The organism is Chryseobacterium herbae, assembly GCF_025154075.1.
Lineage (GTDB): Bacteria > Bacteroidota > Bacteroidia > Flavobacteriales > Weeksellaceae > Chryseobacterium > Chryseobacterium herbae.
In genome coordinates this window covers 57,672-115,342 of sequence record NZ_JAOAMU010000006.1, presented here as the reverse complement: position 1 = coordinate 115,342, position 57,671 = coordinate 57,672, and the positions used below count along the sequence as shown (strand labels likewise).

General features: G+C 37.9%; 46 protein-coding genes and 1 tRNA gene (1 of these 47 only partly in view). 17 read left to right on the top strand and 30 right to left on the bottom strand.

Annotated elements, in window-relative coordinates; all coding sequences use genetic code 11:
* Positions 1-269: 269 nt before the first annotated feature.
* From N0B48_RS17750 to N0B48_RS17720, 7 genes are all read right to left on the bottom strand, one after another.
* Complete coding sequence (locus N0B48_RS17750) at positions 270-665, bottom strand: hypothetical protein (RefSeq protein ID WP_259840295.1); 396 nt, start codon at positions 663-665, stop codon at positions 270-272.
* The gene (locus N0B48_RS17745) at positions 650-4,177 is read right to left on the bottom strand and encodes a DUF6443 domain-containing protein (RefSeq protein WP_259840293.1); all 3,528 of its coding nucleotides are present in this window, start codon (positions 4,175-4,177) and stop codon (positions 650-652) included. The genes N0B48_RS17750 and N0B48_RS17745 overlap by 16 nt, the downstream gene beginning before the upstream one ends.
* A gap of 6 nt (positions 4,178-4,183) precedes the next feature.
* Positions 4,184-7,633: an RHS repeat domain-containing protein gene (locus N0B48_RS17740; RefSeq protein WP_259840291.1), complete on the bottom strand. Its 3,450-nt coding sequence runs from the start codon at positions 7,631-7,633 to the stop codon at positions 4,184-4,186.
* A 2-nt stretch (positions 7,634-7,635) separates the two neighbouring features.
* Positions 7,636-9,282, bottom strand: a complete 1,647-nt coding sequence (locus N0B48_RS17735) for a T9SS type A sorting domain-containing protein (protein ID WP_259840289.1) — start codon at positions 9,280-9,282, stop codon at positions 7,636-7,638.
* A gap of 412 nt (positions 9,283-9,694) precedes the next feature.
* A complete protein-coding gene (hemH, locus tag N0B48_RS17730; protein WP_259840288.1) occupies positions 9,695-10,723 on the bottom strand; it encodes a ferrochelatase in 1,029 nt (342 codons plus the stop codon).
* Positions 10,724-10,772: 49 nt separating this feature from the next.
* A complete protein-coding gene (locus N0B48_RS17725; protein WP_259840286.1) occupies positions 10,773-12,053 on the bottom strand; it encodes a cryptochrome/photolyase family protein in 1,281 nt (426 codons plus the stop codon).
* 24 nt (positions 12,054-12,077) lie between these two features.
* Positions 12,078-12,743, bottom strand: a complete 666-nt coding sequence (locus N0B48_RS17720; protein WP_259840283.1) for a MarR family winged helix-turn-helix transcriptional regulator — start codon at positions 12,741-12,743, stop codon at positions 12,078-12,080.
* A gap of 175 nt (positions 12,744-12,918) precedes the next feature.
* Here N0B48_RS17720 and N0B48_RS17715 point away from each other — a divergent pair, with 175 nt between their 5' ends.
* A complete protein-coding gene (locus N0B48_RS17715) occupies positions 12,919-13,254 on the top strand; it encodes a hypothetical protein (RefSeq protein WP_259840282.1) in 336 nt (111 codons plus the stop codon).
* Between the two features lie 84 nt (positions 13,255-13,338).
* On the opposite strand, the gene N0B48_RS17710 is transcribed toward N0B48_RS17715, so the two are convergent.
* The 15 genes from N0B48_RS17710 to amaB all read right to left on the bottom strand — a co-directional run bounded on the left by N0B48_RS17710 (position 13,339) and on the right by amaB (position 31,562).
* A complete protein-coding gene (locus tag N0B48_RS17710; protein ID WP_259840280.1) occupies positions 13,339-13,767 on the bottom strand; it encodes a VOC family protein in 429 nt (142 codons plus the stop codon).
* Between the two features lie 171 nt (positions 13,768-13,938).
* Entirely contained in the window at positions 13,939-15,186 is a 1,248-nt protein-coding gene (locus N0B48_RS17705) for a hypothetical protein (RefSeq protein WP_259840277.1), read from the bottom strand.
* A 111-nt stretch (positions 15,187-15,297) separates the two neighbouring features.
* The gene (locus tag N0B48_RS17700; RefSeq protein WP_259840275.1) at positions 15,298-16,437 is read right to left on the bottom strand and encodes a T9SS type A sorting domain-containing protein; all 1,140 of its coding nucleotides are present in this window, start codon (positions 16,435-16,437) and stop codon (positions 15,298-15,300) included.
* Between the two features lie 495 nt (positions 16,438-16,932).
* Positions 16,933-18,963 carry a TonB-dependent receptor gene (locus N0B48_RS17695; RefSeq protein WP_259840274.1) on the bottom strand — a complete coding sequence of 677 codons (2,031 nt, stop codon included), beginning with the start codon at positions 18,961-18,963 and terminating at the stop codon, positions 16,933-16,935.
* Positions 18,964-19,244: 281 nt separating this feature from the next.
* Positions 19,245-19,318 (bottom strand) — tRNA-Ala (locus tag N0B48_RS17690).
* Between the two features lie 170 nt (positions 19,319-19,488).
* Positions 19,489-19,968: a MarR family winged helix-turn-helix transcriptional regulator gene (locus N0B48_RS17685; RefSeq protein WP_259840273.1), complete on the bottom strand. Its 480-nt coding sequence runs from the start codon at positions 19,966-19,968 to the stop codon at positions 19,489-19,491.
* Complete coding sequence (locus tag N0B48_RS17680; protein ID WP_259840272.1) at positions 19,965-20,462, bottom strand: GNAT family N-acetyltransferase; 498 nt, start codon at positions 20,460-20,462, stop codon at positions 19,965-19,967. Before N0B48_RS17680 ends, N0B48_RS17685 begins: the two co-directional genes overlap by 4 nt.
* A 309-nt stretch (positions 20,463-20,771) precedes the next feature.
* On the bottom strand, positions 20,772-22,187 hold the full coding sequence (locus N0B48_RS17675) for an efflux transporter outer membrane subunit (RefSeq protein WP_259840271.1): 1,416 nt from the start codon (positions 22,185-22,187) through the stop codon (positions 20,772-20,774).
* 98 nt (positions 22,188-22,285) lie between these two features.
* Entirely contained in the window at positions 22,286-25,432 is a 3,147-nt protein-coding gene (locus N0B48_RS17670; RefSeq protein WP_259840270.1) for an efflux RND transporter permease subunit, read from the bottom strand.
* Position 25,433: 1 nt separating this feature from the next.
* Entirely contained in the window at positions 25,434-26,621 is a 1,188-nt protein-coding gene (locus N0B48_RS17665) for an efflux RND transporter periplasmic adaptor subunit (protein ID WP_259840269.1), read from the bottom strand.
* Between the two features lies 1 nt (position 26,622).
* A complete protein-coding gene (locus N0B48_RS17660; protein WP_223608014.1) occupies positions 26,623-27,078 on the bottom strand; it encodes a transcriptional regulator in 456 nt (151 codons plus the stop codon).
* Positions 27,079-27,194: 116 nt separating this feature from the next.
* Positions 27,195-27,707 carry a GNAT family N-acetyltransferase gene (locus N0B48_RS17655; protein ID WP_259840268.1) on the bottom strand — a complete coding sequence of 171 codons (513 nt, stop codon included), beginning with the start codon at positions 27,705-27,707 and terminating at the stop codon, positions 27,195-27,197.
* 580 nt (positions 27,708-28,287) lie between these two features.
* Positions 28,288-28,518, bottom strand: a complete 231-nt coding sequence (locus N0B48_RS17650; protein WP_259840267.1) for a DUF2007 domain-containing protein — start codon at positions 28,516-28,518, stop codon at positions 28,288-28,290.
* A 62-nt stretch (positions 28,519-28,580) separates the two neighbouring features.
* Positions 28,581-29,906: an L-lysine 6-transaminase gene (lat, locus tag N0B48_RS17645; RefSeq protein WP_259840266.1), complete on the bottom strand. Its 1,326-nt coding sequence runs from the start codon at positions 29,904-29,906 to the stop codon at positions 28,581-28,583.
* 105 nt (positions 29,907-30,011) lie between these two features.
* Positions 30,012-31,562: an L-piperidine-6-carboxylate dehydrogenase gene (amaB, locus tag N0B48_RS17640; protein ID WP_259840264.1), complete on the bottom strand. Its 1,551-nt coding sequence runs from the start codon at positions 31,560-31,562 to the stop codon at positions 30,012-30,014.
* Between the two features lie 135 nt (positions 31,563-31,697).
* Here amaB and N0B48_RS17635 point away from each other — a divergent pair, with 135 nt between their 5' ends.
* Positions 31,698-31,901, top strand: a complete 204-nt coding sequence (locus N0B48_RS17635) for a hypothetical protein (protein WP_072923564.1) — start codon at positions 31,698-31,700, stop codon at positions 31,899-31,901.
* Positions 31,902-32,004: 103 nt separating this feature from the next.
* Here the strand turns inward: N0B48_RS17635 and N0B48_RS17630 are convergent, their stop codons facing one another.
* From N0B48_RS17630 to N0B48_RS17610, 5 genes are all read right to left on the bottom strand, one after another.
* Positions 32,005-32,202: a type II toxin-antitoxin system antitoxin gene (locus N0B48_RS17630; protein ID WP_259840263.1), complete on the bottom strand. Its 198-nt coding sequence runs from the start codon at positions 32,200-32,202 to the stop codon at positions 32,005-32,007.
* 127 nt (positions 32,203-32,329) lie between these two features.
* Positions 32,330-33,193 carry an SPFH domain-containing protein gene (locus tag N0B48_RS17625; RefSeq protein ID WP_259840262.1) on the bottom strand — a complete coding sequence of 288 codons (864 nt, stop codon included), beginning with the start codon at positions 33,191-33,193 and terminating at the stop codon, positions 32,330-32,332.
* A 406-nt stretch (positions 33,194-33,599) separates the two neighbouring features.
* Positions 33,600-36,935, bottom strand: coding sequence for a cytochrome c biogenesis protein CcsA (locus tag N0B48_RS17620; RefSeq protein WP_259840261.1), 3,336 nt, complete (start codon positions 36,933-36,935; stop codon positions 33,600-33,602).
* A 679-nt stretch (positions 36,936-37,614) separates the two neighbouring features.
* Positions 37,615-39,528: a hypothetical protein gene (locus tag N0B48_RS17615; RefSeq protein WP_259840260.1), complete on the bottom strand. Its 1,914-nt coding sequence runs from the start codon at positions 39,526-39,528 to the stop codon at positions 37,615-37,617.
* 124 nt (positions 39,529-39,652) lie between these two features.
* Positions 39,653-40,288 (bottom strand): cysteine hydrolase family protein, encoded by a 636-nt coding sequence (locus tag N0B48_RS17610; protein ID WP_259840259.1) that lies wholly within the window; start codon positions 40,286-40,288, stop codon positions 39,653-39,655.
* Between the two features lie 221 nt (positions 40,289-40,509).
* On the opposite strand from N0B48_RS17610, the gene N0B48_RS17605 reads away from it, so the two are divergent.
* The 9 genes from N0B48_RS17605 (at position 40,510) to N0B48_RS17565 (ending at position 49,875) form a co-directional block, all read left to right on the top strand.
* Positions 40,510-43,056: an FtsK/SpoIIIE family DNA translocase gene (locus N0B48_RS17605; RefSeq protein ID WP_259840258.1), complete on the top strand. Its 2,547-nt coding sequence runs from the start codon at positions 40,510-40,512 to the stop codon at positions 43,054-43,056.
* 66 nt (positions 43,057-43,122) lie between these two features.
* A complete protein-coding gene (gene lolA1, locus N0B48_RS17600) occupies positions 43,123-43,770 on the top strand; it encodes an outer membrane lipoprotein periplasmic chaperone LolA1 (RefSeq protein ID WP_259840257.1) in 648 nt (215 codons plus the stop codon).
* A 133-nt stretch (positions 43,771-43,903) separates the two neighbouring features.
* Positions 43,904-45,358 (top strand): LptF/LptG family permease, encoded by a 1,455-nt coding sequence (locus tag N0B48_RS17595; RefSeq protein WP_259840256.1) that lies wholly within the window; start codon positions 43,904-43,906, stop codon positions 45,356-45,358.
* Positions 45,359-45,513: 155 nt separating this feature from the next.
* Positions 45,514-46,305 (top strand): hypothetical protein, encoded by a 792-nt coding sequence (locus N0B48_RS17590; RefSeq protein ID WP_259840255.1) that lies wholly within the window; start codon positions 45,514-45,516, stop codon positions 46,303-46,305.
* A gap of 81 nt (positions 46,306-46,386) precedes the next feature.
* Positions 46,387-46,740: a hypothetical protein gene (locus tag N0B48_RS17585; protein ID WP_259840254.1), complete on the top strand. Its 354-nt coding sequence runs from the start codon at positions 46,387-46,389 to the stop codon at positions 46,738-46,740.
* Between the two features lie 34 nt (positions 46,741-46,774).
* A complete protein-coding gene (locus tag N0B48_RS17580; RefSeq protein ID WP_259840253.1) occupies positions 46,775-47,410 on the top strand; it encodes a hypothetical protein in 636 nt (211 codons plus the stop codon).
* 145 nt (positions 47,411-47,555) lie between these two features.
* Positions 47,556-48,458 (top strand): PhzF family isomerase, encoded by a 903-nt coding sequence (locus tag N0B48_RS17575; protein WP_259840251.1) that lies wholly within the window; start codon positions 47,556-47,558, stop codon positions 48,456-48,458.
* Between the two features lie 62 nt (positions 48,459-48,520).
* Positions 48,521-49,045, top strand: a complete 525-nt coding sequence (locus N0B48_RS17570; RefSeq protein WP_259840250.1) for a helix-turn-helix domain-containing protein — start codon at positions 48,521-48,523, stop codon at positions 49,043-49,045.
* A complete protein-coding gene (locus N0B48_RS17565) occupies positions 49,033-49,875 on the top strand; it encodes an IS3 family transposase (RefSeq protein WP_259840570.1) in 843 nt (280 codons plus the stop codon). Before N0B48_RS17570 ends, N0B48_RS17565 begins: the two co-directional genes overlap by 13 nt.
* Positions 49,876-49,939: 64 nt before the next feature.
* On the opposite strand, the gene frr is transcribed toward N0B48_RS17565, so the two are convergent.
* Both frr and pyrH read right to left on the bottom strand, forming a co-directional pair.
* Positions 49,940-50,494: a ribosome recycling factor gene (frr, locus tag N0B48_RS17560; RefSeq protein WP_259840249.1), complete on the bottom strand. Its 555-nt coding sequence runs from the start codon at positions 50,492-50,494 to the stop codon at positions 49,940-49,942.
* 156 nt (positions 50,495-50,650) lie between these two features.
* Complete coding sequence (pyrH, locus tag N0B48_RS17555; RefSeq protein ID WP_259840248.1) at positions 50,651-51,358, bottom strand: UMP kinase; 708 nt, start codon at positions 51,356-51,358, stop codon at positions 50,651-50,653.
* A gap of 166 nt (positions 51,359-51,524) precedes the next feature.
* Between pyrH and porQ the strand changes: the two genes are divergently transcribed.
* From porQ to N0B48_RS17530, 5 genes are all read left to right on the top strand, one after another.
* Positions 51,525-52,517: a type IX secretion system protein PorQ gene (gene porQ / locus N0B48_RS17550; RefSeq protein WP_259840246.1), complete on the top strand. Its 993-nt coding sequence runs from the start codon at positions 51,525-51,527 to the stop codon at positions 52,515-52,517.
* Positions 52,518-52,600: 83 nt separating this feature from the next.
* Positions 52,601-53,275 carry a (d)CMP kinase gene (gene cmk / locus N0B48_RS17545; protein ID WP_259840245.1) on the top strand — a complete coding sequence of 225 codons (675 nt, stop codon included), beginning with the start codon at positions 52,601-52,603 and terminating at the stop codon, positions 53,273-53,275.
* 96 nt (positions 53,276-53,371) lie between these two features.
* Positions 53,372-53,722, top strand: a complete 351-nt coding sequence (locus tag N0B48_RS17540) for a YtxH domain-containing protein (RefSeq protein ID WP_259840243.1) — start codon at positions 53,372-53,374, stop codon at positions 53,720-53,722.
* A 79-nt stretch (positions 53,723-53,801) separates the two neighbouring features.
* The gene (locus N0B48_RS17535; protein WP_090024648.1) at positions 53,802-54,110 is read left to right on the top strand and encodes a phage holin family protein; all 309 of its coding nucleotides are present in this window, start codon (positions 53,802-53,804) and stop codon (positions 54,108-54,110) included.
* A gap of 3 nt (positions 54,111-54,113) precedes the next feature.
* Positions 54,114-54,611: a phosphoribosyl-ATP pyrophosphatase gene (locus N0B48_RS17530; protein WP_259840240.1), complete on the top strand. Its 498-nt coding sequence runs from the start codon at positions 54,114-54,116 to the stop codon at positions 54,609-54,611.
* 197 nt (positions 54,612-54,808) lie between these two features.
* Here N0B48_RS17530 and N0B48_RS17525 read toward each other — a convergent pair whose 3' ends face one another.
* Positions 54,809-55,534: a TrmH family RNA methyltransferase gene (locus N0B48_RS17525; RefSeq protein WP_090024650.1), complete on the bottom strand. Its 726-nt coding sequence runs from the start codon at positions 55,532-55,534 to the stop codon at positions 54,809-54,811.
* Between N0B48_RS17525 and tamL the strand changes: the two genes are divergently transcribed.
* Positions 55,520-57,671, top strand: partial view of a translocation and assembly module lipoprotein TamL gene (tamL, locus tag N0B48_RS17520; RefSeq protein ID WP_259840238.1) — the 5' portion only. 461 nt of this gene lie beyond the right edge of the window; only the first 2,152 of its 2,613 coding nucleotides appear in the window; it begins with the start codon at positions 55,520-55,522; the stop codon falls past the right edge of the window. The two genes, N0B48_RS17525 and tamL, sit on opposite strands and share 15 nt — an antisense overlap.

The following is a 57,671-nucleotide window of genomic DNA, read 5'->3' as shown; positions in this document are numbered from 1 at the left end:
CGCAAAAGTACGCTATTACTGAGGAAATCGGTGGCAGCAGAAATTATAATTAGAGTTAAACTTAAGTTAAAGTATGTGCAAAGGCCGATGACTGCTGAATTTTTCTATCGCAAAGGATACTTATTTTTTTTACGTTTAATCAATTTTTAGGTTAAAAAACTACCTATATGAAGCACGTGTACTGTTTTACGAAAATCTTTGAATTAATACTCCAAAAAATAAGTAAGCCACTGTTGTTAGCAGTGGCTTATGATTGATGAATTAAAGCTTTACTTAAGCAACTCCAGCAGGTCTTTTTTTCGAACCACTTTGGTCTTTTCAACTTTAATTGTATGTAAACCGCAAAAGCCATTGCTATTGTACATCATATATTCGCTTTTGCTATCCCAGACTAAAATTTCATCCTGATACATGACTGCTTTAGGATCTTCCCACCAAATAGCATCTTTTCGGATGTTCATTTTTTTTCCGGCAATTATACTGTCTTTCGTTTTAAAGTACTCGCACTGATTTTTGGTCGAAATAAAAAAACCTTTTTTATCATTTTCCTTAAAATAAATCTTATAAAAAGAAGGGTAAGTTTCAATTTTATCGATATAAATACTCCTTGCAGAACAAGATGTGACAATAAAGATAATGACAAAAATTTTTATAAAGTTCTCCATGTTTTTCTATATATATAGTTGAATTGGATTGATTTCTCGTTGTTCCAGTACTTGAATTGCAATTTATTTCCATCTACCGATTTTGTGTCTCCACTTATTTTGCTTTTAAAATTGACATTATTCTTCCAAAGTTCAAGGCTTCTGCTGTCTCCACCATCTGAATCCTTTTGGGCCTTATTGTGGATTTTAACATATGAAGTCTCATCATTTCTGGCAGCCTTTAGTGTACCTTTTTCTTCAGTAGCAAAATATCCTTCCAGTATTTCATGTAAAAAGGCAACACCTTCATATTTTTTACCATTGGCATCTTCATACATTGAAATAATATCAAAGTTAACAATATTCAGGGATTGTCTCTTTCCATCATTATCAAAAGTTCCGTAAAACCCTGCACCTGTTCCATGGAATAATTGCAGTGTTTCCTGTAAGACATCACTATCGGTTTTAATATTGATCACTTTTTTGTCATTTGTAATAGCATCGTATAGGGTTTTGTCATAACCTTTAAGTTTCTTTACATTGACAGCTCCCTCAATTCCTAATTTTTTAGATTCTTTATCGTAGGTTAGCTTTAAGGATGTCGCATTTTTTAATCTTTCGAATAGTTGTTGTGCTTCTTCCCCGTAAAGTATGACATCCATTCCGTTTGGATCTACGTAAATCATAGGATTATTAGCTGCATAGACATAAGGTGATATATTAAAATATTTCTCCGCCAGTGGGTCTGTTACTCCCCATCTGCCCAATTCCGGCATATACATCCTTGCTCCGTAATCGTACATTTTAGTCTCGCTCTGAAACTCCTTGCCATTGTAACCATATGTGTAATTCGGTGATAAAGATCCATTGTTGTTTAATCCGTTATCTCCAAAAGTTAATCCAAATGGATAATAATCAGTCGTTCTGTCTATCATTGCAGCATTGTTACTGTCTTTATAGAATGATAGTCTGATATTTCCTAAATGATCTTTGTACTGGTAAATATATTTATTTTGAACAAAGTCGTAATAACCTTCAGAAGTCGGAACAAACTGAAGCTGCATATTAGCCCCTACTGTTCCCCATGGATCCAGAATACCTCCGGAAATTTCTCCCGTATACTGAAAGCCATCCAGGTAATCAACTGTTGAAGTTACAGGATTATTATTTCTTCCTGCATAATAGTTATAATCTTTATGCAGTTTGGCTCCATCGGCTCTGTAAATATATCTGGTACTTTCTTCCAGATTGGTACCAAAACCTCCGCTTATTAAAGTTTCTTTCCGAATTCTGTTAGGTAGATTAAGATGATTATAAACAATTCCAGGAATTCTTTTGTCTTTATGATCCGTCATATTACCATTGTCATCATAATGAATTAATGTCCCTGAAGTATCCGGATAGCCAAAATGGTTCTGACTGGAATCTGTAACGGTATCAAGTCTGTTTCCTGTGTATACATAGGTCAGGTTATCTATGAGTTCTGCTCCTATATTCGCTGCATTTCTGTTCCTTTGAAGCTCCGTGATATTGCCATTGAGATCATATCCTACACTTTCATTGAAGTAATTATTCTGAGGAATTGAAGTACCAGGTTCCGAATATATTCCTTTTTTAAGACGGTTTAAAACATCATACTGATATGAATATCTTTTTAAAACACCGTCTTTGGAGGTCTTCCAGTCAATTTCTGCAATATTGCCATTATACTTCCCGGTAGTCTGTGAAACAGATAATGGATTATGGTATCTCATTTCATAGCCAAACAGCTTCCCGCCAAGGTTTGAAGGATCATTAACCTTGGTCATCCAACCCCGGATATTATACTGATAATCGATACTCTGGATAAAGCCCCCGCCTCCCAGCGACGGATATCCTCCTACTTTTTTATTGATCAACTGAGAAATATCGTTATAGGAATTTTGAGATAATACTTCCACAAAATTATTATCTACCTGATGGGTGTGGGTCAACAATCTGTTTTTGACATCATACGTGAAATTCTCTGTAATTACCTTATCAGCATCACTATCAAGTCGTTTATGTCTGGTAACCGTCTGCTGAACGGTTCCTGCAAAATCCAATTTGGAGTCTGTTTTGGTACGTCCTCCCAGATGATTAATAGAGTAAGAGCCTATCGCTCTTCCTTTTTTATCATAAAAAGTATAATTTTTAGTCCATTGATCATCTTCTATATTTTTTATCAGGCTCATTACCGGAAGACTTTTCGTACTTCTTGATTCCAAAGAAGAAGCATCCGTTAAAACAGGTTCTCCTAAAATATCGGTAAAAGAAGGATTAAAGGTATAAGAAGCATAGCTATCATAATAATTGATACTCAACAGCTTGGTGATAGAACTTGGAAAACTGCCGGATCCATTGTCATAATATACATCCATCCCGTTCTGTGTAAAACCTACGGTACCGGACCTCAGCACATTGTTGCTGCCTTTGGAATCTACATTAACCTGTTCAGCCAGTCTTCCAGTACTTCCATAGTTTTGGGAACTTGTGTACATTCCCGTATATGCGATTCTTCCATATTGATCGTACTTGGTAAAGAGCCATTGTTTCAATATTCCCATATTGGCATCCTGAGTCAGCACAGGTCTGTCCTGTTTATCATACACCATATATTCCCATTCTTTGCCGGGAATCTTTTTTTCTACCAATCTCCTTCTGGCATCATAACGATACTGGTAGCAAAGGTCTTTCAATATAGGATTATCTACTGTTTGTCCATCGGCAAGACCACTACTTTTTAAAAGCCCTACAGCCTTGGGAGGAATAACAAAAGCCAGTAAATTATATTCATTATAAACATAATAAGTATCTGCACTTTCTGTAGCGCTGATGAATTTTCTTACCATTAAAACCTGACCTTCGCCATTTTTAAACTCTGTGGTTTTATTCCCATCTTCGTCTATAACGATATTTTTATACAGCTTATTGGCTTTATAAAAACCTGAAGATGCATGAACTGAATTGCCTGAAGTTTTTAAAACAGAAGAAGTAGCTCCATTGGGAAAAGTTGTGGTGGTAACAAATTTATAGACTTCCCCGTCATTATTAGCATCATACTGAAACTGAACTGCATGCCCCTGCCAATCTGATCCGGACTGCACCTGAGTCAATACTCTGTCTAGCGGAGAGCTTTCGAGATTTTTATGTCCGAAAGGGTTACTGTCACCATAAAATGCAGTTCCCACTGTATTTACTCCTGACTGAATACCGCCATTAAGAGTTGCCATAGGAACCGGAAGCCAGGAATCTACGGGTCTGCCAAAGCCATCATAAGGAATGGTAGTTACCAGATCTTTTCCGCTTGGGGAAGCTTTTACATTCACGATCTGCTTGGGTCTGCCTAAGCCATCAACATACTGTATCGTTTCAAGTTGTTTAACTGTAGAATTGCTGCTGGTGACTGGTTCTAAATACGTTTTGCTTTGTACATAGTTTTCAGTTGTACTCACCTGTGCGTGGACTAAACCGGATAGCAGTAAAGTACCTATTGGAATTATGAGTTTTTTCATCGTGTGTTAGTTTTTATAATTATAATTGAATTCTTTCAGGATATTTCCGTTAACATCTATCACCTGTTTAAGCCTGTTGGCTGGATCATAAATATAAACCTCTCTGATCCCTGAGGGAGGCGTTATACTTGTTACTCCAATCAACGGATCATAAGTATAGGTGGTCATAATGAGACCCGCATTATTTTTACGGAAAGTATCCAAAGCTCCTATAAATATATTTTCTGTACTTCCATTCACATCTTCACCAGACCTGGTAATAATATCAGAAACTCCAGCAAGTCCCATAGCCTGAGTATAATTGACACCTTCTACCTTTGCAATGAGTTTCGTGCTGTTATAGCCCCAGATAAGTGATACAGGAATACCATCCTTTTTCGTATACTGCAATAAATTCCCTTTCGCATCATACTTATTGTAAGTAACTTCAGTATCCATATTGACTACAGAAAGATTACCGCTTAAAACCGATGAAGGAAGGAAATTATCCTGCTGATCGAACTTAGTTTCTACACGACTGATCTGTGTGCTTGAACCAGCATCACCCGACCTGACTTCTATATTCAGAGGGACTCCTGTCATCCCTTTATTCACTAAGCGGGTGTTGTTTACATCAGACGCATAATCATAACTGGTCGTGATTATTTTCCCCTCACTGGTCGTTACAATACTCGTATCCAGATCACCTGAGGCTGTATAGTTCAGATCTGTTTTTTCAACCAGGGTCTTATTTCCAAAATAGGAAGTGTCAGATGTGACTTTTAATCTCCTTTTACCGGTAATTAAAGGATTAAAGATAAAACGGTATTTAGTGGTGGGTAGTGGATTCTGATAGGTATGACCGGTATAAGACAATCCTGTTATGCCACACCCGCTGACAGCATACGGGTAGAAATTTTTATTAGGATCCAATGGCCCAGTAGATGAATTTATCATGCTAAATGAAGGATAAACACTGGAGGTATTGGGCAAATCATCGTAGATAAACATCTTGGACGTGACTTTGTTTTGATTCTGGTCATATTTTTCGATCAGTGTATTTTCCCCGTTGGAAGGAATATCAATCTTAGGAACTCCCTTTATCAGTGAATTCGTAAATTCATTATTGGTAAAATAATACACGGTTGAACCTTTTGCTGTTCCGTCCAGAATATTGATGTCTTTTTCTGTAACCTCACTGTAACCAAAAGGTTTGTTTCCGCTTATCCCAAAATCACTTGAATTCACTGACAGGTCATTAAAAATGGAAACGGATTCCACATAGCAGCCACCCGTCTGAACAGTAGGCTGACTTTTATAAGTTGCCCCAATGATCAGATTTAACGGTTCGAACTTGTAGATTAATTTTCCTTGCTTATAGCTGTACTGTTTATGAGATAATAAAGTGCTGTTTTCGAAATTTTTGATCGATTTCACTCTCACACCACTTCCATAAGAGATGGATTTGTCAACATCCGTATCATCATAATATCTGACCTGGGCAGATACTACAGCACGATGTGATCCGTCACTACTTCGGTATTGCAGAGGGTTTTCCACACGTACATAATACTCTGTGGTAGGATCGCTGTCATAAGCCACTGTCAATTCTTCATCCCATACACGTTGATGCGTCTGTTCAAAAGTGGGCCCTCCCACATCAATTGACCATTCCTTAATAATTGTATTAACAGGCTGCCCGTTGACCATTTTTCTTTTGAAAAATTTTATTCTGCTGTCCCACATTCCATAAGGTTCATAATGAGACTCCGGATAATTGGGTCCCGAAAATCCGTCATAAATGGTATTATTGAATTTTATGATCTGAGTCTGTGAGAGCTTAAAAACTGGGCTTTCAAGGAAAGTATAACCTCCAGGTACGGTAGAAGCTCCCCTGTGGGTTACACTGAAGTTTTTAAAGGCAGACCATGCCTGCTCCGGTGTAGGAATAAACTGATTGGAAAATGTATTGGATTCGTACTCAAACTCAGTACGTGCTCCGGTGGGATATGCTACTTTTGTAAGAATATTGGTGGTAACGAAATTCTTGTCTGTGAATCGCATAGTTCCATAATAAGGATAGCTGACAGTCATTCCGTAATTCTTGTAGGGAACTTTATTCAGATAATCGAAAAACGACAGGTCAGGAAGAAGAGTCGTACTGTTTGAACCGTTATTATATCCATAAAAATCTGAGCTGGACATCTTAGAGGGCATCGTCTTGGCCATGTCATACTCAAAAGTATAGGGAGGTATATTCTGAAGAGGATTTCCCGCTTCATTATAATTCACTTCCTGAATTGAATTCAGTTTCAACCTTTTATTCTTATAGCCTTCTTCCGTATTCATGGCTACAGGGTTAAAATAGGTAGTCCCGAATACAAAGCTTTTAATTTTCTTATTCGGATATTTTGATTTAATATCAATGGAGGCCAGTTTTTTAATGGGAACCGATAACTGCTGCGGGCGGATATCTTCCCTGTTATCCAGATTGAAATCTATTTTAGTGTCATCCGTTTCAATCCCGATTAATGTCTTTTTGTCATTCGTTGTAGAGTTGTTATTGGTAATTACATTCGCACTTATCGGACCGTCAAAACTTGTAATACGCGCTGTTTGTGAAGGGTATAACTGGTTGGTACTTTCGTCCTGATACATGAAGTTGATGACTTTACCACTTACCAGCTCAATTTTAGTGACTTTAAAAGTATAGCCTATATCCGTATAGCTTGTCAGATTAGTTTTGGATTTTTCTATGGCATAAAAATAAAATTTATCTCCTTTGTTTGTGGTCGCAATCCATCCCTGTCCGTTTTTGGAAAATTTAACATCCGCATTGCTTTCCATAAACAGGATTTCACTGTTGTTTTCAGGATTGAAGAAAAATTTCCCGGAATATCCATAAAAGTTATAGATAAAAATATCCGGCTGTCCCTTCTGTTCTTGCAAATCATTGATAATAAACGGAGAATCATCTACGGCCGGATTGGTGATCACCATACCGCCACCATTATACCCGTTGTATCCTACCTGAAGTCTTGATATTTGACTATGCGCGTAAAGCGTTGGAAAATAGCTTTTAAAAATAGTGTAGCCTCCATTATTGTTAAAACCATCTCCGCCGGACAGCCAATAATCTTCTTTTCCTCTGATCTCCTGAATAACAGTACCCTCCGGCATAAAATTCCAGCCCAGACCTACCCATGTAGCCTCATCTGCGACCTTAATCCCTGATGTATGGTAGCTTAATGCCAACGGTATCTCTATATCATCTACCTTTAATGTATATAATGGGACAGATACCTCAGCAGTTCCCGTATAATGTCCCACAGGAATATCTCCAAATCTTCCTAATAAGGCTACTTCAGGAGAAGTAGGAACATTTCTGACACTGGGATCATACTGGTTCTGATTCCCTTGTCCGAATATATTGTTTAGTGAAGCCAGTAGTATAATGGCTATTGTAGTTTTCTTCATGGTTATTTTTTAATCAGTTTGGCATTAGCCGTTTTATTGTCATCAGTTTTAATGGTAATCAGATAGGCCCCTTGGATCAGGTTCTGCGTATTCATCTTGGTGACCTTATTTTTAGTTTTCACAGCCTGAAGCTGTCTACCGCCCATATCATACAGGATAATATCTGCTTCTTTAAAGTCAAAGCCTATTTCTACATAGGTATAATCTGATACAGGATTCGGATAAATTCTAATATCCTGTTTTTCGATGAGCTTATCCAGCTGGCGGTCACCCAGTTTCACAATCTTCCAGTTTTCTTTTCCGAATTCCTGTGCGCTGGTTCCTGCTAAAATGATGGAACCGTCTTTGTTCAGTTTCAGATCAGAAAGCCGTTCTTCTTTCTTTCCGGATTCACCTTTCACATACTTTCTCCATTGCTCATTGCCATCCATATTCAGATACAGCATCCAGAACGTTTCATCATCTTTTTCAATTTTTCCTTCTGCCTGAGTGTAGCCTCCCAGAAGAATTCCTTTTGAGCCTTTATCATCTGCAGCATGCAGCACACTCATTCCCATCAGAATATCTCTGTTTTTGAAATTGTAGGATTTTTGCCAGATTTCTTCGCCTCTTTCGTTTAATGATATAAGCCATAAATCTGTTCCTTCTTCAATACCCACCGTTTTATTTCCCGATCTTTCAGACCTTGATTCTCCACCAATTAAATATCCCGCTGATGTTAATACTAAAGTTCTTACATGATCATCCGCTTTCCCGCCATAGTTTTTTTCCCATTCTACTTTTCCGGTTTTATCCAGCTTAACGATCCAATAATCTCCTTCGCCGAAATTATCTGTAGACTTAGCAGTTCGGGATACGGGATATGGGGTTGCCGAAGACGACTTATCTGTAGAACCCGAAACCCGGATCTCGGAACTCCTCGAGTAAATGCCCACCAATGCACCTCCATCTTTCGTAGGAATCATTTTCTCGACTTCATCAAGACCTTTTCCACCCAAAATGGTTTCAGAGAGAACTTTTCCATTTTTATCCAATCTTGAGATCCAAACATCTTTTGATCCATACCCACTGGTTCCCTGAGGTAGTTTACCCTGAGCGGAGTCGAAGGGAAGGGAACTTTGTCTGTTTCCTGCAACAAAAAATCCTAAATCGATTGTCTGAATAACTGATCGGGCTTCTTCATCCGAACCTGAACCGATTGTTTTTTGCCACAGTTCATCTCCAAATTCGTTGATCCTGATCAGCCAGATATCGGACCCGCCTTTGGAATCTTCTTTTTTGTCCGCTCCTTTCCCGGAATAAGAAGTTCCGGCCAAAAGAAATCCGCCTTCCTGTGTTGCTACAGAAGCAGAAAGATAATCGTGGTTCTGCCCGGAGAAATATTTTTCCCAGACCTCTTCACCCTGTTGGTTCAGTTTGATTAAATGGAAATCGTAGCCATTGTTTTGTTTCCCTGTTCCCTGAGGCTCTCGAAGGGAACTTCCCTGAATCGAGCTTCCCGAAATAAGATATTGCTGATCAATGGTTGTGATAACCTGGCTTAAAAAATCCTGGGTCGAGGATTTTATATCTTTCTGCCAGACTACTTCCTGAGCAGATGTGCACAAGATTGTGCATAGGAATAATGCACCTGTGTAAAGTTTTCGCATGGGTTATTAGTTGTTTATTTTTTGTTGAAATTTTGCCCGAATATAGTCTTTTCCCAGCACCGGGGAAATATGTAAAAGATCAATTTTATGTGAAATTTATCATATTGTATCATTTAGGGACAAAAATAAGATCACCAAGCCTCAATTATTAATTTGTTTAAATAAAAACCAAAACAACATTGCAATACTATTAAATGCTTCAATGAAAGCGATATTATGGCATTCCGATCGTTTCAATCATTACAACAAGGAATATGCATTAAACAAAATCATATGATGTATTTTCATAAAAAAGCCAAATGACTTTTTGTTGTCATTTGGCATTATATGGAATTTTGGAATGTCTGTGTAAAACCCTCCAACACTTGTTGCAGCTATATAAGTTTTAACTCTGTTTTTTACTTAAAAGTGATTAAACCAAATAAAACTCCTGAAGTTTTTCCTCACAAAGTTCTTTTACAACATCTATCCAGCGGCCCTCATCATTCAGGCAGGGAATATAATGGAAGTTCTCACCTCCCGCATGCAGGAACTGCTCTTTTCCTTCCACTGAAATTTCTTCCAGCGTTTCAAGACAGTCTGAAACAAAAGCCGGACAGACGATAGCCAGATTTTTTACTCCTTTTGCAGGAATTGTTTCTAAAGTTTCATCTGTATACGGCTCCATCCATTTGTCCTTCCCCAGCCTTGACTGGAAAGAAACGATTGTTTTTTCTCTGTTCAGATTGAGTTTTTCGATCACTTTTTTAGTGGTATCAAAACACTGATGACGGTAACAGAACTGGTGGCTCGGGTTAGTTTCTCTTGAGCAGCAGTCATTGAGATTACAGGTTTTGGTAGGATCTGTTTTGTAGATATGTCTTTCGGGAACGCCGTGGTAGGAAAACTGTAATGCGTCAAAGTTTTCAGGAAGCTTTTCTCTGATGCTTTCTGCCAGGCAATTGATGTAAATATCCCTGTTATAAAATGGCTGAATATAATTGATCTTCACCTCCGGAAATTCCTTTTTTCTGACTTCTTCCGCTTTTTCTATGACAGACTCCGTTGTACTCATCGCATATTGCGGATACAATGGAAAAAGTACGATTTCAGAAACGCCTTGATTCACCAGTTTCCGAATTCCGCTTTCAATGCTGGGCTGAGCATATCTCATGCCTATTTCCACAGGCACATCTACCAATTTCTGAAGCTTTTTCTGCACTTTTTCAGTAATAACGATGAGTGGAGAACCTTTATCCGTCCACACTGTTTTATACGCTTCCGCAGATTTTGCAGGTCTTGTATTTAAAATAATACCTTTAACAAGAAGGGCACGGAAAATCCAACGATAATCTATCACCCTCTCATCCATCAGGAATTCATCAAGATATTCCTTTACATCCTTTACCGCTGTGGATCTTGGCGACCCAAGATTTACCAATAAAATTCCTTTTTTAATCAATGTTCTTTATTTTAGTTATGAATCATTTTATTACTATCCGATCAAATATCTAAGTCAATGCTTTTTTATACGTCTCCAATGCTCTTTCCCTGGCGAATTTGTGTTCAACCAATGGTTCTTGATCATAAGATTCGGGCAGCCATTTTCTGATGTATTTCAAATCTTTATCAAATTTTTTAGTCTGTTCCTCAGGATTGAATATTCTGAAATAAGGCGCTGCATCACAACCACAACCTGCAGCCCATTGCCAGTTCCCATTGTTAGCGGAAAGATCATAATCCAGCAGTTTTGTGGCAAAGTAAGCTTCTCCCCACCTCCAGTCGATCAGAAGATGTTTGGTAAGGAAGCTAGCCGTAATCATCCGCACTCTATTGTGCATAAAACCGGTTTCATTGAGTTCCCGCATTCCTGCATCTACAATGGGATATCCTGTTTTACCTTCACACCACGCCTTGAATTCCTGTTCATTATTTCTCCACGGAATATCTTCATATTTTTTCTTGAAACAATGGTTCACGACGTGAGGAAAATGAAACAGAATCTGCATAAAAAACTCTCTCCAGATCAGTTCATTAAGCCATGTTTCGCTATGTTCAAGAGCAAATTGTACACATTTCCTCACAGAAATAGTCCCGAAACGCAGCGCTATTCCAAGGTGTGTGGTATGATCCATCGCCGGAAAATCCCTGTAGTTTTGATAAGATGCTATGATTTTTTTGTCAAGAGAAGGTTTTGCAAATTCTATTTCTGTCTTTTTAAATCCGATGTCTTCAAGACTGAGAATGTTTTTATGTTCTTTTAATACAGCAAATTGACTGAAATCAGTAGGATAAATTTCAATACTTCCTAAATTCTCTTTCCACTTTTTTGAATAAGGCGTAAAGACGGTATAAGGAGACTGATCACTTTTAAGAATATCATTTTTTTCAAATACTACCTGATCTTTGAAGTGGGAAAATTTTATTCCATTTTTTTCAAGGAAACCGGCGATTTCATGATCTCTTTTTATAGCCTGTGGTTCATAATCCCTGTTGCAGAAGACCGTATCAATTTCAAATTCATTCATCAGATTTGTAAAAATATCAATCGGCTTTCCATAATAGGTCTTCAGACCGCTTTTATAATCTTTCAGTTCTTTATTAATGGTATCTAGCGCTTGATGGATATAATCTACCCTTCTGTCCGACTTGTCCTCAAGATGGTCCAGAATTTCTGTGTCAAATATAAAAATCGGGATCACTTTCAAGCCGGAATTAAGAGCATGATACAGACCTGCATTGTCTTCAAGCCTTAACTCCCTTCTGAACCAGAAAATATTAATTTTGCTCATTTTCTCAATTTTTGAAAGCTGTAATCAGTTTTTTTCAAACGAATATTCGTCAAATACTGTTCGGATCAATTCTTTAGTATCAATATTCCTGCAGAAAATAGGGTAATGAAAACGATCCAGCTTATTGAGAATCCTGATAAGCTCCATTTTATCCTGATAACTGAGGTTTCCTGCCACAATATCTGTAGCGTTCCGGATCTTATCCATCTGACGATCCAATGCATCAAGTCCTGCCTGGGTAATACTGATCACTTTATTTCTTTTGTCAATATCAGAATCTGCCTGCTCGATCCAGCCCTGCTTCAATAGTCTTGCGATAATCAGCATTCCCACAGGTTTATCCTGAATATTTTTTTTAATAAGCTCCATTTTGGTCATTTTACCAAAGGCTTTTAAATTGATCAGATAAATAAAATCTTCCTGTGTCGTGAAATGGGAGTCCGAAATAGCAGATTTGGAATAGGTTTTTGCATACCTGTTGAGGTGTACCAGCAAAGTGCTTATGGCGCTTTCAGGCGTTCTTCCGTTTTCCTTCCCTTCCCAATAAGGTTCATTGATTTCAAGTGAAGTATTTTTTGAAGATACCCAAGCCTTAAACCCTTCAATGTCTGAACTATAAGAGCCGGAAGCATTTTCCGATTCAAATTCTTCAAGTAAAGTAAGTACGTCTTTTATGATGGGATAGTTCATTTTTTGATTAAAATAGAATACAAATATACCAATTATTAAAATATTAGAATATAAATAAATCATAATATTAAAATATATAAGATGGTAAGATCTGATTTGACTGTCAGATTATTCATTAACAAAATATAAAACCTGCCATTATAATTACAAATCTTAATAGCTGTTTAAAACGTTTTTGAGACTCGATCAACACCTTAGCCTGGTAGCTTCTGTAGCAACCGCTGTAATTTCAGCCATTGATTATGAGAAAACTACCACAGTGACAACCGGACCTGATGGAAAAACAACCACAACGGTAACTACTAAAAAATCTTTTGGCGGTGGTGGTTCAGCTAAAAAATCATCATCCCCGAACGATCCGAGCGGGCATATAGATTTTGATCATATCTATATTACATCAAACAGAGTCTTCGATACGGAAGTGTATGAAGAACTGGACGGCCCTATTAAAGAGGTAGTCTTTAGTGGTAATTTTGATAAGTTGGAATTGCAATCAATATCTAATATATGATTCTAAAAAAGTGAGAGAAAGAAGATTAACAATTAATCTTCTTTCTTTTTTTATGAACAGACTCATCGTTGAAAATTTAAGATCCTATCTATTATTTAATTGTTCAGCCAAACCAATCAGCAGTCCGTCCTTTGCACGAATATAGCATAACCGGTAGGAGTTTTCATACTGAACCAGCTCGCCTACTAACGTCGCACCGTATTTCAGAAGTCTGGATACCAGCTCATCAATATCCTCCACCGTAAACATCACCCGAAGATAGCCAAGCGAATTCACAGGGGCAGTCCGATGGTCTGAAATTGTGGCTGGATGTATAAATTTAGAAATCTCAAGTCTACTGTATCCATCCGGAGTAACCATCATAGCAATCTCTACGTTTTGTGATCCCAGCCCGGTAACCCGGCCGGCCCATTCTCCCTCAATGGTTGCGCGTCCTTCCAGTTTCAGTCCGATTTCTTCGAAAAAGGCAATGGCTTCATCCAGTGATTCTACGACAATACCGACATTGTCCATTCGCAGTAATTTACTTTTTGCCATAATTTAAATGTTTTAAAGACCACTGAAAGTTAATACATTATGATTTAAAATATCCTGATAATGAATTGCGTTCTTTTCAGGTAAAAAAAATTATAAAGAGCTTTTCATTTTTTATTAATACCCACGACCCATTTTTACATGTATCACTTACTTGTTAAACGGATATTCATTAATCCAGTGAAAACCACGCTTGTTTAGCCGATAATCTTCCTTGTTCTTTCTTGTTGTTTTTATTCTTACAGAGTCGCGGCCAATATTTCCTGTAAACATGATGCTGTCTTTTTGAACATTGTAATGCAGATAAGCGTAGATATTGTCCCGTTCCTTTTTACGAATAGTAAGTGTTTTTTTTGCTGTGTCTACAACCCCCTGAAACGCCTTGGTGCTGTCATTGTTAAGAATTACACCTGTCCGACCAGGGTAACTGATTAATATCTTTTTCCAGCCAACAGAATCGTTGCTGCACGACGGCACTTCCTGATTGTTTATTATAAATTTTTCAACATTATAAGCGCCCTCCATGGGTACGGCCGGAGGTGTATAGAACAGTGTTGTCGAAGAACTGAATATAAAAATAGCCACTACAAGCCACTTCGCGCTAATAAGTGTAATACGCTTCCATCTTTTGTCGGAGGTGCGTTTTTGAAAGCGCAATTGCGATGGCTGATGCAAAATAAAAAAACGATACAATGCAATGGCATCACCACTTACAATAAATAGACAAAACAAAACAATATGGCTGGAAAATATTTTTACCGGCACATCATAGAAAAAATTCAGCAGAGCTACATTGATCATCACCGTCATGGAAAAAAGCGCACCAAAAGTTTTGGTCCGTCTGAAAAGGAGCAAAAGCCCACCCGTAGCTTCCAACAATCCGGAAACAAATGTATAACCTGTAGAAGCGCCCATCATGGACCATATCACACCCATGGGCGACATATCACCCACTTTTTCTTCCAGCCGCCCAATTGTGTTGGCGGGAAACTGCCCGTTGTGAAGTTTTGCAAAACCATACGAAAGCATGATCATGGCTACATAATAGCGCACTACGACTACCGTAAACCAATGAAGATCTTTAAATGTACGCTGTTTTTTATCGATAAGAAGTACAACGAGGGCAGCCACTGCAGCTAAGCTCATATTGACAACCACGACCCAATAATCTAAGGTTGTATCGCCACTGCCAGTCATCATAATATACTCCACCTGCTTCTGCTGGAAAATATTTTTACACAGCCACAACACTCCGGTTTTATTGATTCCCTGTAAAGGCGAAACCTGTGACGTGAATATAAAAAGATACACATAAGAAATAACATACAAGTGCAGGAAACGTATTACAGCATTGCGCTTTATTTGATTGGGAAAATTGATGGTATTGCTATTATCCATTGTCGTACTGTTTTTTTAAAGTAACAAAATTGAGTTGACTAATTGCTTAGAGATGTAAACAACAAAGGCAGCCAATGGCAGCCTTTGTTGTTATTAATACTAAAAAATTGATTATTTTTTTATCGTTTTCAAAGTTTTGATACTGCCATCATTCATTTTTAAGGTCATAAAATAAATTCCAGCTTTTAAATCGCCCAGATAAATAGATGCAGATGGTTTTTCAATAGTTTTAACCCATCTTCCTAATGCATCTGTAACGCTAACTGATTTCACTTCAGATATATCAGAAATCGTAAGCTGATCAGTGAACGGATTGGGTGATACGCTGATCTTTTTTGTGTTTTCAGCTACTTCCTGAGTAGACAGCGCTGTACTGTCGTATGCTGAAATCTGGAATTCTCCATTTCCTGCACCTCCATCATATTTCCACGCACTTACATACAATGTTGCTCCTGGGGTCTGTCCGGTTAATGAGACCAGCGAAAAAAGGCCATCACCCCCATCATCATTACAGCCGACTTCTGTTAAAGAACCACAAGTTCCGCTATAGACAGAAACGGTTGAGTCTCCAAATGAAGACCCGGAAGCTCCTTTGGTCTCTATTGTAAGATTACCACTCTGTGGAACCACTACACTAAACCAGATATTCTCAACAGCATCAGAATTACACGAAGGAATTGTCCCGTCTGTTGTAGCTCCTGAATTGTTAGAAGTGGTTGTTCCTGAAGCGAAATCTGTTCCTACCGTTAATGGTGTAGCCCCTGAGCAATTATCATTAGAAGGTGGTAGAGGATCAAACGCCGAAATCTGGAACTCTCCGTTATCTGTATCGGAATCATATTTCCATACACTTACATAAAGTGTTGTTCCCGGGGTCTGTCCGGTTAATGAAATCAGCGAAAAAAGTCCTCCAGCATCGTCATTACAGTCAATCTCTGTTAAAGATCCACAGGTTCCACTGTATACAGTAAGTACTGAATCATCAAATAAAGACCCGGAAACTTCCTGGGTTTCTATCTTAAGGTTTCCACTTGCCGGAACAACTACGCTGAACCAGACATTCTCCACTGCATCTGAATTACACGATGGAACAGAACCGTCAGTAGTAGCATTTGTATTGGTGGAAGTAATGGCGCCTGCTGCAAAATCGGCACCTACAGTTAATGATGTTGCTCCTGAACAATCATCATTTTGGGCGTATGCCAATGTGGCCGCCAGTAAAGACATGCAAAATAATAGTTTTTTTTTCATAATATTTTTTTTAAAAAGTTTCTGGTGTATATCACAACGACTCTAGCATTGCTTTATTTTTTTCAGTTTGATCGATTAACTCTCAAGTTGATTAAAATGATAACAGCACCATTATTCTATTAACTGTGATTTTTCATCACAAATATATAAAATTAATCAAATACACTAGTTTTTAATATATTATATTCTTAAATAATCTATTTGTTAAGTTTTTAATAAGACAAAACCAGAATCGTTACAATCTCCCTGCAACGTTCTAACGGATAAAATAGGCGGCCCTATTCTCCTTTATTTAATTCTATTTTAACGAAATGATAACCGGCCCTGGAAAGATCAGTTTATAAAACAAATGCAGTCTGGTGGAGGAATACAGAATTCAATTGAAGACTTTTACATAATTTTTACAACTTCTGATTTTTTGAAATTTTCTTCAAACTCATTGTGGTGATGAATACCCATATCAGACCTGACAAGGTACTTTTTTAGCTTCGGAGATTAAAAATCCGCTTTAATACCCAGCACAAAATTTCTTTTCGGAGCAGGATTAAAATACCGGTTTCCAAACGCATTACTATCAAAGCCGGAGACATAGTTCTCATTGTAAAGATTCTGAAGCTGCAGGGATAGATTTAACCTTGTTTTATCCAAACTGACCGGAAATCTTAATTGAATATTTCCGATTAAACTCGGCTCTGACCAAACAGAATTGGCGTCATTCAAAGGTATTTTTGAAGTGTAAAAATGGGAATAATCGACAGACAGTTTTTTGAAAAAAGTAAAATTCAGTAAACTGTTAAGTGTTGTTCCCGGAACCCCTGTAAGATCATTCCCCGAGAAATCATTTTCGTTTTGCCGGTAGTTTTGAAATTTAAAGTGGTAAAATGCCCCTGAAAACCGAAATTTTATTTTACTGAAAACATTATTTTTCAAATCAAAATCTTTAGTTTCCAAAAGAAATTCCCAACCTTTCTGAACCGTTTCTCCTGCATTGACAAAATATTCCTGACCCGCTTCATTTTGCCTTCTCACAATCGCATCCTTCATACGGAAGTCAAAATAACTCCCTTCTATAAACATATAATTTCCAAACTGCATTCTGATGCCAGCCTCTTTATTCCATCCGAATTCAGGACTTAGCGTAACATTAAATTCCTGAGTAGATGACCGTATTTCTTCATTGGTGGGAGCAGAATTTCCCTTACCTATTTTTCCTCTGACTGAAAAACCTTTTGCCAGCAGATAGGTCAGCCCAAAATTCGGAAGCCATTGCTCTTTAAAATGTACTTTGTGACTCTGTGACTGAGGATAAAGTCTCTCCCCTTTATAAGAATTTGAATTGAGACTCACAGAAATATCAGTAAAAAGTTTGGAATTAAAATTCAGTTTCTGCGACAGAAAATAAAAACCTGAAGTATTTCTGATCCAGTCAAAATTCTGTGGATTGCCTTGATATCCTTTATTATTATCGTAGTTTTTTACCAAAATATCGTTGATGCCTCCCTCGAAGCCAAACCGCCAGGCTAGTGAAATTTTCGTCCAGTTTTTCTCATAATTTAAATGAGTTCGTAAAGCAAAATTCTTTTCAAAACGGTTCTCAAAATTGGTAATGAACGGATTTTTAAAATCAACATATGATCCTTGAACTAAAATAAAATGGGAAAAAGCGGGGGTAAAATTATATTCGTTTGAAAGACCTGCCAAAACCATTTTATTGCGGATTCCTGCATTTTGTTCCAAAGCACCTGGCAGCGCAGAAGTCGCAGGTCTTGCCAGTTTTCTATCAACCTGCATTTGTCCAAGCGTTAATCCACCAGGAGTCCGGTAATCCAGATCGGTGTACATGAGCATAGCCTGGAGCAATCCTTTTTCTGAATACTGAAAATGATCTTTGATGAAGATCTGCTTCCTGAGCATTTCAGACTGCTGTCTGTAGGCATCTGTCTGGTAGTGACTCTGAAAAATTTCAACAAAATGTTTTCCAAGTTGTTTTGACAGATTAAAACTCTCATTAAAAGTTCCATAGCTTCCAATGGAAAGGCGGGCAGAAAGGTTTTCCGAATCTTTGGTTTTAAGAAGAACAGTACCTCCCGTAACGGCTCCATAATCTCCGCTTTCCGGACCTTTGTAAATTTCCATTCTGTCGATCAGATCAGGAGAAATCACATTCAAATATGTATTTCCGGAAGCATCGGATAGAATAAAATCATCGAGATACACTTTTACATTACGAACACCAAAAGGAGATCTCAAAGTGCTTCCGCGAACAGAAAGCCTGTAACTTCCCGGAGAGCGTTCTTCCATCCTGACACCAGCGGTCTGATTGATGGATTCCAGCATTCTTTCGGGGGTATTCTGATGAAGTACATTTTCTGAGACTACAGAAACTGATTTTGTGGAAGACATAAAGCCTGACGGTTTCTTGTAAGCATCAATTTTAACTTCTGATACAAGGGTTGCCGAATCTTCCTTTTGAGAAAATAAAGCGGTAACATACAATATAGAAAAAAAGAGATATATTTTTTTCATAAAGCAGGAATACGTAAAACTATACTTTTTCTTTCTATTGAACAACGAAAAAACAGATTCAGTACTCAATGATTGACTGAGCATTACGAACGACAGGTTGAATGAGTGTTTCTTAATTTTCTTTTCCGGGCTTATCCATTTGTCAGTAAAATATCATGGATAGAGTCATCTTAAAAGAAATGAATGACTAGATCTAAAAATAAAAATCCTGTATTTCCGAAGAATTACAGGATTAATAAGCTTTTCAAGCGTTTTTGATGAGATTTACATCATCTGCTCCGTGGAGAATATGGGGATCGAACCCACCACCTTTAGACTGCCAGTCTAACGCTCTAGCCAGATGAGCTAATTCCCCTACTTTCTTAAAGCGGTACAAAAGTAAGTATTTAAACTGCATATCCAAATATTTTAGCACTTTTTTTATCAGAATTTACAGTAAACTTTCCGCTGCTGCTAGGGATTTAAAGTGATTCGTAGAAAATCCCTTGATTGTGTTATCAATCAAATAACTGGCAATCAATATATTTACTTTGAATTCTTTAATTGCAATGCCCTCTGATAAAACGACTGCTCAGCAATTTTCGCTTCCGCTTCATCAATAGCCTTTAGAAGATGATTTTCATTGTCAGCAATCTCACCCAGTACTTTTGAGACTAAGTCCCAGACAGGTTTCATTTTCTCAATCAATTCAATGCCTTTTGGAGACAGTACAATCAGCCTTCTCCGCTCATCCTGTTTATCTTTTTTTGACTGGATAAGCTTTTGTTTTTCCAGTTCTTTGAGCAGACTTATGGTTGAAGGATGGGTGTATCCTATTTCGTTCGCGATTTCTACAACGCTCAGCATTTTTTTATGGTGTAACGTAAAGATGACAGGAAACCATTTAGGTTCAAAATCAATCCCAAAGGATTTGTAGATCAAAGCTCCATCTTTTCTGAGCTGCTCACTGAGACGCTGAAGTCTGGTGGATATCGCAAGAATCCCCGATTCATCTATTATATTCATACCGTCTGGTTTATGATTAAAGAATAAAAAACATTATCCGCACTCATCAATGGAAAACGGGCCGGCAGGTTTTCTTTTTCAACCTGTACAAAATGGTTTCGTTCGTAAAAACGGATGGCTGCTTTCAATATATTAACCGTTCCAAGGTAAATAGCATCTATTCCACTTTCGCGACAGAAAGCAATTAAAACTTCCAGAAGCTCCTGCGCAATATTCAGTTCCTTTCCTCTGAATTCCTTTTTGACAAACATCTTTCTGACCGCTCCTTCCCTTTCATCAAATTTAACCAATGCGATTGAACCTACAAGTTCACCATCAATAAAAGCACCCCAGAAGTTTCCACCTGCTTCCGTATAAAAGCTTTCAATTTGTTTAAGATCAGGCTGATCTTCAATGGTAATAGGTACGTTAAATTCTTTTTGCTGGATATTCAGAATCATGTCAATCAGCTGATCGGAATAGGTATTATTTAGTTGTTGAATATGTACTTTCATGTCTTTGTTATTTTACATTACAAAACTACGTAGTTTACTACATATATGCAAATAAAATTATTTTTTTTGCTGTTTCTAAAGTTTAACTAGCTCCTACATAAGGCTTCATTACTAGTAATTTTTGTTGTTGAAAAAGCGCAAAGATTTTCAGCCAAGGAGAATGATGAGATTGCTTCGTCGTTACACTCCTCGCAATGACAGTTTTCATCAATTTTATTGCAGATAAAATCTTTAGCGTTTTCCAAAAAAAAATAAAAAAACGTACGCCAGAAATGACGTACGTTTTTATTACTGATCGAATGAAAATGATTATTTCCATCCACCACCAAGCGCCTGATACAGCTCTACAGCAGCTTTCATTTTATTGTATTCCGCATTGGAGATATTCAACTCTGCGTTTAATGAATTCACACTTGCATTCAATACTTCAAGGTAATTGGCCATCCCGTAGGTAACCAGTTCCTGAGAGTAATCAACAGATTTTTTGTAAGCATCCAGTTCTTTCTGTTTTAATTCAATAAAAGAATCCTGAACAGAAAATACTCTGATCGCGTCCGAAACTTCTTTTCCAGCTGTAAGAACAGTCTTTCTAAAGTTCAGATAAGCCGTTTCCTGATTCGCAAGACTTACGTCGTAGTTCGTCTGGATCTGTCTTTTATTTAAGATCGGCTGAGCCAAACCAGCAACAACATTCGCAAACAGTGAATTTACACTGAACAAATGGTCAAGGTCCACCGACTGCAATCCTCCGCTTCCTGTAAGCTTTAATGTAGGATAAAACTGAGCTTTTGCTGATTTGGTAAGCTCGAAAGCATTCATCAGACTATACTCCGCTCTCATCACATCCGGACGGTTAGCCAATAGCTGTGCAGGATAACCCAATTTAAGATCTATCGGAAGCTTTTGTGTTTCCAGCGTAGATCTTGCAATCGAATGAGAAGGTTCTCCCAGAAGAAGACTCATCGTGTTTTCAAGCAACTGAGTCTGCGTTTCAATATCGATCAGCAGGGACTTGGCATTGAAAACAAGCGCCTCACTCTGCTGTACCGCTACTTCTGTAACATTTCCTGAGATTTTTAACGCTTTTGTTGTTTCTAGGTTCTTTTCTCTTACCGCAATGGTTTCATTGATGATTCTTTTTTGAGCATCAAAGGTCAGAAGCTGGTAATAAGCCGAAGCAATAGAAGCTACAAGATCACTCTTAACCGCTTTATGAGCAGCAACAGTTCCAAGATACGTCGCGAGCTGAGCTTTTTCCTGAGCTTTTAATTTTCCCCAAAGATCTGCTTCCCATCCGATAGTCGCTGTAATATCAAACTGATTGACATAACGTCTTTCTCCGATGATCTGCCCAAACTGTGTATTGATAGACTGCGTCTGGAACGTATAGTTCGGTCCTACAGAAAGGGTTGGCTGGTAGGCTGCTTTACTCTGTTTCAGGTAAGCCTCTGCGGAACCAATGCTCTGCAGTGCAATCCTGATATCTAAGTTGTTTTCTAAAGCTTTGGAAATATGCCCCTGCAATATGGGATCTGTAAAAATTTCCTTCCACGAAACAGTTCCTACACTGACACTGTCCGAAGGAAGCATATCTGTACGGAAAAGCTTTTCGTCTACAACGTTTTTCGGTCTCTCATAGTCTTTTCTGGCCATACATGATGTAATGGCTCCCAGTATGACAGCTGAAAAAGTTATTCCTTTTATGATGTTTAATAAACTCTTCATTTTTGTTAATTAGAAGTTAGAGTTTAGAAATTAGAAGTTAGAAGTTAGTTTTTAGATTCGTTTCTAATTTCTAACTTCTAATATCTTAAACCTTAATTTTATTCTGCTAAATTGATATCTTCTCTTTTAATCGGCTTCACTTTCTCTTGTAAAGTCTGGAAAATCACATACAAAACAGGAATTACAAAAAGTCCTAAAATGGTCCCTATTAATAATCCTATCGCCGCACCTGTTGCAATAGATCGGTTACCTACTGCTCCAATTCCGCTGGCAAGAACCAATGGCAATAGTCCGAAGATGAACGCAAATGAGGTCATCAAAATCGGTCTTAACCTGGCTTTTGCAGCATTGATCGCAGACATGACAATGGTTTCTCCGTGATGCCTTCTCTGAACAGCAAATTCAATGATCAAAATGGCGTTTTTCGCGAGCAATCCAACCAACATAATCAAAGCAATCTGGAAATAAATATTGTTTTCCAAGCCCATTATTTTTTGTCCGAAATAGGCTCCCATTACCCCAAGAGGAAGAGAAATTACCACGACCAACGGAAGGATATAACTCTCATACTGAGCAGAAAGAATGAAGTAAACGAAAATTAAACTTAATCCAAAGATCAAAAGGGTCTGAGATCCTGAATTTAATTCTTCTCTTGTTAATCCTGTAAACTCTACATCGTAATTTTGATTTAAAGTTTCTTTGGCAACATCCTGTACCGCTGTAATTGCATCCCCTGAACTGAATCCTGCGGAGTTGGCCCCTGTAATCTTCACGGAAGTAAACAGGTTATATCGGCTTACTGACTGTGGTCCGTATGCTTTTTTCAGCGTTACAAACTGAGAAATTGGCGACATGACTCCGGAAGCAGTTCTCACATACAATTCATTTAAGTTATTGATGTTCTGTCTGTTTTCAGGAAGTGCCTGAACCATTACCCTGAACTGTTTCCCGTATTTTGTAAAGTCTGCGGTGTAAACCCCTCCGATATATCCCTGCATCGTACTTAAAATCGTATTGACAGAAACGCCTACCTGCTTGGCCAAAGGAACATTGATGTCCATTTGATACTGAGGATATTTTGTATTAAATGATGATTGGGCAAATTCAATCTCGGGTCTCTGCATCAGCTTTCCGATAAACTCGTTGGTTTTGTTATCAAGATCAGCATAATCTCCTCCTGATTTGTCTAACAGTACCATTTCAAAACCGGCACTGTTACCAAAACCTGGTACACTTGGCGGCTGGAAGAATACGATTTTTGCATCCGGAACTTTTCCTGAAATACCAAATAGTTTTTTAGTAATATCTTCAGAGGTCTGCCCGTCTTTTTTCCTTTCGTCAAATGGTTTCAGCTTAACGAAAGCAAGACCGTTATTACTCCCGTTTCCGGATAAGAAACCTCTACCGGTGGAAATCGTTACGTTTTGTACTCCAGGAACTTTTAAAGCATTCGCTTGAAGGGTTTTCAAAGCATTGTATGTTCTTTCCATGGAAGCGCCCGGAGGAAGCTGTACGTCTGTAAAGATGATCCCCCTGTCTTCTGTAGGCACGAAACCTTTCTTCATGCTGCTGCTTGCCCAGAATAAAATACTTCCGGTAACCGCAAAGATGACCAATGTAACCCATTTATGTCTTAATAAGAATACAAATCCTCTTCCATAGCGGTCGGTTGCCGTTTTGAAAGCAATGTTAAACTTGTAGAAAAATTTCTGTAACAGGTTTAAGTTTTTATATTCTGAATGATGCTCTGAGTGAGGTTTTAAGAATAATGAACATAAAACCGGGCTCAACGTTAATGCATTAATTGCAGAAATGATAATCGCTATGATCAGTGTAATACCAAACTGCTGATAGAAAACCCCCGTTGGACCTGTAATAAATGTCACCGGAACGAATACCGCAGCCATCACCAAAGTAATGGAGATAATAGCTCCTGTGATTTCATCCATCGCCTCTACGGTTGCTTTTTTAGCATCGGCAATACCGTGTTCCATCTTGGCGTGAACGGCCTCGACGACGACAATCGCGTCATCCACCACAATACCAATCGCAAGAACTAGTGCAAATAAGGTTAAAAGGTTTAATGAATATCCAAATAAATTCAGGAAGAAGAATGCACCTACAATAGATACCGGAACCGCAATGGCCGGAATTAATGTAGATCTGAAGTCCTGTAAGAAAATATATACCACGATAAATACCAGAATAAAGGCTTCAATTAAGGTATGAACTACCTTTTCAATCGATGCCTCAAGAAATTCGTTGGTATCAAAGTTAAATGTATATTTTACGCCTTTAGGGAAGCTTCCTTCCGCTGATTTCAGATAGGTTTTGATATTTTTAATAATTTCCTGGGCATTGGAACCGGGCGTCTGAAAGATCCCCATACTGATGGACGGGTTGTTTCCGTTTTCTCCGACTCCTGTGTAGGACTGTCCTGCCAATTCAACTTTAGCCACATCTTTCAGCATTAAATTCTGTCCACTTGGAAGCGCTTTAATGATGATATTGTCATATTGTTCCTTTTCGTTGAATTTCCCGACATATTTAATGATATATTCAAAAGAGCTCCCGCTGTTTTGTCCGATAGAACCGGCAGCTGCTTCTCTACTCTGCTCATTGATCGCCGCCGTAACATCATCCGGAGTTAATCCGTAAGCTGCCATTTTTGAAGGATCAAGCCAGACTCTCATGGAATAATTTTTACCCCCGAAAACGTTGGCATCACCTACTCCATTAATTCTTTTTAAGTTCGGAATAATGTTGATATTCAAAAAGTTCTGAAGATATACATCATCCAGGTCTTTGTTTTCAGAATAGAAAGACATGTACATCAATGCACTGGTCTGCTGTTTCTGCGTGACAACTCCTGAACGGGTCACCTCACTTGGAAGTAGCGGTGTTGCTCTGGTCACACGGTTCTGTACGTTTACCGCAGCAATATCCGGATCAATTCCCTGTTTAAAGAATACCTGAATTTGTGCTGAACCGTCATTTCCTGCACTGGAAGTAATGTAATCCATTCCTTCCACCCCGTTAATCTGTTCTTCCAGAGGTACTACAACACTTTTCATAACCGTTTCCGCATTGGCTCCCGTATAGTTCGCTGAAACGCTTACAGTGGGAGGTGCAATATCCGGATACTGTGTGACTGGCAGGGCAATCAACCCCAAAACCCCGAGAATCACAATTAAGATTGAGATTACGGTGGATAAAACCGGTCGGTTTATAAAATTTTTAATCATTTTAGAATTTCGGTTTTATAGATTGTACAAGGCTATCCATTTTTACTGGTTTCGGCTTCACAGCAGTTCCTGTTTTCAGTCCTCCGATTCCTGCAGCAACAATCATTTCACCTTTATTGATACCTGTTTTTATTAAGGCCATATTGTCAATTCTGTCGATCACATTAATCACTACATTTCTTGCCGTATCTCCTTTATCCACTTTATAAACGTAAACAATACCCTGCTGTTCGTACGTTGCACTTTCAGGAACGACCAATACATTATCATATGTTTTTGGAAGTCTGATGGATCCACTGTTCCCATTGCTCAGCAATTTCTGTGGATTGGCAAAGGCAACTCTGAACTGAATGGTTCCTGTAGTTGCATCAATTTGTCCTGTAATGGCTTCAATTCTGCCTTTTTCAGAATAAATACTGCCGTTGGCCAACTGAAGCTCAACCATGGGAAGATTTTTGATCTTCTCTGACATACTGGCTCCCGGAGATTTTTCAAGGAAATCAAAATATTCTTTTTCATTCATGGAAAAATAGACAAACAATTCAGAAGTATCCGAAATAGTCGTTAAGGCAGTTTGATCGCTCGGCCCTACTAAACTCCCTACTTTTAAAGGAAGTCTTCCAATAACTCCTGAAATAGGGGCACGAATGACAGAGTACTCGATATTGGCTTCTACCCCTTTATAATTGGCAACGGCCTGTCTTTTGGCTGCTGTAGCCTGTTGCAACTGCGCCTGAGCCTGGGCAAGATTAGCCTGAGCCGTCTGCAATTGTACATTGCTGATGATATTTTTCTGAACGAGAGGTTTCAGTTTGTTGACTTCCACCTGAGCTGCATTTACAGAAGCCTGTGCCGCTGCAATAGTAGATTCGGCTGCACCAATACCAGCTTTGGAAGCTGCTGCATTTTCGGTCAGGATATTGGTCTCCAGACGGAACAACGGCTGTCCTTTTGTCACATACTGTCCTTCGTCTACTAAAACCTGAGTGATATATCCCTGTATTTTTGCGCGGACATCATTGTTGACCCTTCCTTGTATGGTAGCCGGGAAGGTCTGATAGCCCACTATATTTTTGGACTCCACATTGACAACGGGATAAGGTTTTGGGCCATCCTGTTTTGGAGCTTCTTTTTTGCAGGCTGTCAGTGAAAACGCTGCAATAGAAAGTATAACTAGCTTATTATTCATTTTAAAGTTTATTAAGAGATTCCTGAATATTTTCTATGTTTTTATGTAAGAGTGCTTTGTAGGCTTCTACCCGTTCGTTGTATTCATTGTCATGATTTTTTTTAAAGTTGTTTAGGTCATCCAGCAGTTTGAGTTCGTCCTCCATTTTTTGAACAATTTTTTCAAATCTGATCTTCTTGTACTCATCATTGATGAAAAAATACCGTTTTCGCTCATCCATTTTGTTGTGGTCGATGATGAGCTGTGCATTCAACAGTAGTGAAATACTGGTGGAAACAGAGCTTTTGCTCGCGGAAAGCACTTCGACAAATTCGTCAAAAGTAATACCTACTTTCTCGTAATCGAAAAGCAGGTAGGCATAGATTTTTGACGCTAAAGGCGGTAGGTTGAAAACGGTGCCATAAAACTTTACGGCATCTTGAAAAATTTTTTCATCAATTTCTATACTTTGGTGCATAATATAAAAATTTTGACAAAAGTAGAAATTAGTTCAGAACTAAACGAACAAACATGATAGAGTTTATAAATACAACTTCTTTTAAAAATTCAATGAAAGTTGATTTAACTTTTTGCTTAAATTATAATCTTCTCATAGGCCTTTCTCATTCCGTCTGCCAAAAGAACTTCACCACAATAGGAATAACCCTTGCTTTCAAGGATTTTCAGCATGGCGATATTATCGTAATTTGTGTCTACTTTTATACTTTGGATTTCCTGGGATTTTGTAAAATCTTCAATATGGTCAAATAATTTTTTCACCATTCCCTGGCCGGCAAATTTTCCATCAACCGCCACTCTGTGCACAACAACGAATTCCCCATCGCTCAGCCACGCTCCTTCAATCGTACTGTAAGCCGGTTCATCATTTAAGATCAAAGCGGCATATACAGCAATTTCTCCGTCTACCGTCATCACATATCCAAAGCCTTTTGCAATGTCACTTTCTACCGTTCCCATATTAGGATAACCATTCTGCCACTGGGTGCTTCCGTCCTGTTTTCTCCTTTCAATGGATTGTTGGATAATAGCCCAAATGGCGTTTCTGTCTTCAATTTCAGCTTTTCTCAGCTTAGTTTCTGCATTCATTGTTGTTTATTTTATATTGAGAATTAAGAGATTCGGTATTTTATATTTTGGCTAAAGCCGGATTTGAATTTTTTTTATTTTGAAGTAGGCGGGCTAAAGCCCACCGCTATTGAATATTTTATTCCACGAAATCACAATTCTAATTTTTTTAACCTCTTATTTTTTAATTTGAATTAAGGCGGGTTAAAACCCACCGCTATTGAATATTTTATTCCACGAAACAAGAAGTAATACTATCTGAATTATTCAGCGTCTTAGTTTTTAATCTGATCTCGGCGGGCTAAAGCCCACCGCTACTGAATATCTTATCCCACGAAATACAAGATTGTCATTTCTTAATTCTTTAACATTTTACTTTTTTTTCGGATCAGGGCGGGCTAAAGCCCACCTCTATTGAATATTTTATTCACAAAATAAAAGATCATAATTTCTTAATTCTTTAATTTCCAAATCTTTAAATTCTTAAATATTTGAATTTTTAAATATTTAAATAACGGTCCTTATTTGAATCAAAAAACCGAAAACTAATTAAAATTAATTTTCGGTTCGAAGTAGTAAAATTTAAAATTATGAAATTGTTTTATTGATTTTCACTTTGTTGAAGATAAGCATCTATAATTTCGAATGCATTCTTCTCGTCTTCCAGATTTACCATCACTTTCAGCGACGTTGCGGTAGGCGTAGTCGTGAATGTAAGATAACTGTTTTCGACGCTGTTTGTAATTTGTGCATCATCCAATTTAGACTTTATTAACTGGATTTCTGAAGGCTTATCACTTTCAAAAACCGATACTCTCGTACTTCTTTCCATATTCTATATCGTTTGAGTATCTAAATGTACAATGTTTTTTTGAAAATTACAAATCTTTGATTTTAAATTTTGTTAAGATTGTTCTCGATTTTATCTAACGCTAACTGAATTTCTTCCTGTGTCACATTAAGATGTGGTCTGAAACGAAGTGACTGATCTCCACACGGAAGAATGATCAATCCGTCTTTGAAAAGCTCGTTCATTAAATGGTTTCTGGCTTCTCCTGAAGGAAGATCAATAGCGCACATCAGGCCTCTTCCTCTTGCATTTGAAATTTTCTCAGGATATTTCAGAGCCAGTTCTTTTAATCTTTCCAACAGATAATCTCCAACCACTCTTGCGTTTTCCACAAGGTTTTCTTTTTCGATTACTTCCATCACCAACTGGAAACGAAGCATGTCGATAAAGTTCCCTCCGAAAGTAGAGTTAATTCTTGAACTTTCTCTGAAAACATTGTTCGGAACCTGATCAAATTTTTCTTTATTCGCTAAAACCCCACAAACCTGAGCTTTTTTACCGAAAGAAATAATATCCGGTTTTGCTGTAAAATGCTGGAACGCCCACATTTTCCCTGTGATGGCAATACCTGTCTGAACTTCATCAAAGATCAGTAAGATCTCATTCTGATCACACAGTTTTCTCAATCCCATTAAGAACTCGTCTCTGAAGTGATTGTCACCACCTTCAGCCTGGATAGGCTCAATAATGATACATGCCACTTTATCAGGATTCATCAGAATAGCTTCCTCAATCTGAAGAAGAGCTAATCTTTCATTCTTAATAGTTTCCTCTAAGTTCTCTTCCGTGATAGGGAAAGATAATTTAGGATTTAAGATTCTTGGCCATTCAAACATCGGGAAATACTGATATTTTCTTGGGTCAGAAGTATTGGTTAAGCTCAATGTATAGCCGCTTCTTCCGTGGAATGCCTGTCTGAAATGAATACAGATCCCGGCTTCCGTCTGAAGTCCTTTTTCAAAATTCTTACGCGTTTTCCAGTCGAAGCACGCCTTCATTGCATTTTCTACCCCTAAACTTCCACCTTCAATAAAGAAAGCATACTGCAGTTCTTCAGGAATCACTACTCTTTCAAAAACTTCCAGAAAGTGAGCATATTCTTCTGAGTACACGTCTGCTAAAGTAGGCTTGTTCACAGCCATTCTTCCCAGCCATTCTGATCTTTCTACCAGATAAGGGTGATTGTACCCTATAGAAGCTGATCCAAACATAGAGAACATATCCAGATACTCTTTGTCTGTAAGCTTGTCATATAGCCATGAACCGTGGGATCTTTCAATATCCATCACAAAATCAAAGCCGTCTGCCAAAACGTGTCTTCCTACTGTTTCTTTTACTTTATTTGCTTTTATATCAATTGTTTGTTCCATAATTAACTGTGTTTGATTTAAAAATTGAATGATTAAAAAGATTTAAACATTCCAGGTTATTAATTTTTAAATTTTTAAATCGTTAAATGATTTAAATTAGAATTTTTACAGGTCAAATTTAATCCCTTGTGCCAAAGGAAGTTGAGCTGTATAATTTATTGTGTTGGTTTGTCTTCTCATATAGTATTTCCAAACGTCAGATCCGGATTCTCTTCCGCCTCCGGTTTCTTTTTCACCACCGAAAGCACCTCCGATTTCCGCACCAGAAGTTCCGATGTTTACGTTCGCAATACCGCAGTCTGAACCTGCATGAGAAAGGAATAATTCTGCTTCTCTAAGATTCTGAGTCATGATAGCAGATGACAATCCCTGAGGAACATCGTTCTGGATCGCAATAGCTTCCTCCAATGTTTTGTATTTGATCAGATATAAGATCGGCGCGAAAGTCTCGTGCTGAACGATCTCATAAGAGTTTTTAACTTCTGCAATACATGGCTTTACATAGCATCCTGATTCGTAATCTTTTCCGCTTAGTACGCCACCTTCAACTGCAAATTTTCCACCTTCTTTTTTACATTTTTTGATAGCCTCTTCGTACTGATTAACAGCATCAACATCGATAAGCGGTCCTACGTGGTTATTTTCATCCAACGGATTTCCGATTTTCAACTGTCCGTAAGCTTTTACCAATCTGGTCTTCACTTCGTTGTATACGCTTTCGTGGATGATCAGTCTTCTGGTAGACGTACATCTCTGTCCGGCCGTACCTACAGCTCCGAAAACAGCTCCGATGATAGACATGTCAATATCTGCATCTTTAGAGATGATAATGGCATTGTTTCCACCTAATTCAAGGATAGATTTCCCGAATCTTTCTGCCACTTTAGAAGAAACCATTCTTCCTACTCTTGTAGAACCTGTGAAAGAAACCAATGAAACTCTTTTATCATCTACCAATTTCTGTCCGATCTCATGGTCAGCAACCAATACACTTGAAATACCTTCAGGAAGATTGTTTTCCTTTATTACTTCAGCCATAATGTTCTGACATGCGATGGCACACAATGGTGTTTTTTCTGATGGCTTCCAGATCGTCACGTTTCCGCAGATCCATGCTAAAGCGGTGTTCCAAGCCCATACAGCAACCGGGAAGTTGAATGCGGTGATGATTCCCACTACTCCAAGCGGATGATACTGCTCATACATTCTGTGACCAGGTCTTTCCGAATGCATCGTATAGCCGTGAAGCTGTCTTGAAACCCCAACTGCGAAATCACAGATATCAATCATTTCCTGAACTTCTCCAAGACCTTCCTGAAGGGATTTACCCATTTCATAAGAAACCAGTTTTCCAAGGTCGTCTTTATATGTTCTTAATTTCTGGCCAAGCTGCCTAACGATCTCACCTCTTTTAGGAGCAGGGATGGATCTAAACTCCTGAAACGCATTCTGAGCCGTCTCAATTACTTTATCATAATCACTTTCTCCGGAAGTCTTAATTTTGGCGATTAATCTGCCGTCTACGGGAGAAAAACTTTCTATCGTTTTCCCCGAAGCAAAATATTTTCCACCCACTGAAGTCCCCTTATTTTCTTCTTTAATACCAAGGTTTTTGAGTGTTTTTTCGATTCCGAAATCCTTTACTTTTTTAGACATAAAATGTTTACTTTTCGTTTCCTCTAAAGATAGAAATATTATGCGAACCTCAAAATTTTAATTTTTAAGCTGCTTTTTATTTGGACTAATTATAAACATGCTTATCTTTGTAGCGTAATCTTTTGAATTTCAGGAATGGAAAATAACAAGACCGTAGAGGATACTCATACAGCAGAGGAAAAGAAGACTTCCAAATGGAAAAGTCTAGTGAAAAAATTTGGGATAGGCGGGATTATATTCTTCACGGTAAAAGGAATTATCACTTCTACCCTGATCTATTTCCTGGGTAAAAATTTCTGGACTGTAATCAGCAATTACTTTACCACTTTATTTGAATAACACTTGATTTATTAAAAATATAAAAAGCAGAGAAAATTTCTCTGCTTTTTTATTGAGTTAAGGTTAATTGGATTATGATTTTTGGAAGAATACCTACAAAGGTTTACTCATCCTCGTCTTTCTTTTTCCTCCCTGAATTGACCAGGCTTTGATGCAACAGATACTCGATCTGTCCGTTTACGCTCCTGAACTCGTCATTCGCCCACTTCTCCACCATTTTATAGGTAGATTCATCGATTCTTATGACGAAGGATTTCTTGCCTTTATTTTCAGAGGGTTTTGAAGTTTTTTCCGATTTCATTTTTTCTCTTTGCCTGTTTAATAATTCTTTTCATTAATGCATAAGATGCAAAGACTTCGTTTAAATACACTTTATGCCTGAGCTGTCATAAAATCTAAGAATTCATTTTTCACTTATGCTCCTCCTATTAATAGAGAGTTCCGGTATTTAATATAGGCTGGGCTGCTTTTTCACCGCAAAGTACCACCATTAAATTGCTCACCATAGCTGCTTTTCTTTCATCATCAAGCTCTACGATATTCTCCTCAGACAATTTTTTCAATGCCAGGTCTACCATTCCTACGGCGCCTTCTACAATTTTGGTTCTTGCTGCTACAATAGCTGTGGCCTGCTGTCTCTGAAGCATCGCTCCTGCAATTTCTGAAGCATACGCCAGGTGAGAAATTCTTGCTTCCTGAATGATAATTCCCGCTTTTGAAAGACGGTCTGTAAGCTCCTGCTCCAAAATAGAATTGATTTTATCACCTCCTTCTCTCAAAGTAATCGGTGCATGATCATCTTCTAAATTGTCATAAGGAAAACTCATCGCCAAATGACGTACTGCCGCTTCACTCTGCATCTTCACAAAGTCTGAATAACGCTCAACATCGAATGCTGCTTTATACGTATCTCCTACTTTCCAAACCATCACTACCCCGATTTCAATAGGGTTACCCATTTTATCGTTTACTTTCAAAGTCTGTCCCTGCAGGTTTTCCGAACGCAATGACATTTTCTGAGACGAATACAAAGGATTGATAAAAAATAATCCATTGTCCTTTACCGTTCCCACATACTTTCCAAAGAAATTCAGTACTCTTGAGTGGTTCGGCTGAATGATCATCAGTCCCTTCAGAAAGAAACAGAACAGCAGAAAACAAAGCATCGCAATGATCACAAACGTGATACTCTGCTCAACTCCGGAAATAAAAAAAAAGACGGCTCCTGCAAATAAAATAAGACAGAAGACTAATGCCAGATAACCCGACATGGGCTTTAATACTTTTTCCATGATTGTAATTTTTAATGTGATATTATTTTGATATCATAAAGATATGGAATAGTTTTGAGTTTTAAGTGATGGGTGGTGAGTTTTTTTTGGTGCGGGTTTCGGGATGCGAGGTGCGGGTTTGGGACGTGATGAGTGGGACAATCCGAATGCTGGTTGAGAATCTTTTTAACCACCCCAGCTTTTTACTTTTCAAAATCCACCTCTTCAGGGAATAGGAATGAGGGTCTAGATCAATTGGTGATCCATAGAAATTGCAGGCAACATCCCGAATCCCGAAACCCGCATCTCACAACAAACTCATTATTCATAACTCAAAACTGAAAACCCGAACCCCGCATCCCCAAACCCGCACAAAAAAATCCCGGAAAATGAATTCCAGGATTTCAGTTGTTATGTTGTTAACGTTTTATTTCTTCGTTAAGGTTTTAAATTTGAAGTAAGAAACAGCTGATAAAAGAAGCATTGTTCCTAATCCGATGTATACCCAAGCCGGAACCGGAACCGGATCTCCTGCCGCGTATGAGTGAAGCCCGCTCAGATAGTAATTTACTCCGAAATAAGTCATTACCATAGAACAGAATGCAAACATCGTTGCTACGTGGAATGCCCATCTGCTTCTCAATCCGGGAACCAATCTCATGTGCAATACAAAAGCATATACCATGATGGAGATGAATGCCCATGTTTCTTTAGGGTCCCAGCTCCAGTATCTTCCCCATGATTCATTAGCCCAGATCCCTCCTAAGAAGTTTCCTACCGTTAAGGCAAAAAGACCAATAGTAAGAGACATTTCAGAAACGATAACCAATTCTTTTAATGTCGAATCGTGATGAAGTTTGTAGGTATCTTTATTGGAAATAATATAAAATACCAGAGAAATCACTGCAATGATCATTGACAGGGCGAAGAAACCGTAACTTGATGTAATGATTGCTACGTGAACAATCAACCAGTAAGATTTCAATACCGGAACAAGCGGTGTAATCTGAGGATCAAGCGCTGAACCTCCGTGCGCAAATCCCATCATAATAACGGCCACCATAAATCCTGATGCAGGAATTAGTGCGTTAGATTTATTTTTAGTGATTAATTGCTTTGCAGCCAATACAGCTTTATCAGCTAAAGAAAGTCTTCCGAAACCAAAATAGAACATGAGTCCCGCAGAAATACCTACCCAAGAAATAAAGATAATTGCTTCGTAGCCATTACTCCATGGTGCGTGTCCGGAAATATACCATCTTGCAACAAGACCAAGGAAATGTAAAATATATCCTACAAGTCCCACATAGATAATTATTCTGATAACTCTATTTAAAACTTTACTGGATTTAAACAATTCAACAAAACCAAAAATCAATAATAATCCACCTATTATGGTATAGAAAATCAATAATTTGAAGTTGATATTCACTTCGTTCATGAACACCTCAAGATCTACTTTAGATTTTGCAGGAACTACTGCTTTACCCCATTTCTGCTGATAGTCTGACAGTTTTGCCAATTCAGCATCTGCCTTGCTCCAGTTTCCTGTTTTCTGAGCGGTAAGAGCTTCTGCAAAATAAGGTCCCATTACCTGCTGCGATTCCATATCCGGCTCGAATTTCTGGTCAAGCCAGGAATGCCAAGTGTGGTTTGCATCATTTTTTACGGGAACAATTCTCATAAACTGACCGCTGAAGAATTCATTAAAGATCTGTACTCTTTCGTTTACAGAAATTACTTCTTTATCGTAATTGGTCTGCTCAGAAGGCTTTTTACGGAATGCAGTGTTATAATCATGCTCAAGAAGATAAGTCAGGTTACCGTTGGCATCTGCAGGGAAAAGGTTCATCAGTGAAGTGTAGCCTTCCTCGTCAGCCTTTGTTTTATTTTTCAACTCATCGCCTCCTTTCGTTCCTACTTTGATCATAGGAACCATGGTCCAGCTTGGTGTATCTGTATTGATAGACAGGAACCATTGGTTAGCCGTAAGCGACTTTCCGTCTGTTCCTTCGAATTTGTCTTTTTTGTATAGTTTTCTTAAAACATCCAGAGCTTCTGTATTGATCGGAACAATTCTTCCGTCGAAATTCTGTACCAAAAGGTATCCGAATTTATCTGCATGCTCTTTGCTGATTCTGTTTCTTGCAATAATCTCATCCGGGGATATAGATTTCATTCTACTTAAAGGAGCTGCCAGTGAATTCTGCTTTGGAGCAGCACCATCAAGCGGTTGGGCAGCCGGAGCCGGAGCGTGAGAATGATCGTCTCCTTCCACATGAATATGTTCTCTGCTTCCGTCAGTCGTTCCGTGAGTTTCAATTTTTTGTGCATCTAAGCCTAAACTTAACAACACTAAAAGAACTGCAGCGCTTTTCTTTTTGTTGATATCTGTCAGCATTTTGTTCAGTTTCCAGAAGTGAGTTCCTTTCCAGAAGAAGATCACAAACATTCCTAAGAACAGAAGTCCGTATCCGATGTAAGAGATAATGGTTCCCCAGAAATCGTGGTTTACAGAAAGTACAGTTCCCATTCTGTCCGGGTCAAAGCTTGACTGGAAGAAACGGTATCCTTTATGGTTCAGAACGTGGTTCATGTAGATTTTATAAGGCGTTTCTTTTCCTTCGTCAATGATTTTTATGTGACTTTCATAAGCACTTGGAGAGGTACTTCCAGGGTAAGTTTCCATCACGAAATCATCCAGTTTCAATGCGAAAGGCGTATTATATACTTTAGGTCCGAAACCTACCATAATATTCAGCCCGTCCATGGTTACCTGCTTGAATGCATTTGGATTTCCCTTTTCAACAGAAAGATCAACCAATTGTTTTGTTTTTGGCCCCTGAAGCTCTATTCTAAGCACATCAGGTACCATCGCATCTTTCTTTTTATCCCCTTCGAAAGCCATCAGTCTTCCTTTTTTAAGACCTTCAGGAACAACTAGTTTCAATTCGTTGATGGTATATAAACTTCTCAATACCAACGGCTGGAATTCATCTTTCTTGGTACTTCCCGTCGCCTGCGTTGCCATGGTCATAAAGGCAGCATCAACAGGTGTTTTGATGAATATTTTTCCGTCCTCTTTTTTAAATTCCACAGCGCCTTCGATCGCTCTGTTGAACGTTACCAAAGTTCCGTTGATGGATTTTGTTTCACCCGGTTTGATGTAGATATTCTGTCTTCCTGTAGTTCCTGTTGAAACCAGGTGAAGATATTCTGTACCGTTGGGCTCAGCAATTAAGCTGTCTTTTTTTCTCTGGATATAGTCTTTGGTAAAAACTTTTACTTCTTTTCCGTGGAAATCGTAAGTTGCTTTAAAGTCTTTGTGTAGAGGAGACATCAGATAAGGAACGTCCTGATAGTTAAGAACATCTCCTTTATCCTCGATCTGGATTTTAAAGAAATTTTTGTCGGTCACAATCTCGTTGGAAGTTTCACCTTCTCTGATGTGCATAGTCCCTTCAAAACTGATGTATCTTGTGATAGCACCCCCTATAAAAATAAGGATAAAGGCAAGGTGAAAGACCAGAACCGGCCATTTTTCTCTTCTCCACAGTCGATATCTGGCGATATTTCCTACAAAGTTGAGAATGAGCAGAAACATGATTAATTCAAACCATTTTGCTTCATAAATTAGAGCCTTAGCTGTAGGAGTTCCGTAGTCGTTTTCTAAGAACGTTGCATAAGCCATCGCAAATGCATACACCAGTAACAGCACAGCCATTGTTCTGGTTGAGATAAGAATATCTTGGAGCTTCTTCATGATTTATTTTACTTGACATGCAAAAATAAGAATGATAAACCACAAAGGGGCTAAAAAAAGCTGTTTTTTGTCACTTTGAGGCCTATTTCGGTTATTTTGAACCATTCTTAATAACGTGAAGTTTATTAAGGAAAATTCAATTTTTAATATCATAAAATTCAGGATATAATAAACCTATCCATGTTATTGAAGTCTTCTATTTCCTAACAAGCCTTACTATCACTTAAATTAATGATATTCAGCGAACTACTTATTTAAAGGAGTCTTTTTTCTGATCTTACTTAAAAACTCATAGGTGATCCCTGCTCAGGCCTAGGATATTTCTCTAAAATTAGAGATAGCGTTTTTCAGATCTTAGCGTTTCGGGGTTTATTTAATTGTGGAAAGATCCAAAGGAAAATTCTGGTGTTTAAGTTTTGGCTAAAGCCTTTTTATAATACGCAAATCCTGTAAGTGGGCTGAAGCCCACTCCTATTGAATATGTGGAAGCTGTCCGGAAATAAATGGTCAGTTTATCGATATTTTGAGCCTTACAAAGATAGATAGTAATTCCAATCTCCCTTTTTTCAGTCTTATCATCTAAATTCTCTTATCCGGATCTAAGATCTCCCGCCTCTGCTCACAACTCACAACTCATAATTTATAACTCATAACCCGGAAAGAGAATGAAACCCGAGCGCTATTTCTCATCATCTTCCAAAAGTCCTTTTTTCCCAAGATCCTTCAAAATCTCTGATATAATCATCCGGGTCACTTTTTTTGCCACGACACGTTTTCCGAAAAACATCCCTAAATCATATATGGGACTCATGATGAAATCACCAGTTTTATCTAGCCAGTTTTTGCCATATTTTTTCTTTATCCATTTTTCTGCTACTGCGTTTTTTACATTCTTCTTATTTATATTTTCACCGGAATCACGGGACTGGATTACATTGAAAATTTTTCTAACCCTTTGTTTCAGTTTCTTTTCCAGCTTAAACAATTCTTCAGGACGATAACGTGGTGTTTTGGGAATATCATATTGAGTTCTCCTGCTCAATTTTGTTTCCTCGCTTTCTGATAAAAGATAAAGATCGGGAATGATGGGCAGATAGAACTTACCGCTGTCCTTAACTTTTTCAAATTTGAAAGCATCAATCATGGAGTCTGTCCAGGTTTGGTGAATAGGATGAATATCATTATTAAGTTTATCATAAGGAAATGAAAAGAAATAACGTAAAAAATTTCTAGCGTTATTACGGCCAAGGAAAAAATCATGCTGCCTGAAACTTTTATCTAAAAAGCCACCAAATGCCATTGCCGAAGCGCAAGTCACGGTATCCGGCGGTCCAATAATTTTATTTTCCGTATTGGTTTTCCATTTTCGGGGGAATACAATACTCTTAAAATACTTATTGGAGTCTGTCTCCAGCATCTCCCTCCTTTTTATTCTGGACTGATCTAATAGGGTTCCGATAATACCCTGTGCCACGTCAATAGCATCGTTGGGCCTTGAATAAGGCTTCTGCGACTGAGCTCTGTCAGGAAAAGGATCGATCATAATGATCCCGTAACGCGGATACCCATCATCCGGAGCCTTGCTGTTTTGATGTTGAAGGACACTAAGAACTTCCCTATACGGCTCATTATTGATGGCTCCACCGTCAATGACAACAGATGAATAATTTTTAGGAAAAAACTTTAATTTAATATTCTTAGCTGAAGGATTATCATCTCCAAATTCACCTGTGATAATCCGTTTTATGGTCGTTTTTAAATAGGCATCTCCCAGATCTTCCGTTTTAAATTCCCGAAAAGCCAAACCAATAGGAAAAGCTCCGGTAGCAATTGTAGAAAGCTTTAATGTATCTGCATAGGGTTTGTCATACGGATTTAACCACAGATATTTTTCTTTATCCGGTTGTAATCCGTTATTTAATCTGTACTGTGTGACAATATAGTGCTCAAAAGTACTATGATTAGGAATGACACTTTTTCTTCCAAACTTAGAAATTGAGGTTTCGAAATTCACATCGAGAGGAATACCTCTCAAAAAGCAATGGGAAAATAATAATTGCAAATCTTTAGAAATGTAAGACGGAAGCTGGTCAACCTTTTGTTTTAACACAACATCTTTATCCACCAAAAACGCCTGATCTGCAATGGAATCAACAAATTCGGAATTTAATAGGGAATTGAATTTTCCTTTTTCCAGATCTTTCGTATCTAAAAGTTTTTCAAGCAGAGATCTTTTGTCATCGGTATCATTTTCACCCATCAAAACCCAACTATCATACAGAATGTTATTTTTCGATTCATCTAAATTAACAGCTTCTTTTACCGGATTTATGGTTCCGTTTAATGCATAAATTGCTGACATTGTTGTAGTCATTCCACCAGCTGAGGCACCGCCCATTGCATCAATTCTTACCTTATGTTTTGGGATTTTGTCGGCGTACTCTTCTAACACTTTCCCTTCTTTCGCCCTTTCCCAAAGATCAAGGATTTCAAAAAGGTAATCCATAACTCCGGCTGTGTAGCATCCGGCAGATACAGCTCCTGCCATTGTAATACCCAGAGAAAAGATTTCAGTGTTATTTTGGTTTTGCATAAAAACAATTATTAGTTTGGCGAAAATTACAGAATTTAATTTGACGCCGCAAAATAGGATATAATCATCACTTCTTTTAAGCTAAATTCAGGATGAAAAAAAAGATTTAAAGAAGAAAGAGATATCAAAAACTTTCGATATCACTTACAATCTCAGCATACATATTTCCCAAAGCAGACATTCCTGCCAGAAAAGATCTCTGTACTTCGGCTGCTTTTATGGTCTGCCCATTCAACGTTCTGTCTCTGGTTGCCGTAGCATTTCCGACTACAGTATTTTTAAATCCAAGATCAAAGGCGGCTCTGACAGTAGAATCCACGCAGACATCAGTCATCATTCCTGTAATCACAAGATTCTTAATTCCCTTTTTCTGTAAATATTTTAAAAGATCTGTCTCCCGGAAGCTGTTCGGAAAATGTTTGATGATTATTTTTTCATTGCTTTTCGGCGAAACCAGTGAATTAATTTCAACACCTGAAGTATCCGAAAGAAAAAATCCGGCACCTTCATTCGTTGCAATATGCTTGATGTGAATGACGGGAAGATTGTTTTTTCTAAAATTCTCCAATACCTTCTTTGCATTGTTGGCAGCCGATTCTGCTCCGGCCAGCTCCATTTTCCCTCCCGGGAAATAATCATTCTGTATATCGATCATTAATAAAGCGGTGTTTTCCATGTTTCTTTTTTGTTGTGCGTTAATGAATAGGAATGAAAATAAAGTCAGGCATAGTACCATCTTACTTTTGAATAAAATTTTCATGTTTTTCTTATTTTTAAAATTTATGGAACAAAATTAGTGCAGCTGTAAGCAATAGCATTTGAACTAGTTCAAAAAACACCTGTCGTATTAGATTTTAATGAAAAAAAATATCTCAAAAACGCAGTGTAATTTTAAAAAATAAACCTAAATTACGCTATCTTTTGAACAAAAAAAGATTCTATTAATGTTGAAAAAACATTAAATTTGCCCACATTGATATTATGGATAAAAAGACACAGACAAAACCGACTGAATCGCCTGATAAAGGCAAAATCTTATCTAAGCCCCGCATATTTTTCGGGCTTACCTTCATTCTTTTTTCTGTCGTTCTGACCCTTTCGTTCGTCTCTTATCTGATGAACTGGAAAGCGGATCAGAGCCAGGCAGGAACAATGACAGACAAAACAATACAATCTTCAAATGTCTTTGGTAAAGTCGGCGACTGGCTGGGGAACATTTTCATATTCGAAAGTATAGGAATTGCCTCATTTATTATTGCCTTCTTATTTTTGGTGGTGGGTACCCTTATCCTTAAAAAAAGAACCTTCAAACCATGGAAAACCATCGGTCATTCTCTGTTTTTTATCTGCTGGTTACCTATCTTTATGGGAGCAGTGACTAAAGGTCAAGGAGTATTGGGTGGTGTGTACGGATACCAGATCATGGATTATCTTAACGCCATTATCGGATCTGTAGGACTTTGGGTGGTATTGGCGGCGAGTATCCTTTTATACTTCATTCTGGAATTCAATCTTCACCCAAGCTCTATCAAATCCAAATTGGACAAGATCAATGACAATACGATCGGGAGAGTAAAATCTATGATGCCTAGCTCAGAGGAAAACTTTGAAGCAGATGAAGAACTTGAAGAAGCAGCTGAACAATCAGTTTCCAATGTTACGGTTACCGATCTTTCCAATAAAACTAAAACGAAAGAACAGGAACCCGTAAGCGTTCCGAAAGGATTTCCTGAAGTTCAGCCTTCAACAGATATAGAAACCATTGTAACGCCTAACCACACTTCTTTTGAGGAAGAGGAAAAACCTGTCAGCTTAAATCTGAACACGAAACCTTCTGTTCCTACTTCAACTCCGGAACAGGCATTTGACATAACACCGGTAAGTCCGGCTATCAGTCCGGTCCCTCCTATCTCGATACCAGCTCAGGATAATATCAAATTTAATGTGGAAGTGGCTCCGGTCATTGATATTTTGGATGATACAGACAGAAAATCTCAGGAACTGGTAGAAAAACACGGCTTATATGATCATAAACTTGATCTGGCAGGATTCCAGATGCCGACAGTAGAACTCCTGAAGGATTATGGCAATGAAGAAATCTCCATTAACCAAGAGGAATTAGAAGAAAACAAAAATAAAATTGTAGGTCTTTTAAAAAACTTCAACGTTGGTATTTCCGAGATCAAAGCGACGATCGGACCAACCGTTACTTTATATGAAATTGTTCCGGAAGCTGGAATCAGAGTAGCTGCCATTAAAAAGCTTCAGGATGATATTGCACTGAATCTTTCTGCTCTTGGAATCAGGATTATTGCACCAATGCCAGGAAAAGGAACCATCGGAATTGAGGTTCCGAGAAAAAACCCTACCATGGTTTCCATGCGTTCCGTGATTGCTTCTCATAAATTCCAGAATACGGATATGGATCTTCCGGTGGTTTTCGGAAAAACAATTTCCAACGAAGTCTTTATGGCCGATCTTGCGAAAATGCCTCACTTACTGATGGCGGGTGCTACAGGACAGGGTAAATCTGTTGGAATCAATGCGATCCTTACTTCCCTTCTTTACAAAAAACACCCGAGCGAACTGAAATTCGTCATGGTGGATCCTAAAAAGGTGGAACTTTCATTATATTCAAAAATTGAAAGACATTATCTGGCTAAACTTCCGGATGCTGAAGAAGCGATCATCACGGATACCAATAAAGTAATCAATACTCTGAACTCTCTTTGTATAGAGATGGACACGAGATATGATCTTCTTAAAAATGCATTTTGTAAAAACTTAAAGGAATACAACAAAAAATTCACAGAGCGAAAACTGAATCCTGAGAACGGTCACCGTTTTCTTCCTTATATCGTACTGGTTGTAGACGAGTTTGCAGACCTTATCATGACTGCAGGAAAAGAAGTTGAACTTCCAATCGCCAGACTGGCACAGCTTGCAAGAGCCGTAGGGATTCACCTGATTGTAGCGACACAGAGACCTTCCGTAAATGTAATTACGGGTATGATCAAGGCCAACTTCCCGGCAAGAGTTGCCTTCAGAGTAATTTCCAGTGTGGATTCAAGAACGATCCTGGATTCTCCGGGTGCAGATCAGCTGATCGGTAAAGGAGATATGCTTTATTTCAACGGAAACGAGATCTTAAGACTTCAGTGTGCTTTCGTAGATACACCGGAAGTGGAAAGACTGGCAGAATACATCGGTGAACAGAAAGGGTATTCATCAGCATTCTTACTCCCTGAATTTGTTTCTGAAGACTCGACAAGTACAGTAGGAACTTTCGACCCGAACGAAAAAGATGCTTTATTTGAAGAAGCGGCAAGAATTATCGTTTCTACCCAACAGGGTTCTACTTCCATGCTTCAGAGACAACTGAAACTGGGTTACAACAGAGCGGGAAGAATCATGGACCAGCTTGAAGCAACCGGTATTGTAGGTGGATTTAACGGAGCAAAAGCGAGAGAGGTCATTATCAGTGACCTACATTCTTTGGAACAGTTTTTGGAAGATTTGCGTAGTTAAAGGGAAAAATGCTTTACAGAGTGAATCGGGAAGCATTAGAATGTTTAAAGTATATTAAATAAAAAAATGAAAAATATTATTTCAAAAGTTATAGTCGGAAGTTTTGTTATCGGTGCTGTAGGATTTGCCCAGGCACAGAAAATTGATGCGAAAGCTAAAAAGATTCTGGATGATATCACGGCCAACTACAAGTCTAAAAAGAATTCTTATTTCAAATTTTCTTTCGGGACCGGCTTGAACGGACAGGTGACCAAAACAGAACCCGGTATTTATTACTCCGCAGGAGAAAAGTATAAATTGAAGATCATGGACACAGAACAGATCTTCGACGGAAGCAAAATCTACAACATCAATGCAGACGATATGGAAGTAACAGTTGCAAAGCCAAACGGAAGCAGCAGCATGTTCTCCCCTATCAACTATCTTTCAACGTACAGAAATGACTACAACGTAACATACAACGGAAAGAAAAATGTAAACGGCGTGAATGCTGATTTCATTAAACTGACTCCAGTAAAATCCAACGGAATTCAATATGTATACATTTTTGTAGATTCAGCGAAAAAGCAGATGGTAAAACTTGAGCAGCACGGAAACAATAAAGACGTAGCTGTAATTGCTATCAAAGAATACAAGGAAAACCAGGAACTGGATCCAAATATGTTTGTTTTTGACAAAAATAAATTCAAAAACTACGTGATCACAGAACTTTAAAAAAGTGAAATAGAGAAAGGCTCAATGGACAAATTCACTTATTCACCTTTTTTCTTTTTGCAGTTAAATAAAAAGTAATAAAAATTATACAAGCCACAAGTAAACTTTGTGGCTTTTTGATTAATTTTGGCGCATGTTAAAAATACTAGACCGATATATCATAAAAACCTTCTTTGGACCGTTTTTCTTTATATTCAGCGTTTTGTTTTTCATCTTTATTGTAAACATTATCTGGGTTCAGCTGGGGCAGTTCATGGGAAAAGGATTAAGCTACTGGCAGATCCTGAAACTTCTTTTTTACCTTGGGGTAAGTGTGATCAGTATGGTACTTCCGCTTACGATTCTTCTGGCGAGTATCATGTCCTTCGGTGAATTTGGAGAACGGTATGAGCTCGCAGCCATGAAGGCGGCGGGAATTTCCCTGACCAGAGTCATGGCTCCTCTGTTGGGAGTTGCAACAGTACTCGCAGTCATGCTTTTCTTTTTCTCCAATAACATCATTCCGGATTTCCAGAAAAAGGCCAAAAATATGCTTTTCAACATTGCACAGACCAAGCCTGCCTTAAATTTTACGCCGGGACAATTCATCGACCAGATTCCAGGATATATGGTGAAGTTTGATAAGATCTACGGGGAAAATGGAGAAAGCATTGAAGGGGTTTTTGTCCACAGAAAAGCCAGCACTTATGAAAACCAGCAGTCTATTGTAGCGGAAAAAGGAAAATTCGTTCCTGCCGCCAACAAGAACTTCCTGAAGCTGGAGCTGTATAACGGATATATATTTGAAGATAATTTCGCCGGTCAAAATGAAAATGTAAGACTGAAACAGCCGGACCAGGCCATCAAATTTGACACGCTGGTTTCACACTTTGACATCAGTGAGATCATTAACAAAGCTATTGAAAAGGAGCAAATCACGGATGACTACCGTTTTCAGACGTATGGACAGCTTAATGCCACCGTTGCTAAAAGTAAAAAAGATAACAATGACTTTTTCACCTCCATCAGCTCCGATGTGCTCAGCCAGACCAATTCTGTGGTGACCTATATGGACAAGAACAAGACCAAAGCAGTGGCCAAACAGCAGGTAAAACTGGACACGGTAAAAGGAGAAAAGAAATTGCAAATCATCTATAATTCCTATAGCAGGCTTGAAAATCTAAAAACAACGGCCGAAGGAAAAAAGAATGAGTTCAGCTCCAATATAAAATATTTCAGTAAAGTAGTTATTTACCAACAGAGAATCATTTCATATTCTGTAACGTGTATCATCTTCTTCCTGATCGGGGCCAGTTTAGGATCCATTATCAGAAAAGGAGGAATGGGACTTCCGGTGATCATTGCGATTATCATTTTCATTGTTTTCTACGTTATGAATCTTGGGATTGAAAATATTTCATGGGGAGGCGGAATGAGTCCTTATTTAGCAGCATGGCTTCCGAACCTGATCCTTCTTCCATTTGGAATATGGATGACGTATAAAGCGCTTACCGACTCACAACTGTTTGATGCTGAAAAATACAAAGCACTGTTTAAACCTATTGTGAAGAGATTCTCGAAGAATAAGGAACATAAGAGATATCAGTAATTCTTTTATGTAAAGATTTAAGAATTTTATGATTTAAAGATGATCAGGCCCGGAGTTTTTCGGGTCTTTTTATTTGGAGTTGTGGTATGTTATAGCGTTTTGTACTCAGTGATAAAAAGCTATATTTACAAAAAATTGTTAAAAACGATAATTACATGAAGAAAGTACTACTATTGAGTTTGTTTACATTGATTTCTTTCAACGCTTATGCACAGGAAGACAACACTGATTACGAATTGAGAACCGATGAAAAATACGGTTATATCATCGACAAAGGCGGAAAAAAGATCGAAGGAATCGTAAGACTGAACGGAGATGCCATGAATCCATGGAGCAACCAGAAAAAGGTAAAATTCGTGGCTGTATCCGACATCGACAAATCTAAAAAGAAGCAGAAATTCAAAACCCTTGATCCGGATGACATCAAAGAATATGTTGCCATTGATGAAAACAATGAGGAAAGACATTTTGAAATGATTAAATACACCAATACCAAAGAAGGCTTCAATACAGCAACCGGAGGTTTAAGCGGTAATTTAAAAGCTTTTAATAACCTTACCAAAAGCACCCAGTTTGCAGAAGTGGTAATGGATGGCAAAATCAAGGTTTATAAACTGTACGGCTACCCTACTACATTCTCTGCTGGAGGTCAAATTGCAGTAGCTGAAAAGGAAACGGAAAGAATGAGAAATTCTCCGTCTTATATCTATTCCAAAAAAGGAGGAAAAATAGAGGAACTTACTTTAGCAAAAGCTAAAATCATCATTTCAGACTGCAGCTATGCAAAGGGTAAACTGACCAGCGGTTCTTATGCTTCTCTTAAAAATGACGAGAAGAAAAGATCAGGACTTGGGAAACTGATCAAAAGCCAGATCGATGATGTGATGTCCAATGTTCCGCAAATTGTGGAAGAAGTGATCACGGATTACAACGAAAACTGTAAATAAAACTTTGCTTTATACAAAACAAAAAGATTCAGAAATTCTGAATCTTTTTTTCATATTCTAATAATTTTATATATTTTCATTGTGAGAAACACCGTTTTATCGTCTGTCTTTTTATTTTTCTTATTCACTTTCTCTAAAGGACAGCAGCAGGCCGCCGTTTACTGTTCCAAAGGAAATTCTGAATTCATTAGTCCTGTTTCTGTGGAAAAAGACAGTGTATTCTTAATTCGTGATAATGATAAAAAAGAACTTTGGGGAATATTGAAGGAACACAATGGGGCTTTTCTGATGCTGTTCCATAAAGCTTCTCTAAATGGAAATTACAAACTGCGTCCTGTAAAAATAACGTCCAGAATTTTTGCTTTTTCAGACGTAAAGCCCGGCGATATTAGTTTTGGAAGAGGAATGGTATTGAGAAAAAGGTTTTGCAGATAATTTTGTAGTTTTAGGGTTCACCAAAAAGTATGATATGAAAACCCTGTTCCTCGCCGCCGGATTGGCTTTTATCTTTTCATGTAAAAATGACAAGGATAAAACCGCTCTTCAGACATCAGCACCAGTTTCAAAAGACAGTCTTACTGTAAAAAAGAATTCTACAACAGATCCTATAGAGCAGATTAAAAGCGAATACAGCAATCTTCAGAAACAGCTGAAATCAAAAAAATTGACATCCACCGGTTTTACCTACAACTGCAACAACGAAAGATCAGGAAAAGTGACGTTCTATTCTGATCAGAAAGAAATCCGGATCATCGAGCATTCCTACGATGAATATAGCCATTTCGGTTCAACGGAACAGTATTTTATCAAAGACGGAAATCTGTTCTTCATTTTCAAGGAAGATACGGGTTGGAATTTTGACGGAGGTACCCCGGAAAAACCTATCACAAAAGATGACATTACGGAAAGTCGCCTCTATATTCAAAATAACAAAGCCATCAAGTGTCTGGAAAAGCAGTATTCCATAAGATCCAATGCGACAGAAAAACCCTCTCCTGACAAAATTCCGAGTAAAGAAACACAATGCAATACGGATGAGCTAATGAAAACCTACCAGTCTTTGCTAAAAAACAGAGATAAGAAAGGTGAAATAAAATGTCTCTAAAAAACTCATCATCCTTTCAAAACATTAATTTAAATCGATTATTTTCTCAAACTTATCCTAAAAAAAATTATTTCTGAAATTGTCAAATGTCAATTCAGGAACAGAAAGTCTTAGCTATATTTATACTTCAATTTTAATCTTAGAAATGAAGGAAATACTAATTTATCAGATAGACTCTTTTACCACGGAAAAGTTCAAAGGAAACCCAGCCGGTGTAGTCCTGAACGCAGACGGACTTAATGATGAAAACATGCAGGCCATAGCAAGAGAACTCAATAATTCAGAAACCGCTTTTATTTTTTCTCCTGCAGATACTGAAAGTGATTATACTGTCCGTTATTTCACTCCATCCATAGAAGTTCCTTCATGTGGACATGCGACGATTGCTGCACTATATGCCAAAGCACTCGAAGATCATCTTGAATCCTGTGTTTTAAAGATCAATACTCAGATTGGAATCCTTCCCATCGAAATTGAAAAATCAGACGACGATTACCAGATCACGATGACGCAGGGAGCTTTTACATTAAGTCCGGAATTTGATGATATCACAACTCAAAAATTGCTTTCTGCATTAAACCTAAATGCTTCCGACCTTGAAGAAAACTGCCCGATCCAAATTGCGTCTACCGGTCATTCAAAAGTGATGATTGGCATTAAAAGCCGAAAGACCCTGAATGAACTTCAGCCGGATATGAGCGCTCTGACTAAGTTAAGTACTGAAATCGGATGCAATGGCTATTTTGTATTTACATTTGATTCTGACCACGAAGATATCCTGACGTATGGACGAATGTTTGCTCCCGCCATAGGAATTACAGAAGATCCTGTGACCGGCAATGCAAATGGTCCTTTGGGCGGATATCTGGTTCAAAACAAGTTGGTAAATTATCAGAATGATTATTTTGAGTTTAACGGCAGGCAGGGTGAGCAGATGAACCGTCTGGGAACAGTGAATGTGAAAGTAACGGTGAATAATGGAAAACCGGAACGGGTACAAATCAAAGGCAACGCGGTGGCTATTTTTAAAACCACTCTGTTATTATAAAAAGTAAAAGCACCTGTGTAGACTGCCCCCAAAAAGTTAGACACTTTTTAGGGGCATTTTTTATGGGAAAATCAAAATATAGTTTAGAATTTAAAACTGCTTGTGTTGTTAAGGTTTTACAAGGGTGTAATTCCATATCCTCAGTTGCCAAAGAATTAGAGATCAGTAAATCTTTGGTGAAACAATGGATTAAATATTATGTTCAACATGGATCTGGTGGTCTTCTTCGCACCAATAACAGAGTTTACGATGCCAGGTTTAAGCTGAAGGTTTTACAATCAATATCAGAAAGCCATCTTTCAGTTAAACAGGCATGCTTAAAGTTTAATATCGGTGCAGAGTCCAGTATTCTGAATTGGCAACATGCTTATGAGAAAAGTGGTATTTTAGGGTTAGAAAATAAGCCTAAAGGAAGACCTAAAATAATGAATAATAATAAAGGTAAAAAAAAGAAATCAGATAAATCTTTGACAAGAGAGCAAGAACTTTTACTTGAAAATGAAAGGCTCCGTGCTGAGATCGATTATCTAAAAAAGTTAGACGCCTTAGCTCTAGCCAGCAAAAAGCAAAAGCCATCGAGGAGTTAAGGCCAAAGTATAATTTAGCAATATTACTGAATTGTTCAGGTATGGCAAAAAGCAGTTTTTATTATCATCTGGTCCGGGGTAACGCTGGAGATAAATATGATAATATTAAAGGCTTAATAAAATTAATTTATCAAAAGCATAAAGGAATATTTGGATATAGAAGAATAACTCTGGAGCTTAAAAATCGGGGTATAATTATCAATCATAAAACAGTTTTACGATTAATGAAAAGCTTGGGATTGAGAAGCTTAATTTGGGTAAAAAAATATAAATCTTACCGTGGAGAACAAGGTAAAATAGCATCAAATATTCTGGAAAGAAACTTTAAAGCTAACCATCCGAACCAAAAATGGGCTACCGATATTACAGAGTTCAACGTTTCTGGGAACAAGCTATATCTGTCTCCTATCATCGACTTATTTAACGGAGAGATTATAAGTTATGAACTTTCAGAAAAACCTGTTTTTGCACAAGTTATGAATATGTTGAAAAAGAGTTTTAGAAAAATAAGGAATGTGCAGAACCTGATCCTCCACTCAGACCAAGGCTGGCAATATCAAATGAAAGCGTATCAAAATATTTTGAAACAAAAAGGAATTATCCAAAGTATGTCACGAAAAGGAAATTGTTTAGATAATGCGGTAATAGAGAATTTCTTTGGAACATTAAAATCTGAAATGTTTTATCTGAAAAAATTCAAATCAATACAGGAATTAAAAGAAGATATCCATCAATATATTAACTATTATAATAATGACAGGATAAGACTTAATTTAAAAGGAAAGAGTCCGATAGAATATCGAACTCTTTATTATCAAAAGATTATTTAATTTTGTCTAAACTTTTGGGTGCACTCTAGTGGCAGGTGCTTTTTTATAATTGATAGGTTGAAAATTATACTTTCATAATTTCAGCCTCTTTTGTCTTAAGATGCTCGTCGCAAAGCTTTACATATTTGTCCGTAAAACCCTGGATCTCGTCTTCCACGCCTTTTACTACGTCTTCAGAAACACCTTCCAGTTTTTTAAGTTCTTTCAAACCTTCCTGTCTTGCATTTCTTATTGTTATTTTTGTATTTTCAGCTTCTACTTTAGCCTGTTTTGCCAATTCTCTTCTTCTTTCCTCTGTTAAAGGTGGAACATTAAGAATAATATTTTCCCCGTTATTAGAAGGTGCAAAACCAAGGTTTGAATTGATGATTGCTTTTTCAATAGCCCCGATAGCCGTTCTGTCCCAAGGTTGAATAGAGATGGTCATGGCATCCGGTACAGAAACATTGGCAACCTGGTTGATAGGAGTTGGCGCTCCGTAATATTCTACCATTACATCCTGAACCATAGACGTAGATGCACGCCCTGCTCTAATTCTTTGAAATGCATGATCCAAGTGCTTAATAGCTCCATCCATGTCTTGCTTTACAGATTCTAATATAAGATCTAATTCTTCCATTATATAGTTAAAATTTGATAAGTTACACATTTTTATAAATGATGAATAATAAGTAATGGGTAATGAGTAATAAGCGATGAGTAATTGCTGAATCTTTTAATTTTTAAATCATTAAATTTTCAAATCACCTGCCACCTACTATCTGTCACCTGCTCCCTATAAATCCACTAAAGTTCCTACATTTTCTCCTTCTACAATCTTCAGTAAGTTCCCGTCTTTATTCATATCGAATACAATGATCGGCAATTTATTCTCGTGGCTTAATGTAAAGGCAGTCATATCCATTACTTTAAGGTTTTTAGCATAAACCTCGTCGAATGATAATGAGTTGTATTTTACAGCATCTGCATTCTTTTCAGGATCGCTGTCGTAGATACCGTCTACTCTGGTTCCTTTTAAGATCACATCCGCTCCGATTTCGATCGCTCTCAAAGTTGCTGCCGTATCCGTTGTAAAATAAGGGTTTCCTGTTCCTGCTCCGAAGATTACTACTCTTCCTTTTTCAAGGTGTCTTACGGCTCTTCTTTTGATGAAAGGCTCAGCTACTTTATCCATTTCGATCGCAGACTGAAGTCTTGTTTTGATTCCTGCATCTTCAAGAGCTCCCTGAAGCGCCATTCCGTTGATCACGGTGGCCAGCATTCCCATATAATCTCCCTGCACTCTATCCATTCCCTTTGCAGCTCCTGCTACTCCACGGAAAATGTTTCCTCCTCCAATAACGATTGCTACTTCGCAGCCTCTTTCTACTACAGTTTTGATTTCAGCAGCATATTCCTGCAGTCTTTCATTGTCTATACCATATTGTCTGTTCCCCATTAAGGCCTCACCACTCAGTTTCAGAAGGATTCTTTTATATTTCATCTTTAATTTTTAATAAGCTTTACCGGAGTAGTTTTCTCCGAAATTTGATTTTGCAAATATAATCATTAAAAATATTGAAAAAAGAAAAATATTTACGGAGAAATAATGTCAGAAATATTTTGATAAGTACGAAAAAGGATTATTTTTGCATTAATTATAAATTGAATTGAAGAAAATTGTCATTTTTTCATTATTTCTGTCAGGAATTGTTTCTTATGCGCAAACAGGAACAAATGTTTATACTTTCTTAAACATTCCTGTATCTGCCAGACAGGCTGCCTTAGGTGGCGATGCAATTTCCATCAGAGACCATGATGTTTCCTTTGCTATTGCAAACCCGTCCCTCTTAAACAGAGATTCAGACAAGCAGCTTTCAGTGAATGCCGCTACTTACCTTGCCGACTCTAAATATGGTACCATCGCCTATGCCAGAGATTTCGACAACGGACATATGGCCACTGTGAATGCCAGATACATGACCTACGGAAGTATTCCCAGAACCGACGAAAGCGGTGAGCAAAACGGGGATTTCAAAGCTTCAGACGTATCTGTCGGTGCAGGCTATGCATACCAGTTTGAAGAAGACTGGACTATTGGTGGAGGCATCAATTTCATCACTTCAAAAATTGACAACTATACTTCTTCTGCAGTCTCTGGAACCGCAGGAATCACCTATCATAACAAAAAAAACAAAGAAGCTCTTTCTCTTGTGATGAGAAATTTCGGTTTTCAGCTGAAATCTTTTAACGGAACCAGAGAAAACCTTCCCTTCAGGATAGACATGGGTTACACAAAAACCCTAAAAGCTATACCACTTGCCATCACTATTACCGCTCACGATCTTCAGCAGTTCGATATTTCGCAGGAATATAACGTCAATGGACAGGAAGTCGGCTTCGGAAGAAAACTGGCAGACCACTTTTCTGTGGGCGCAGAACTTTTCCCGGAAAAAGGCTTTAATATAAGGCTTGGATATAATGCGAAAAGAGGAAATGAGCTTGCTGTGGCAGATCAGAGAAACTTTTCAGGGCTTTCAGGAGGATTCGGAATTAAATTAAGAAGATTCCGTATAGACTACGCCCATATCCGTTACCACAACTCTTCCAATGTGAACCAGATAGGAGTTTCTATGGACCTTAGCAGTCACGCAGGAGAGTAATCATAAAAACAATCTTTAAGAATAATAAAGAAATTTTTTCTGCGTTGTCTTGATTTTTTAAAAAAATTCTTGAAATTTGCGGTATGAAAAAACCTGTAATAGCTATCGATGGGTACTCGTCTACCGGAAAAAGTTCAATCTCTAAAGTTATTGCCGATAAACTGGGGCTTATACATCTGGATACCGGCGCGCTTTACAGGGGAGTTACGTGGTTTGCCCTACAGAACTGTATGCACGGAAGTGATTCCATCAATCTTCAGGAACTGTTCTCTTCTTTAGACCAGATCGAACTTGAATTCAGGAACAATGACGGCGAACTGGTTCTTTATCTCAACCATATTGATATTTCCAAGCAGATCCGTACCAATGAAGTTTCAGACAATGTAAGTATTGTGGCCAAACAGAAGGAAGTAAGGGATTTCCTGCTCCATTCACAACGCTCGCTGGCAGAAAAAGGCGGCATTATTATGGACGGACGTGACATAGGGACAGTAGTTCTGCCAAATGCGGACTATAAATTCTTTCTGACTGCCAGTATTGACGAAAGAACCAACAGAAGGTATTTTGAATTGGCAGGCCTGGGAATTCAGGCAGACAGAGAGCAGGTAAAACAAAACCTTATAGATCGCGACAAGATCGACAGTGAAAGGGAAATCGCCCCCTTAAAGCAGGCTGAAGACGCCATCGTCATCGATAATACAGCCCTTACAAAAGAGGAAACCATAGATCTGATTCTATCTCACATCAGAAAGATTTAACAATTTTTAATAGGTACTCTACCCCCTTTGGTATACAAATTGTACATTTTGACCCAGTAAAAACTAATATTTATTAACTATTAAAAAAGCTTAAAAATGTCTAAAAACGGAAAAAATACAGCAGGTATATTGGCAGGACTTCTAGCAGGTGCTGCAGCAGGTGTAATCTTAGGAATGCTTTATGCTCCAGAAGAAGGTAAAGAAACAAGAAAAAAAATCAAAGATAAAGCAGGTGACCTAAAGGACCAGGCTAAAAACAAATACGGCGAGGTTTCTGAAAAAGTAAGAGATCAGTACAGCAATATCTCTTCTACTTTCAAGGATACAGCCAGCAATGTAGCCCATACGGTAAAAGACGGATATGACAAATACAAAGATCAGATAGTTTCAAAAACTGCAGACGTAGTAAAGGATGTAGAAGCAGAACTGAATGATCTTAAAAAATAAATAGTTTATTTTTTGAGTAAATTATGGGAAGGAACTTTTTGCGCGAAAGTTCCTTTTTTTGTAACTTTAAAAAAAAACAATGATAGAGACTATTAAAGAATATGCATCAAAGAGAATAGATCTTCTGAAAATTGAAGCTACTGAAAAATCTTCTCTTTCTGCAGGGCTCATTACCTACTTTGTAGTGCTGCTAGTTGCTTTTACTTTTTTTATTATCCTTTTTAATTTTGGAATCGCATTTCTTATCGGTAAGGCATTGGATAATACATCTTATGGGTTCCTGATTGTTGCTGGATTCTATGTGATTGTAATGGCATTTATTATTTCTTTTAAAAATAAGCTTGTCAATATGGTCGCAGATCAGGTTATTAAATTTTTAAATCATTAAGCTATGGGCAGAAAATACGAAAGCATCGAAGAACTGAGAAGAAAGAAAAAGCTGCTCCAGGGTGAAATCAATGATCTGGAAAACCTACTCACCTTTAAAAACACAAAAGAGAGCCTGAGTGCATTCACAAATGGCCTTACAGACCAATATCTGCAAGAAAAAGTAGATGAAGACGGTGATGAAAAAGTAGTTCTGCGAAAAGACGTTATTGCCAGACATCTGACCTCCGAAGTTAAGGATATGTTCATCAATAAAGAAACTGCTGTGGGAATCGCAAGTACTGCGTTAGGAGGTAATATAACAGACAGTCTCATCAAGCTAGGCATTACCGCTGTTGTGGGAAACTATGCCAAAAAGAATATGAAAAGCCCGAACTGGAAGAAAAAACTTCTTGGTGCAGCCATGATCTACCTCGCTCCTATTGCCCTTAAATATGTCAGAAAAAAACTGGAAGTCTATCAGAAAAATAAAAGTGTTTCGAGTCTGGAACAATTGATATAAAAATTTATAAGACATCAGATGCCAGATATCAGATTTCAGATATATGAGTCGGTGATCAATATATCACATAATATTTAAAGTCTGAAATCTGATATCTTAGCCAAATGTATAAATCGATGATCTAACCAGTAATATTTAAAATTTCATACCGTATCTAAAATGTATCAGTCTGAAATCTGATGTCTCATATCTGATATCTATCTAGAAAATAACTGCCCCAGAATAATTCCCGCCGCCATAGAGACATTTAAGCTTTCTGTGGACTGAGATTTTCCGAATCTTGGAATGGTGATGCATTGATTAAGGAGTTTTTCTGTTTCCGGCCGCATTCCATTTCCTTCATTTCCCAGAATAAGATTCAGTTTTTTCGGTTTTTCGAAAGTATAGATATTTTCTCCTTCCATATCGGTTCCGATATTCACATTCTCCGTTTTCGACAGATATTCCACAAGATCAGTATAAATAATATTCACCCTTGTGAAAGAGCCCATTGTGGCCTGAATCACTTTCGGATTGTAAACATCTACTGTATCTTCGCTGCAGATAATCTGTTCTATCCCGAACCAGTCGGCCAGGCGGATAATGGTCCCCAGATTACCGGGATCCTGAATTCCGTCCAGAACCAACTGAACATCCTTATCTTCCATTTTTTCATCTTCAGGCAGATAACAGACTGCTACAGAATCTTTAGGCGTTTTAAGGAAGCTGATTTTTTTCAGCTCATTTTCAGTGATCTGAATAATGGGCACATCAGTACGGTCCAGTTTTTGCGGATCGGTAGAAAATATTTCTTTAACTTTAAAATTAGATTGAGGAAGTTCACAAATGATTTTATTACCTTCAACCAAAAACAAATTGTATTTTTGTCTGAACTTCTTTTTATCTAAAGACTGTAAAATTTTTATTGTATGAGCTGTAAGCATTATAAGAATTCTCCTCAAAAATATTATAAAATTATCTCATTTGCAACATTTGTTGGTCTCCTTTATGCCTGCAGTACAACAAAAAAAGTTCCGGACGGTGAATATCTGCTTACTAAGAACACTTTTGAGTTTGAAGATAAGAAAGAATCCATCGATGAAGAACTGAAGGATTACGTCCAGCAAAAGCCCAATAAAAAGCAACTTCTGTTTGTTCCTTTGACTTTAGGATTTTATAATATGGCCAATCCAAAGTATGATACTTTACTCAACGAATACATGACGTATCCGGATGAAATGAGAAATCAGAAACTGAGAGATTCGCTTTTCCTTAAATACAATATGAAAAACAGTGTGGGCAAAACGCTGTTTCTGGACCGTCTGCTTCACAGCTGGGGAACGCCACCGGTGATCCTGGATCAGACCAGAAGTGAAAAAAGCACGGAATCTATCGAAAAGAGATTGATATACAGAGGTTTTTGGGATGCAGACGTACATCTTAAACACTCTATTGATTCAACGTCTAAAAAAGCAGCCGTTAATTATTTTGTTAAACATAATGATCCTACCTATATTAAGGATTACTATTACAATATTACCGATCCTACCGTAAAAGGTCTTTACTGGCAAAAACTCGATAAGAGCCTTATAAGATCCGGCCAGAGACTTGACCAGACTGTTCTTGAAAAAGAAGTAATAAGAATTACTGATCTGATGCGGGAAAACGGATATTACAAATTCAACAACTCCAATGAAGAGGTCTATTTTGTAGCAGATTCCCTAAAAAGCAAAAAACAGGTTCCTCTCACGCTGGAAATCCATAAAGATTCTGCAGATCATCCTTATAAAGTGGCCACAATAGGAAATATTGATGTTGCGATTGTCAATGAGGCAAGTGACTTTCCCAAACATACCATCAAGGACAGTTTAAGAAGAATCAGGTTCCATAAAATGGACAACAGCTACAAAACGTCTTCTCTATGGAGAGCCGTCATCGTAGACAGTAAGAAAGTGTATGACCAAAAGAATCTTGATCTTACGAAAAGAAATTTCATCGCGATGAATAACTTCAGTATTCTGAAGGCCAGAGATTCTTTAAGAAGAGGTGGAGGAACTTCTCCTAATGACAGTATTGTAGACGTTCTTTATCTATTGAAACCCCTTCCGAAATACGAGCTTAAAGTGGGAACAGATGTCAATTACTCTCAGCTCTTAAATCTTGGGGTATCCCCTTCTGTGGATCTTACGACCAGAAATATTTTCAAAGGAGCAGAAAACCTTTCTACCAGCATTTCCGGAACATTCGGTTCCATAAGAAGTACAAAAAACATTGATAAGAAAGATTTGGCTTACGAAATTTCCGCACAGGCTTCCCTAAATTTCCCAAGACTTCTTCTGCCGTTCGATTATTATAAGCTCCTTCCGAAAAGATATACACCTACTTCTTCCATCCTTTTGGGAGCATCGATACAGAATAACATAGGTTTGGGAAGAGTTAACTTTAATACAGGATTGAATTACCAGGCCAATGTGAATGATCAGGTATCACACAGACTGACCCTTTTCAATACCCAGATCAGTCTTACGAAAAACAAAGATGCCTATTATGATTATTTTGCCAATGACGAGATTATAAGAAAAGATGTATTCAGGAGCTACTTTGACACTCAGCCATCAACACAGCTTGAACAGCAGTTTAACTCTGGTCAGTTAACCATTGATTACATTTCAAGACAAATCATTACTGATACCACTTATCCGGGAACACTTGACCAGAAAGGACTTGATCTTCTGACCGCATTCAAAGGAACTGTTGTGAATAAAGACAGACAGACACAGGATGTCATCATCTCTTCTATGATCTATAATTTTGTGTATAGTGAGATTGGTAAAAAAGATTATCCTAACGCCTTTTATTTTAACGGAAAAGTAGAGCTTGCCGGTAATATCTTAAGTATATTCAACCAAAAGAGAGATGCCGGAGGTGTTGTGGCAAGCCCACAAAGAACCATTTTTGGAATTCCTTATGCTCAGTTTGTGAAATTTGACATCGATACCAGAAAATATTTTAAATTCAATGGCAACCAGACCCTGGTTTTACGTCAGTTTGTTGGAGTCGGTGTTCCTTATGGGAACTCTA

Excerpts from the sequence above, each read along its gene's own strand:
- N0B48_RS17700 (WP_259840275.1), bottom strand. The coding sequence starts at position 16,437 with ATGAAAAAAAAACTATTATTTTGCATGTCTTTACTGGCGGCCACATTG.
- N0B48_RS17620 (WP_259840261.1), bottom strand. The coding sequence starts at position 36,935 with ATGAAGAAGCTCCAAGATATTCTTATCTCAACCAGAACAATGGCTGTG.
- amaB (WP_259840264.1), bottom strand. The coding sequence starts at position 31,562 with ATGTCTAAAAAAGTAAAGGATTTCGGAATCGAAAAAACACTCAAAAAC.
- lolA1 (WP_259840257.1), top strand. The coding sequence starts at position 43,123 with ATGAAAAATATTATTTCAAAAGTTATAGTCGGAAGTTTTGTTATCGGT.
- N0B48_RS17525 (WP_090024650.1), bottom strand. The coding sequence starts at position 55,534 with ATGCTTACAGCTCATACAATAAAAATTTTACAGTCTTTAGATAAAAAG.
- N0B48_RS17660 (WP_223608014.1), bottom strand. The coding sequence starts at position 27,078 with ATGCACCAAAGTATAGAAATTGATGAAAAAATTTTTCAAGATGCCGTA.
- N0B48_RS17740 (WP_259840291.1), bottom strand. The coding sequence starts at position 7,633 with ATGAAGAAAACTACAATAGCCATTATACTACTGGCTTCACTAAACAAT.
- N0B48_RS17630 (WP_259840263.1), bottom strand. The coding sequence starts at position 32,202 with ATGAAATCGGAAAAAACTTCAAAACCCTCTGAAAATAAAGGCAAGAAA.
- N0B48_RS17625 (WP_259840262.1), bottom strand. The coding sequence starts at position 33,193 with ATGGAAAAAGTATTAAAGCCCATGTCGGGTTATCTGGCATTAGTCTTC.
- N0B48_RS17530 (WP_259840240.1), top strand. The coding sequence starts at position 54,114 with ATGGGCAGAAAATACGAAAGCATCGAAGAACTGAGAAGAAAGAAAAAG.
- N0B48_RS17570 (WP_259840250.1), top strand. The coding sequence starts at position 48,521 with ATGGGAAAATCAAAATATAGTTTAGAATTTAAAACTGCTTGTGTTGTT.
- N0B48_RS17650 (WP_259840267.1), bottom strand. The coding sequence starts at position 28,518 with ATGGAAAGAAGTACGAGAGTATCGGTTTTTGAAAGTGATAAGCCTTCA.
- N0B48_RS17685 (WP_259840273.1), bottom strand. The coding sequence starts at position 19,968 with ATGAATATAATAGATGAATCGGGGATTCTTGCGATATCCACCAGACTT.
- N0B48_RS17605 (WP_259840258.1), top strand. The coding sequence starts at position 40,510 with ATGGATAAAAAGACACAGACAAAACCGACTGAATCGCCTGATAAAGGC.
- N0B48_RS17535 (WP_090024648.1), top strand. The coding sequence starts at position 53,802 with ATGATAGAGACTATTAAAGAATATGCATCAAAGAGAATAGATCTTCTG.
- N0B48_RS17735 (WP_259840289.1), bottom strand. The coding sequence starts at position 9,282 with ATGCGAAAACTTTACACAGGTGCATTATTCCTATGCACAATCTTGTGC.
- N0B48_RS17670 (WP_259840270.1), bottom strand. The coding sequence starts at position 25,432 with ATGATTAAAAATTTTATAAACCGACCGGTTTTATCCACCGTAATCTCA.
- N0B48_RS17705 (WP_259840277.1), bottom strand. The coding sequence starts at position 15,186 with ATGGATAATAGCAATACCATCAATTTTCCCAATCAAATAAAGCGCAAT.
- pyrH (WP_259840248.1), bottom strand. The coding sequence starts at position 51,358 with ATGAAATATAAAAGAATCCTTCTGAAACTGAGTGGTGAGGCCTTAATG.
- frr (WP_259840249.1), bottom strand. The coding sequence starts at position 50,494 with ATGGAAGAATTAGATCTTATATTAGAATCTGTAAAGCAAGACATGGAT.
- N0B48_RS17695 (WP_259840274.1), bottom strand. The coding sequence starts at position 18,963 with ATGAAAAAAATATATCTCTTTTTTTCTATATTGTATGTTACCGCTTTA.
- N0B48_RS17540 (WP_259840243.1), top strand. The coding sequence starts at position 53,372 with ATGTCTAAAAACGGAAAAAATACAGCAGGTATATTGGCAGGACTTCTA.
- N0B48_RS17710 (WP_259840280.1), bottom strand. The coding sequence starts at position 13,767 with ATGGACAATGTCGGTATTGTCGTAGAATCACTGGATGAAGCCATTGCC.
- N0B48_RS17635 (WP_072923564.1), top strand. The coding sequence starts at position 31,698 with ATGGAAAATAACAAGACCGTAGAGGATACTCATACAGCAGAGGAAAAG.
- N0B48_RS17750 (WP_259840295.1), bottom strand. The coding sequence starts at position 665 with ATGGAGAACTTTATAAAAATTTTTGTCATTATCTTTATTGTCACATCT.
- N0B48_RS17615 (WP_259840260.1), bottom strand. The coding sequence starts at position 39,528 with ATGCAAAACCAAAATAACACTGAAATCTTTTCTCTGGGTATTACAATG.
- N0B48_RS17680 (WP_259840272.1), bottom strand. The coding sequence starts at position 20,462 with ATGAAAGTACATATTCAACAACTAAATAATACCTATTCCGATCAGCTG.
- N0B48_RS17575 (WP_259840251.1), top strand. The coding sequence starts at position 47,556 with ATGAAGGAAATACTAATTTATCAGATAGACTCTTTTACCACGGAAAAG.
- N0B48_RS17595 (WP_259840256.1), top strand. The coding sequence starts at position 43,904 with ATGTTAAAAATACTAGACCGATATATCATAAAAACCTTCTTTGGACCG.
- N0B48_RS17665 (WP_259840269.1), bottom strand. The coding sequence starts at position 26,621 with ATGAATAATAAGCTAGTTATACTTTCTATTGCAGCGTTTTCACTGACA.
- N0B48_RS17610 (WP_259840259.1), bottom strand. The coding sequence starts at position 40,288 with ATGAAAATTTTATTCAAAAGTAAGATGGTACTATGCCTGACTTTATTT.
- N0B48_RS17590 (WP_259840255.1), top strand. The coding sequence starts at position 45,514 with ATGAAGAAAGTACTACTATTGAGTTTGTTTACATTGATTTCTTTCAAC.
- N0B48_RS17580 (WP_259840253.1), top strand. The coding sequence starts at position 46,775 with ATGAAAACCCTGTTCCTCGCCGCCGGATTGGCTTTTATCTTTTCATGT.
- lat (WP_259840266.1), bottom strand. The coding sequence starts at position 29,906 with ATGGAACAAACAATTGATATAAAAGCAAATAAAGTAAAAGAAACAGTA.
- N0B48_RS17725 (WP_259840286.1), bottom strand. The coding sequence starts at position 12,053 with ATGAGCAAAATTAATATTTTCTGGTTCAGAAGGGAGTTAAGGCTTGAA.
- N0B48_RS17675 (WP_259840271.1), bottom strand. The coding sequence starts at position 22,187 with ATGAAGAGTTTATTAAACATCATAAAAGGAATAACTTTTTCAGCTGTC.
- N0B48_RS17655 (WP_259840268.1), bottom strand. The coding sequence starts at position 27,707 with ATGAATGCAGAAACTAAGCTGAGAAAAGCTGAAATTGAAGACAGAAAC.
- cmk (WP_259840245.1), top strand. The coding sequence starts at position 52,601 with ATGAAAAAACCTGTAATAGCTATCGATGGGTACTCGTCTACCGGAAAA.
- N0B48_RS17745 (WP_259840293.1), bottom strand. The coding sequence starts at position 4,177 with ATGAAAAAACTCATAATTCCAATAGGTACTTTACTGCTATCCGGTTTA.
- N0B48_RS17720 (WP_259840283.1), bottom strand. The coding sequence starts at position 12,743 with ATGAACTATCCCATCATAAAAGACGTACTTACTTTACTTGAAGAATTT.